Consider the following 55,531-nt stretch of genomic DNA (forward strand, 5'->3'; position numbering starts at 1 on the left):
GCACCCATTTCGGGCCCGCGCCGACGTAGCGGCGGAACATCCGCTGCAGGGTGCGCACCGGCACCCCGAACCGCTCGGTGATCTGGTCCACCCTGGTGAGCGCGCGGTCGTGCTCCATCGCGTGGACGATCCGCGTCACCAACTGAAAGGTGGGGTCCTGATCACCGGCGCGCGGCGCGAGGAAATCCTCGATCAGCACGCGGCGGTCTTCGTCGGATTCGGCGGCAAGCACCCGTTCGGCGAGCCCCTCGGCGTCCGGGAACACCTCGGTGAGCGGCAGCGAACGATCACGGAGGGAACCGACGTCCATGCCGGTGAAAGCGCCGAACCCGCCCGCGCGGAACCGCGCGCCGAAGGTCAGCCCGCGGCCGGTCAGCTCCCGGGTGTACTTCGTGGTGCACACTCCGTTCACGAAGCCGCCGATACGGTGCGCGGAGTGTTCGAAGGTGACGTTCACGCACGGGAACGACAGCACCTCCGCGACATACGGTGGGCGATCGCGCAGATCCCAGTGCACGACCCAGTACCAGTCGACGAACTCGCCGACCCGCGGGCCCGGCGCGAGCCGAGTCAGGCTGCGATGCCGAGATTGCTCCCCCGGGTGCAGGATTCCCTTCTCGCTGTCCATCGGAGTCCGTTCGTCAGCGACCATCGCGCGCCTCCCCCGGAGGTTGTCGCTTTCTTACAAGAGCGGGCGCGCCGGCCCTGACAGAGTCGAAGTCATGACGACATCGGTGAACCCCATCCCCTCCGGCTACCACTCGATCACCTGTTTCCTCGCGGTCGCCGACGCGAACAAGGCCATCGAGTTCTACTCCGCGGTCTTCGGCGCCAAGGTGATCAGCCGCAACGACCTGCCCGACGGGCAGCCCGCGCACGCCGAACTCCAGATCGGCGACTCGACGCTGCAACTCGGTATGCCCATGCCCGCCAACGGTGTTCAGGCCCCGAACGGCGAGTGGGTGCACACCTCGATCGTGCACTACTGCCCCGACGTCGACGCCGTCGTCCAGCGCGCGATCGAACACGGCGCGCGCAGCGCCGAGGAGCCGCAGACCTTCGTCAGCGGCGACCGCTTCGGCGTCGTGATCGATCCGTTCGGCCACCGATGGGCGGTGATGACCCGCGTCGAGGACGTCCCGCACGAGGAGGCCCAGCGCCGCGTCCAGGAGTGGATGGCGTCGCAGAGCTGACGCCGCGACGGACGCCATCGCGACTCAGCTCAGTCCGGCGGCGTCCATGCCGCGCAGTTCCTTCTTCAGGTCGGCGATCTCGTCGCGCAGCCTGCCCGCCAGCTCGAACTGCAACTCGCGGGCCGCGTTCATCATCTGCGCGGTGAGTTCCTTGACCAGGTCGGCGAGTTCGGCGCGCGGCATCGATTTGATGTCGCGTCCCTCGTAGACGCCCGCGCTCACCGCGCGACCGGGTTCGCCCTGGGCGCGGCGGCCGCGGCTCACGTTGCGACCCGAGCCGCCGACCTCGACCTCGTTCTCGTCGGCCTCCCGGTACACCTGGTCCAGGATGTCGGCGATCTTCTTGCGCAACGGCTGCGGGTCGATGCCCATCTGCTCGTTGTAGGCCACCTGCTTGGCCCTGCGCCGCTCGGTCTCCTCGATCGCGTGGCGCATGGAGTCGGTGACTTTGTCGGCGTACATGTGCACTTCACCGGAGACGTTGCGAGCCGCGCGGCCGATGGTCTGGATGAGGCTGGTGCTGCTGCGCAGGAAGCCCTCCTTGTCGGCGTCCAGGATCGCGACGAGGGAGACCTCCGGCAGGTCGAGGCCCTCGCGCAGCAGGTTGATGCCGACGAGCACGTCGTACTCGCCGAGGCGCAGCTGGCGCAGCAACTCGACGCGGCGCAGCGTGTCGATCTCCGAGTGCAGATAGCGCACCCGGACACCGAGCCCGAGCAGGTAATCGGTGAGGTCCTCGGCCATCTTCTTGGTGAGCGTGGTGACCAGCACCCGCTCGTCCCGGTCGGTGCGCTGCCGGATCTCGTGCAGCAGGTCGTCGATCTGGCCCTTGGTCGGCTTCACCACCACCTGCGGGTCGACCAGGCCGGTCGGGCGGATGACCTGCTCGACCACCTCGCCGCCCGCCTGCCCCAGCTCGTACGGGCCCGGCGTCGCGGACAGGTACACCGTCTGCCCGATGCGATCGGCGAACTCCTCCCAGGTGAGCGGGCGGTTGTCGATCGCGGACGGCAGTCGGAAGCCGTACTCGACCAGATTCCGCTTGCGCGACATGTCGCCCTCGTACATGCCGCCGATCTGCGGCACGGTGACATGCGACTCGTCGATGACGAGCAGGAAGTCCTCGGGAAAGTAGTCGAGCAGCGTCGCGGGCGCCGACCCGGCCGCGCGGCCGTCGATGTGGCGCGAGTAGTTCTCGATGCCGGAGCAGAACCCGACCTGCCGGATCATCTCCAAGTCGTATTGGGTGCGCATGCGCAGGCGCTGGGCCTCCAGCAGCTTGCCCTGGCGCTCGAACTCGGCGAGACGCTCCTCGAGTTCCTGTTCGATGTCGCGGGTCGCGCGCTCCATCCGGTCCGGGCCCGCCACGTAGTGGGTCGCCGGGAAGATGCGCAGCGTGTCCACCTTGCGCACCACGTCTCCGGTCAGCGGGTGCAGATAGTAGAGCGCCTCGATCTCGTCGCCGAAGAACTCGATGCGCACCGCGAGTTCCTCGTAGGACGGGATGATCTCGACGGTGTCGCCGCGGACGCGGAACGACCCGCGGGTGAAGGACAGGTCGTTGCGGGTGTACTGCACGTCGACCAGCAACCGCAGCAGCGCGTCCCTGTCGACCTCGGTGCCGACCTCGAGCTGCACCGAGCGGTCCAGGTAGGACTGCGGCGTGCCGAGGCCGTAGATGCAGGACACCGAGGCGACCACCACCACGTCGCGGCGGGACAGCAGGCTCGAGGTCGCCGAGTGGCGCAGCCGCTCCACATCGTCGTTGATCGAGCTGTCCTTCTCGATGTAGGTGTCGGTCTGGGCGATGTACGCCTCGGGTTGGTAGTAGTCGTAGTACGAGACGAAGTACTCGACCGCGTTGTGCGGAAGCATCTCGCGCAACTCGTTGGCCAGCTGGGCGGCGAGCGTCTTGTTCGGCGCCATCACCAGGGTCGGGCGCTGCAACTTCTCGATGAGCCATGCCGTGGTGGCCGACTTACCGGTACCGGTGGCGCCGAGCAGGACGACGTCGCGCTCGCCAGCCTTGATCCTGCGCTCCAACTCCGCGATGGCCGCGGGCTGATCACCCGCGGGCTGGTGCTCGCTGACCACCTGGAACTGCCCCTCGGTGCGCTCGATGGCGCCGACGGGACGGAACTCCGAATGCGCGAGCGGGGTCGCGCCCTCGGCGGGAATCTCGGTAGCGAAAGCCATGACAATCAGCGTAGGCCCAGGCACCGACAGATTTCGCGGCTCGGTGACCCGGCGCACGCGCGGGCCCTGTCAGTGGGGCCGAACTCCCCTCCTGCTCGGCCCCACTCCCGGCGGAGCGGAAACCGAACGGAACACTCGTGCCTGGGCCGCGGTCCAGGATATCGACAGCAGTTATCGGTTGGCAAATCCTGTAATTTCAATTTTCAATTACCCCTCGCCACCTGCTCCGACCGCGAGCGCGCGGCGAACCCGCGGCACCGACAACGCGCATCGCGCGCAGGACTCGACGGAACGGCCGCGACGGTAGATTCTGACTGCATGACACAGGCACCAGCAGTGAACGTGCACCGACCCAAGGTCGAGTACTTCGATGTCGCGAGCCTGACCAACACTGACCCCAAGGGGTTCGTGCGGCCGGTCGAGAGCTACCGCGTCGAACCGTGGGGCCTGTACATGGCGCGCACCGCCGACCATCCGCAGTTCCACTACATGGAGTCCTGGCTGCTACCCGAACTCGGCCTGCGCGTAACGGTTTTCCACTACAACCCGGCGCACCGGCGCGATCAGGACTACTACCTCGACCTCGGCGAGTTCACCAGGATCGAGCCGAAGAAGTGGCGGTCGGTCGATCACTACCTCGACATCGTGGTGCGCTCCGAGCGCGAGACGATCCTGCTCGACGTGGACGAACTGCTCGCCGCGCACGCCGCGGGTCTGATCAGCGCCGCCGAAGCGGAGGCGGCCATCCAGCACGCCACCGCCGCGATCGACGGCATCGCCGCGCACGGCCACTCCCTCGACAACTGGCTCGCCACCCGCGACATCGAGTTGACCTGGCTCTGACCATCCACCCGTGAACGCCGATCGCCCGGCGGGACAGGTTCCCGCCGGGCGATCGCTTTCACCGCACTCGACGACCTCGGTCGCTGAACCGCGCCGGTTTGCGACGGGCTTGCTCACCCGCTCCCGAGGCCACGCGCCCACGAAGAACGATGCCGTTGAGGAGAAATGCCGGAAATTCTGGGACGGCCGTTCGGTCGGCTGTCAAGATCATCCAGAAGAATGGCGGCCGCGCCGGAACCGGTTACCTCGCGGTATCGATATCGGCGGGCATCCCGATATGACGGCCGCCACTTCCCCTGCACGCACCAGAAGCACAGCATCCGGCTTTCCGAAGAATTTCCGGTGAAGTAGTCCGAAATGGTGGATTCGCGCCGTCGACGGTCAGCCGAGCACCCGTCGATAGGCCGCGTCGAACCACGGTTCCTTGACGGCGTAGTACGCCTCCGACGCGGCGTCGTCGGCAAGCCCGGCCGCCTTGGCCTCCGCCTCGCGCTTCACCGCGAGGTACTCCTCGCGGGCCGTCGCGTCCGTGCGCAGCCAGTCGCGGAACGCCAGCGCGAACCGCTGCCCCGGCGACCCGTCCACCCGGATGTGCACGTTGGCGAGGCGGCCTGGGTCGGCGTTGCCGTGCAGCCGCTTGACCCAGCGGGCGGTGTCGGTCCCGTCCGGGTCGCCCTCGGTCGGCTTCGGGTTGTCCTGCGTGACATGCGCTTTCACCGGGAACCCGGCCGCGCCGAGCGCGTCGCGCAGTCCGTCGGCCGCCGCCAGATCCGCCACGGTGACCTGCAGATCCAGCACGTCTTTCGCGGGCAGGCCCGGCACCGCCGTGGACCCGATGTGATCGATACGGGAGGCCGCCGCGCCGCAGGCCACCCACAGTCGCGCGATCAGCCGCTGCGCCTGCGCGGCCCATTCCGGGTCGTGCGGCGCCAGCCGCAGTTCCCGTCGCGCCGCGGGCGTCTCGGTGCGCAGATTGCGCTCGAACGGCACCAGCCGCTCCTCCCACAGCCGGTGCACCACGGCCTCGACCGCGCCCGCCGGGCCGCTGTTGTCCAGCAGGACGTCGGCCACCGCGCGCCGCTGTTCGTCCGTCGCCTGCGCCGAAATTCGGGCCCGCGCATCGGCTTCCGTGACACCTCGGAATTCCACGAGACGACGAATTCGAGTTTCCGCGTCGACGTCGACGATCAACACCAGATTCATCAATGGCGCCAAGCCATTTTCCACCAACAGCGGAATATCTTGGACGACAATGGCGTCCGCCGGGGCCGCCGAAATCAATTCCGCGGTGCGCTTTCCGACCAGCGGGTGGGTAATGGAATTCAAGGTTGCGCGAGCCGCGTCGTCGGCGAACGCGACGGCCGCGAGCGCGGGGCGGTCCAAACCGCCGTCCGCTGCGAGGATGCCGGGGCCGAACGCCTCGACCAAGGCCGCGAGCCCCTCGGTGCCCGGCGCGACGACCTCCCTGGCGATGAGGTCGGAATCGACGATCACCCCGCCACACTCGGCGAGGATCCGCGCCACCGTCGACTTGCCAGCTCCCATGCCTCCGGTGAGGCCGATCCGCAACATTCGTTCAGTTTCGCATCCACCGCCCCCACCGGGACGACCGCCCGGCGGGTGCACACCGCGCGAACACGCGGATTACCCACTCACTTCGTGAATTTCACGCTCGGCAACGCCAATTGCCCGTTCCGTGACGCGGCCGAGACCGATTCGCAACATTTACGCCGGGGCCGTGGCGCGGCCCGACAACTTTCCGACACGCCGGGGCAATTACTTCCGCAAAATACTGTGTTCCACACTTTCGTTCCGCTAATCTTCGCCGTGGCGATCCAGGCCAGTACCAGCAAGCAAAGGAAATCCATTGGGCACCAGAATCAACCAGACGGGTCGCCACCGCCTGGGTATGGCGGGCGGGGTGCATTGCCTCGAGATCCCCGCCGTCGCGGCCGCGCTCGCCGAGCACCGCCGCTCTTGGTTCACCGCATTGATCAGTCCGGCGCGCCACAGCTTCGCGGCCATGCGAAAACGCTCCACCGTGGCCGCGACCTACTGGGTACCGGCGACCGCCAGCTGAGCTCGTTCCACGACAATGGCCCAGCCGCTCGGCTGGGCCATTCGCGTGCGCCGAGCCGGGCTCAGAGCTCGGCGCCCTCCACGACGGCGGTGAACTCGCGCACCTCGGCGCGGAAGCGGGCGAGGCCCTCCCGGTCGAGGCCGGTGGCGCCGGCGATCTTCCGCGGAACCTCCCTGGCCCGTTCGCGCAGCGCCACACCGGCCTCGGTCGGCCGCACCAGCACCGAGCGCTCGTCCTCCGCCGAACGCACCCTGCTGATCAGCCCGGTGGTCTCCAGCCGCTTCAACAACGGCGACAGGGTCCCCGAGTCGAGGTCGAGCGCCTCGCCCAGTTCTTTCACCGTCACGGTTTCGCGCTCCCACAGCACCAACATCACCAGGTACTGCGGATAGGTCAGCCCGAGGTCGTCCAACATCGGCCGGTAGAGCCGCGTGAGCGCCCGCGAGGCGGCGTACAGCGCGAAGCACACCTGGTTGTCGAGCTGGAGCTCGCTCGTCTGTGTCATGGTCACCACCTCTTTCTCGAAGGTAGTAGCCGATTGAGTGGCCCGCAATTCACCCGGCGCGATCCGGCGTTGGCGAAAGTGCGATCTTCGCATTGCGACCTGGGCGTTCGCTGGCTGCCGCCGCCTCGGCCGCGTGATCGAGCGGGTGCACCGCCGCGATGGTCAGCCGCAGTTCGCCGCCGGCGGCGAGCTCGACCAGTTCGCGCAGCACCCTGGTGCGCTCGGCGGCGCCGATCTCCTGGGCCCGCTGGGCGCCCCAGAAGCCTTTCACCACAGCCTGTTTGAAGATGAGGGTGCCGGGCGAGATGGTCCACGGCTGACCGGACAGCGCGCCGAAAGAGATCAGCTCACCGTTCGGCGCGAGCAACTCGAGCAGGTCGGCGCCCGCCGGACCACCTACCTGATCCACGGCGCGCACGATCGGCGCACCGCCGGTGGCCGCGGCGGCCTGGGCGAGCCAGCCGTCGGTCTCGGTGTCGACGACCGGTTCGTAGCCGAGTTCGCGCAGCGCGCGCACCGACGCCTGGCCGCGCACCAGATTCAGCACGCGTACGCCGCGGCGGCGCGCCAGCAGATTCAGCAGTCGCCCCACCGCGCCGTTCGCGGCGTTGATCACCACCCAGTCGCCCTCTCGGACGCGCAGGTCGTTCAGCAGCACCGCGGCGCTGAAGGGCATCGCGAGCAACTGGGCGGCCGTCTCGTCGTCGATCGAGTCGGGCACCGGCAGCGCCTGCGCCGCCTTGGCGACGAAGTACTCGGCCCACACCTCAGTGGCGCCGGAGACCGCCACCCGCTGACCCACGGACCGGTCGGTCACGCCCTCTCCCACCGCGTCGATCCGCCCGACGCCTTCGGTGCCGGGAATCGCGGGCAACGGCGGCCGGTAGCCGTAGACGCCGCGGATGATCGCGAGGTCGTGGTTGTGGATCGGCGCGAGATCCAGCGCGATCCGCACCTCGCCGGGACCCGGCTCGGGCAGCGGCCGATCCGCCGTGGCCAGCACATCCTTCGGCTCCCCGAATTCTTCGATGACAACGGCTCGCACGTCCGCCTCCTTCGCTAGTGGTTCGCGATACCGGATCCAGGGTAGACCACAATTAAATTGCGCCCAATGCAATAGCCGAGTGGATCGTGTCACCCTGAGGGCCGCGGTACCCGGTCGGAGTCGGTCCACACCCTCGTCACTCGAAGCGACCAGGTGACGAGGCGGGCACAGAGTCAGTCCACCGGCGAATCTCCCGACGCCCGGCGCGCCGACCACGCGTCGATCACGCCGTTCAGCTGGGCGACCACCGTCGCGAGCCCCGACAGATCGCCGCCGATCTGGTACGAGCGCAGCTCGGCGGGCGCGGGCAGTTTCGCGACGATTTCGGGCAGGTTGGCGACCAGGGTGGCCTGGATGTTGGCGTCGTTCTGCGCGTTGGCGGTGGCGACGCGTTCCCGCTCGCGCTGCACGACCAGCAGCTCGCCCTCGTGTTCGGCGCGCTGCCGCGCCGTCGTCAGCGCCAGCTCGCCGTCCACTTCCATGCGGCGTAGCTCTTGGCGCAGGCGCAGGTTCTCGAGCTGCTCGGCGTGCTGTTCGCGTTCCAGCCGCACGGCGTGCAGCGCGGTCTGCTGCGCGAGCTCGGCGACCGCGCGCTGGTCGTCGTGTTCGCGGGTGGTGCGCCGCATCCGTTCCGCGGTCTCGCGGTCGAAGCGCGCCGCCTCGTTGCGGTCGCGCAGCTGCGCGAGTTCGCGCTCGTTCTCGATGCGCCGTTCCTCGCCCGCCCGCTGCGCGGCCGCCTCCCTGGCCGAAATCGCCTCCTGCGCGGCGAGTTCCGCCAGGCGAGCGACCTGATTCTGTTCGGTGCGGTAGGGCTTCTGCAGGTTCTCCCACAGCGTCGAGGAACTGACCACCGCCTCCTTGATCTGCACGGTGACGATCCGCAGTCCGAGTCCGCGATCACCGCCGCCGGTCTGCGCGTCCCCGCTGCCTTCGGCGACCGCGCGCAACCGGGCGGTGAGCTCTTCGATGATGGGCTGCTTGTCGCTGAGGACGTCGCGCACGCCCATAGTGGACACCTTGTCCTTGATGGCGGCCTCGGCTTGCTCGCGCAGCTGAATGTTGACCAGCCGCATGGGATCCTCGGCGTCGGAGAAGTCGAGCTTGCGGTACGCGGTGCCGAAATCCTCGATGATCCACTGCACGTAGCCCTGCACCAGCACGCCCTGTAGTTCCCGGCAGATGCAGTAGGCGTTGATCAGGATGGTCTGCATCGCGCCCGGCACCACGAGATAGGAGTCGGTGGCCGGGTTGTAGCGGAACGACACACCCAGCCCGATGTGCAGCGGTTCGGCGCGCCCGCGCCTGGTGTGCACGACGAACGCGTTGGGCGGCACCAGCACCGTGCGCCACCGCCAGACGCCGGTGACCCGGACCTCGACCGGTCCCGCGCCCTGCCCCTGGGCGCCGTGTCCCTGAGCGCCCAGGCCGACTCGGTCGGCCCGTTTCGCCAGCGCGCCGCGCGGCAGCATCGGAGCGCCAGGCGCTTGCGGCGCGGGCGCTCCCACGGCAGCGGGCTTGCGCGTGCGCAGATCGGTTTCCAGCGCCGCCTGCTGCGCGACGACCTGATCGAGATAGGTGTTCTTGCCCGGATTGCTCCCCATGGCCCGGCACACTACCGGCGAATCCGCCTGCTCCCAACAGTTTTCGTGCGGCGCACGACGCGGAACTCACCTTGCCGCGGACAGCTCGCTCACCGCGAACATGACGTCCGTCACAGCTGGTAGTCACTTGCAGAAAACGGGAACCCCAACCTAGGCTGACCGAGAAACCTGATAGTGACTATCAGGTACCTGACAGGAGGGGCCATGTCGCTACCGACCCTGACCAAGGAGCCCGGCCAACGACCCGTCCCGCCGCCGCGGCTGCGCGCGCTCGGACGCTGGGGCGCGGCCATGGCTCGGCACCGCCGAATCGTCCTCGCCGTCTGGCTGCTGCTCGTGCTGCTCGGCGGCGCCGCCTATCCGCTGCTGCACGATCGGCTCGGCGCGCCCGACTACACGGTGCCGGGTTCGGCGTCCAGCGAGGCGGATCGCCTTGCGGCACAACACTTCGCGCAGTTCGGCGCCGAACAGGACCTGCTCGTCTTCCACTCGGAGCGGTTCACCGCCGACGCTCCCGAATTCCGTGCCGCGGTCGACCGCGCGCTCGTCGCCGCGCGCGAGACCGCGGGCGTCACCGGCGCGCTCGGACCGTTCCAGGGCAACGCCGACGCGCAGATCTCCGCCGACCGGCACACCGCCCTCGGCATCGTCGGCCTGGAGGGCGACATGTCCGAGCGGGTCGCGGTCGCCAGCCGGTTGCAGTCGACCGTCACCGCGATCTCCGACGCCGACATCCGCGTCGCCGTCACCGGTTACGGCCCGGCCCAAGCCGATCTGATGGAGATCGAGACCGCCGACATGCAGCGCGCCGAGACCATCGGACTGCCCGTCGCGGCCGCCGTGCTCGTCCTCGCGCTCGGCGCGCTGGCCGCCGCGACGCTGCCGATCACGGTGACCGCCGCGGGCATCGCCGCGGCGGTGGGCGCGCTGTTCGGCCTGACCACCTTCCTGACCTTCGACTCGCTGGTGCTCTCGGTCGCGACCATGATCGCCACCGGCACCGCGATCGACTACGCCATGTTCATCGTCAGCCGGTTCAACGAGGAACTGACCAGGCGCGGGGTCCGCGACCGCTCGGCGCGCGCGGAGATCGACCGCGCGGTCGCCGTCGCGCTCGACACCACCGGGCGGACGGTGCTCGCCTCCGGTCTCATCGTGCTGATCTCGCTCTGTTCGCTGGCCGTGGTCGGCCTGCCGATGCTCGACGGCGTCGCGATCGGCGTGGTGACGGCCGTGCTGGCCACGTTGTCGGCGGCCGTCACGCTGCTGCCCGCGCTGCTGGCGACGCTCGGTCCCGCCGTGAACCGGGGAGCGTTACCCGCGCGATTGCGTCCCGCGGAGACCCGCTCGACGACGGCGTCGACTGCCTGGGCGCGCTGGGCGCACACCGTCATGCGCAGACCGGTGGTGTTCGGCCTGCTCGGCGTAGCCGTCCTGGCGGTGGCGGCCGCGCCGATCACCGGCATTCGCTACGGCATCGACATGGGTCTCGATTCGCTCGGCGACCGCCCGAGCGGCCAGGCGACCCGGCTGGTGCGAGACAACTTCGGCCCCGGACTGCTCGCCCCGGTCTCGGTGCTCGCGACCGGACCCGACGACGGGCCGCTGCTGAGTGCGGCGCAATCGCAAGTGCACGAGTTCGCCGACGAACTGTCCCGCGATCCGCGCGTGGCCACGGTGCTGCCCCAGCAATCGGAGGGACGGATCATGGTCACGGTGGTGCCGCGGGAGTCCTTCGACTCCACCGCCGTCGCCGAACTCACCGACGACATCCGTTCCCGCGCCGTGGAAGTCGAGGGCGCGCAGTTGCGCGTCGGCGGAACGCCCGCGACCTTCGCCGAAGTGTCCGAACGGATCACCGCCCGCTTCCCGTGGGTGATCGCCCTGGTGCTGACGGTCTCGCTGGCCTTCCTGATCTTGGCGTTCCGCAGTATCGTGCTCGCGGTCAAGGCCATTCTGCTGAACCTGCTGGCCACCGGCGCGGCGCTCGGCATCACGGTGGCCGTATTCCAGTACGGCGTCGGCGAATCCGTGCTCGGCTTCCAGGGCACCGGGTTTCTCCAGGTGTATCTGCCGATGCTGGTGTTCGCGGTGCTCTTCGGTCTCTCGATGGACTACGAGGTCTTCCTGATCCGGCGCATGAAGGAGGCGTGGGACCGCGGCAACGACAACGCCGCCGCGGTCGCCGAGGGATTGCAGCGCACCGCACGTCCGATCACCGCCGCCGCGGCCATCATGGTCGCCGTGTTCGCCAGCTTCGTGACCGCGGACGTGCTGGAGATCAAGCAGATCGGATTCGCGCTCGCGGTCGCCATCACCATCGACGCGCTCGTCGTGCGCCTGATCCTGGTGCCCGCGTTCATGCGGCTGTTCGGCCGCTGGAACTGGTGGCTGCCGCGGTGGCCGAGCAAGGTGGAAGCCGCCACCGTCAGCGAACGATCAGTTCCAGCGCATCGATGATGGATTCCACCGCCGCGGTGTAGACCACGCTCAGCGGCTCGGCGAAATCCTGTCCGGCCCAGTGATCCAGCGCCGCCACACCGCCCCAGATGGCGGTGGAGGCGGCCATCCGGACCTTCAGGTCGTTGGGGTCGCGCCCGCAGCGTTCGGCGAACAGCTGACGGAACTGTTCCTCCAGTTCGCGCATCTGCCTGGTCTGGCCGTCCCTGACCTCCGGGAAGGCGCGCACGTAGCGCAGCCTGCGCGCGATGCGATGTTCGGAGTCCGTGGTGATCAGGGTCGCGATCATCACCGGCACCAGCGGACGCGCCACCGCGAGAAGCGCTGCGGGATCGAGGGTTTCGCCGTCGCCTGCGGTACGCAGCACCTCCAGCAGCTGCGGATCCGCCTCGTCGTAGAGGACCAGCATCTCCTTGGTGCCGAAGTAGCGGTAGATCGAACTGGGTGAGACGCCCGCTTCGGCCGCCACCCGCTCGACGGTCACCTCGCGATATCCGTACGCGTCGAACAGATCCAGCGCGACCCGCTGAATCCGGCTCATCGACTCGACCTTCCTGCGCTCCCAGAGGGTGGCGGGAAACCTGCGGTGCGTCGCCGTCACAGGCCCACCGCCCGCACCAGATCGAGCATCTCGATGTGGAAAAGCTTTGCGGGATCCTGCGATTGGGGGCGCAGGTGACCGTACACCTCGAGCGCGATCGGACCGTGCATGCGGCCCCACATGCGCAGCGCCAGCGCCAGCGCGGCCGGGGGCAGATCGGGAAAGTCGGCGCGCACGTGCTCGACAAGTGCCGGGTCGAAATCCGACCACGTCGAGTCGCCGAGAGATTGGGTCGCGGCGGCGCGCGGCCAAGCGGCCGCGGCCAGTCCGACGAGTCCGTCGCAGGCACGCAGCTCCGCCGCGCGCGCGGGGCCCTCCGGCGGCGGCTGGTATCCGGACACCGGGTCGCCGTAGATCAACCGGAACCCTTCCGGATTCGAGACGGCCCAGTCCCGCACGGCCTCGCCCCAGGCGATGATGCGGCCGCCGGGGTCGTCCTCGGGAACGGCGTCCCTCGCGGCCTCCAGCCGGTCCACGAGTCCGGTGTAGACGTCGGAGATGAGGGTGGTGATCAGCTCGTCGCGGGTGGCGAAGTAGCCGTACAGCGCGCCCGCGGTCATGCCCATCTCACGCGCGATGGCGCGCAGCGAGATCGCGTCCGGACCGCCCTCGGCGAGGAGGCGCCGGGCGATGGCCTTGATCTCCTCCGTCGCTTCCGCGCGCAAACGTTCCCTGCGACTCTGCACCTCGACCACGGTTGACACTCTACAGCGTGCGACTACTATCACCTGTGTCGTTACTGAACGGCGTGTAGTAAACGAACAGTGTTTAGAGGATGGGCATCGTGAAGATCGGAATTTTCGGCGCGAGCGGCGTCATCGGCGGGCGAGTGGTCGAGGAGGCGCGCGTGCGCGGACACGACGTGACTGCCTTCGCGCGCGACTCGGCGCGCTTCCCCGCCGACCCGGGCGAGGTGCGCTGGCGAGTGGCGGACTGGCTGGACACCGACAGCATCGGCGCGGCCATCGCGGGCCTGGACGTGGTGATCAGCGCGGTGAATGCCGGGCACGGCATCGCCGACACCATCGCCAACGCGAGCGCCTTCGTCACCGGCGCGCACGCCATGGTGGGCGCGCTGGAGCGGCACCCGGACATCCGGCTCATCGCCGTCGGCGGCGCGGGCAGCCTGGAGGTCGCGCCGGGACGCCAACTCGTCGACACCGGAACGGAATTCACGCGCATCCTCACCGAGGACCTCGGCGTGCCCGCCGAATACCGCGACGTCGTGCTGGCGCTGCGGGACGCGCTGAACGTCTACCGTCTCTCCAACCGCAACTGGACCTACCTGTCCCCGTCGTCGGGCTTGGTCGAGTCCGGCGCCCGCACCGGCCGCTACCGCGTCGGCGGCGACCAGCTCCTGATCGCCGACACCGACATCTCCGCCGAGGACGTGGCGGTCGCCCTCCTCGACGAAGCCGAGAACCCCCGCTTCCCCCAGCGCCGCTTCACTGTCGCCGCCGCCTGACCCACCCACTTCAATCCCCGAGCGATGCGCTCGGGGAACCACTCCCGCAGCAGATCGGCCGCAATCTTCCCGCCGCGGCCGAACCCCTCCCCCTAGTAATCGGCCTCGACCGCGCTTTACCCCGAACAGGGCGAAGGCCCCGGTCCGTGCGGACCGGGGCCTTCGCGTGTGCTCTACCCGAATCAGGCGTTGCCGGAGAGCTTCTCCCGCAGAGCCGCCAGCTGGGCGTCGCTGGCCAGCGAACCGCCGGCGGGCTCGGCCTGGCTGGAGGAGGACTGCGCACCGCTCTCGGAGGAGTAGTTCGACGCGCCGCCGCCGTTCGCGGCCTCGGCCGCGGCGTCGGCCGCCATCTTCTCCATCTGCGCGGTGTGCATCTTGTGGCGACGCTCCGCCTCGGCGTAGCGGCCTTCCCACTCCTCGCGCTGCTTGTCGAAGCCCTCGAGCCATTCGTTGGTCTCGGGGTCGAAGCCCTCGGGGAAGATGTAGTTGCCCTGCTCGTCGTAGCTGTCGGCCATGCCGTACTTCGACGGGTCGAACTCGGCGTGGTAGTCCTCGTTCGCCTGCTTCAGCGACAGCGAGATCCGGCGACGCTCCAGGTCGATGTCGATGACCTTGACCATCGCGTCGTCGCCGACCGCCACGACCTGGTCCGGCACCTCGACGTGGCGCTCGGCCAGCTCGGAGATGTGCACCAGGCCCTCGATGCCCTCTTCGACGCGCACGAACGCACCGAACGGAACCAGCTTGGTGACCTTGCCCGGCACGATCTGGCCGATCGCGTGGGTGCGGGCGAACTGACGCCACGGGTCTTCCTGGGTCGCCTTGAGCGACAGCGAGACGCGCTCGCGGTCCAGGTCGACGTCGAGAACCTCGACGGTGACCTCGTTGCCGACCTCGACGACCTCGGACGGGTGGTCGATGTGCTTCCAGGACAGCTCGGAGACGTGCACCAGACCGTCCACGCCGCCAAGGTCGACGAAGGCGCCGAAGTTGACGATCGAGGAGACCACACCCTTGCGGACCTGGCCCTTCTGCAGCTGGTGCAGGAACTCGGAGCGCACCTCGGACTGGGTCTGCTCCAGCCAAGCGCGGCGGGACAGGACCACGTTGTTGCGGTTCTTGTCCAGCTCGATGATCTTGGCCTCGATCTCCTTGCCGACGTACGGCTGGAGGTCGCGGACGCGACGCATCTCGACGAGCGAGGCGGGCAGGAAGCCGCGCAGGCCGATGTCGAGGATCAGGCCGCCCTTGACGACCTCGATGACGGTGCCCTTGACGGCCTCGTCCTTCTCCTTGAGCTCCTCGATGGTGCCCCACGCACGCTCGTACTGCGCCCGCTTCTTCGACAGGATCAGGCGGCCTTCCTTGTCCTCCTTGGTGAGAACGAGGGCCTCGACCTCATCGCCCACGGAAACGACCTCGTTCGGGTCGACATCGTGCTTGATGGAGAGTTCGCGGGAGGGGATGACGCCTTCGGTCTTGTAACCGATGTCGAGCAGAACCTCGTCGCGGTCGACCTTGACGATGGTTCCTTCGACGATGTCGCCGTCGTTGAAGTACTTGATCGTGGCGTCGATGGCGGCGAGGAAGTCCTCGGCGGAGCCGATGTCGTTGACGGCTACCTGCGGCGAGGTGACGGTGGTGGGCATGTGTCGGTTTGCTCCGGACGGATTGTGGTCGGTTGCGGACATTGGAACTTTCGGTACGCTGCGAAATCACCGCGACGATGCGACGACGGACACAGAGGAACGTACCGCACTCATCCACTTGTGAAACTCAGCACGGGCGCTCTGTTATTTCAGTGCGCTGATACGTCGGTAGATCGTTACTTCGGTACAGTCACACGTCTGTACAACAGACACTCGCGCGGTTCAGCGTACGCGACCTTGGTCCGCACGGGCAAACCGGTCTGCACGCCACGCCGGAGCGCTTCCGGCGCGCCGCGATCGTTAAGCTCACGCGCGTGTCGGAAGATCGCCATGCCCAAGCGAACGCGCTGCTCGGAACCACCGGAACCGCACGAACCAAACTGAGTTCGGCCGACAGCGAACGCGCGAGCAGGCGCTGGTGGGACGCCGACGCCGACCAGTATCACCGGACGCACGCCGATTTCCTCGGCGTCGACTCCCCCGGCGGCGAGTTCGTGTGGTGCCCCGAGGGGCTGCACGAGGGCGATATGCACTTCCTCGGCGAGGATCTGGCGGGCAAGCGCGTCCTGGAGATCGGCTGCGGCTCGGCGCCGTGCGCGCGCTGGCTGGCCGGACAGGGCGCGCTGCCGGTCGGTCTCGATCTGTCGATGGGCATGCTGGAGCGCGGGCTGGCCGCGATGGCGCGCGGCGGTCCGCGGGTTCCGCTGGTGCAGGCGGGGGCCGAGGCGCTGCCGTTCGCGGACGAGTCCTTCGACCTGGCCTGCTCGGCGTTCGGCGCGGTGCCGTTCGTCGCCGATTCCGCGCTGCTGATGCGCGAGGTGGCCAGGGTGCTGCGGCCCGGCGGGCGCTGGGTGTTCTCGGTGAACCACCCGATGCGCTGGATCTTCCCCGACGATCCCGGCCCGGCCGGTCTCACCGCGTCCATTCCCTATTTCGATCGCACCCCTTATGTAGAGGTCGACGCCGACGGCGCGGCGACCTACGTCGAGCATCACCGCACCATCGGTGATCGGGTCCGCGAGATCGTCGCCGCGGGATTGGCGCTGCGCGACATCGTCGAACCGGACTGGCCGGAATGGCTGGACCGGGAATGGGGTCAGTGGAGCCCGCTGCGCGGCGAGCTCTTCCCCGGCACGGCCATCTTCGTCACGGAGAAACCCGGACCCTGACGGCGCGGATCCCCGGTCGACACGCCGCCTCGACGGAACCATCCTCTTTCCCGCGGCTCGCCTTCCTATCCTCGCTGCCATGTCCAAGAGCCTTCGCGACCACACCTACGACGCCGCCGTGCGGCTTCTGTCCCCGCTCGAACAGCTGGTGGCTCGTACGTCCCTAGTCAGCACGGAGCCGTTCCTGGACCCCCGTGAGTTCTCCTGGACGGGCCCGATGGAGGAGAACTGGCAGACCATCCGACCCGAGATGGACAGTGTGCTGGTCCACTGCGACGACCTGCCCGCTTTTCACGAGAGCTCCTTCGATGTGGCCGCGACCTCCGACGAGCGCAGACGCACCTTCTTCTTCTGCGGCTACGGCGTCCGATCGGAGGCCAACCGGGCCCGCTGCCCCGAGACCGCGGCGCTGCTCGATCAGGTGCCGGGGCTCGTCACCGCGATGTTCTCCATCCTGCGGCCAGGCGAGCGCGTCCTGCCGCGCCGCGGGCTGTGGAACGGGGTGCTTCGCTACCACTTGGGCTTGCGCATCGCCGATCCGCGGCGGTGCGGCATCCAAGTCGGCGGGCTGACGCGGCATTGGCACGAGGGCGAGAGCCTGCTGTTCGACGACTCCTACCGGCACCGCGCATGGAACGACTCCGCGAGCGCCCGCGTGGTGCTGTCCCTCGACGTGCTGCGTCCCTGCCGCTTCCCAGGCTCGTGGGTCAACCACGCGTTCGTCGGCGCGGCGTCGCGGTCACCGTTCCCGGACTCCGGGCGCAAGCACCGCGCGTGGGAACGCGGCTTGTCCGCCGAGGTCGGCAACCCGAACTGAGGTTCCGGCTCGCCGACACGCCCCGCGGCCAGGGGATTTCGCCCTAGACTTGGCCGGTGCCCAGTGCGCGGGATCTCCTCGATCGCGTCGAGCGCCACAGCCGGGCCGAGCAGACGGCGAAGCGGCTGCGCGAAGTGGTGCTCGCCGATCTCCGCGCGACCGTCTCCTTCGACGGGCACGTCTTCATGCTCACCGATCCGGCCACCAGGGTGGGGACGTCGCCGCTGGCCGACCTGCTCGGTCTGCCCTGGTCACGGCTGCCGGAGCTGATCCGGCTGCGGTACCTGACCGAGTTCACCCGCTGGAGCGATCTGCTCGATCGGAGCACGGCGGCGACGTCCTTGCGCACCGCCACCGGCGGCGATCCCGCACGCTCGCGGGTGTGGCGCGAGGTGCTGCGCGATCTCGGGGTTTTCGACACCGCCACAGTGGTCTTCGGCGACCGCTACGGATGCTGGGGCTTCCTCGAACTGCTGCGCAAGACCCCGCGCGCCTTCGACCCCAGCCAGCTCACCACCTTGGCCGCGCTGGCGGCGCCGATCACCCGGGGGCTGCGCGCCGCGCTCGGCCGCACCTTTGTCGCGGAGGCGGGCGGACTCGTCCCTGCCGAACCCGCGGCCGTCGCGCTCGGGCCCGACCTGCGGATGCGTGGCCAGACTCCGGCCGCCGCGGCAGCGCTGCTGCGACTGAATCCACCGCAGGAGGCCATGCCGCCGATCCCGAACGCGGTCTACAACGCGGGCGCCGCGCTGCTGGCCGCCGAGCACGGCACACCCGTCGGCCCGTCGCGGTCGCGCGTCCATCTGGGCGGCGCCCGCTGGCTGACGGTGCGAGCGGACCGGCTCGGCGCCGAGGACATCACGGTCTCGATGGCGCCGAGCACCCCCGCCGAGCGCCTGGATCTGTTCGGGCGGGCGCACGCGCTCACTCCCCGCGAGAACGAGGTGCTCGCCCTGCTCGCCACCGACCGCGAATCCCCCCGTCCCGCAAGCATTTCGGGACTGCCCGAGCACGCGATCAACGATCACGTGAAGGCGATACTGGCCAAGTGCGGTGTGCACACGCGGCAGGGGCTGTTGTCGCGGGCGCTCGGAATCTCCTAGGAAGCGAGCGGGCGTGGCGGGCAGTCTCGGTCCACCGTGCCGGGGGGCGATCAGGCTTCGGCGCGGCTGCTCGCGCTACCGTACGACGAACGAACCAGGCTGCTGGAAACCCTCGAAACCTGGTTCGGCGCGGGCGGTTCCGCCGCGGCTACTTGCGAGCGGCTATACCTGCACGCGAACTCGGTCCGGTATCGCTTGCGGCGGATCGAAGAACTCACCGGCCGGCCTCTCGCGGATCCGGCGGCCGTTCGCGACCTCGGCGCAGCGCTCGAAGCGCTGCCGATGCTCACCTCCCGCACGCGCGCCCGAGACGGCGCCGAGTAACGCGCCGCGAGCCGAAACGCGAACGGCCGGTCGGGCAGTCGCGGCCATCGGATCAGCCGCGGGCGGCGCCGAGTTCGGCGACCAGCGCGGTACGCGCCGCCGTGACGTGGTCGGCGAGCTCGCCTCCGCTGCGCAGCCAGATCTCGAAGCCCGCGAAGAAGCAGGACATGCCGACCTTGGCCCACAGCAGCGGGCGCACGTCGGCGGCCGAGTCGACGCCCATCTGATGGGCGAGGTGGGCGGTGAGCAGGGCTTCGATGGCGCTGCGCTTGGCGAGGTCGCGGGCTTGCAGCGCAGGATTGGCGGCGATCAGCGCGTCGCGGGTGCGCAGCTCGTCGAGCCGGTCCGCGAAGTGCGCCACCATCGGCCCGATGACGGCGGCCAACGTCGTCTCCGGATCCTCGCCCACGGGGCGCTCGGCGAGCAGCCGGGCAAGTTCGGCGCGGTACTCGTCGTCCTCGGCGAAGAGCAGCTCGTCCTTGCCGCTGTAGTACCGGTGCAGAGTCCGGGTGCCCACCTCGGCCGCGGCGGCGATGTCGGCGATGGTCACCGCGTCGAACCCACGCTCGGCGAACAGCCGCAGCGCCGCGTCGGCGATCGCGCGCCGGGTGCGTTCCTTCTTCCGATCACGCAACGACATGGAAGCATTGTCACGCATGGCAGAAAGTGACACACTGTGCCATATGACAACGAGCGACAGAACCGTGGTGATCACCGGCGGCACCAGCGGACTCGGCCGCGAATGCGCCAGGGCGCTGGCCGCCGACCCGCACTGGACCGTGGTGGTGACCGGCCGAGACCCGGCGCGCGCCGCGCGGGAGGCGGCCGAGCTCGGAGCCCGCGGCATGGCCTTGGATCTGGGCTCGCTGGCGTCGGTGCGCGAGTTCGCGGACGAACTGCGCGCGGCCGAACTTCCTCCGCTGCGCGGATTGGTCTGCAACGCCGGGCTGCAATTCACCCGCCGCACCTACACCGCCGACGGCGTGGAGGCCACCTTCGGCGTCAATCACCTCGGCCACCTCGCGCTGGTGCACGCGCTGCGCGACGATCTGGTCGCGCCCGCGCGGATCGCCTTGGTGACCTCGGGAACACACGACCCGCGCCGGTTCACCGGCATGCCGCATCCGCTGACCGCCTCAGCGCGCGAACTCGCCCACCCGCCCGCCGCGACCGAAGCCGCGCATCGCGACGGCCGCCGCCGCTACAGCACCTCGAAGCTGGCCAACTTGCAGACCGCCTACGAGCTGGCGCGCAGGCTCGGCCATCAGGGCGTCACGGTGAACGCCTTCGACCCCGGATTGATGCCGGGCACCGGATTGGCCAGGGACGCAAGCCGGTTCGCGCGAACGCTGTGGGACACAGTGGCCAAGGCCCTCGTGCTGTTGCCCGGCGTCCACACACCCACCCGCTCCGGCGCCGATCTCGCCCGGTTGATGACCGACCCGGCGCTGGCCGCCACCACCGGCCGCCATTTCGTCGGGCGCGCCGAGCGTCCGTCCTCCGCGGCCTCCTACGATCGCGAGGCGCAGCGGGCGCTCTACGACGACAGCGTGGCTCTGATCGCGGAGCTCGCTCGCTGACCGACCCGCGAAACGCCGGAGCAGCGCCTCCCGACGGGGAAGGCGCTACGTCCGTTCGGTTTTCGGCGTCCAACTAGTCGTCCATGGCGTTTCCGGTTCCCTTGGACTTCGGTTTGCGGCCCGCCTGTTCGAGCGCAAGGCGCAGGGCGTATTCGATCTGTGCGTTGATGCTGCGCAGGTCGTCGGCCGCCCATTTGGCCAAGGCTTCATGGACGGCCGGGTCGAGGCGCAGCAACAGTTTCTTGCGTTCGACCATGGGCCCGGCTCAGCTGTAGAGCGATCCGGCGTTGACCACGGGCTGGGTCGCGCGATCGCCGCACAGCACCACGAGCAGGTTGGACACCATCGCGGCCCGGCGTTCCTCGTCGAGCTCGACGACGCCCTGCGCGGTGAGGCGATCCAGTGCCAGACTCACCATCCCGACCGCTCCCTCCACGATGTGCGTGCGCGCGGCCACCACCTGCGCGGCCTGCTGGCGAACCAGCATGGCCTGGGCGATCTCCGGCGCGTAGGCGAGGTGGGTGATCCTGGCCTCGAGCACCTCGATGCCCGCCATCTCGGTGCGGTCCCGCAGTTCGACGGTCAGTTCCTCGGCCACCTCGGCGCCGTCGCGCAGGCTGGTGCGTTCGGCGTCGTGCGCGTCGTAGGGGTGCGTGGTGGCCAGGTGCCGGACCGCGGCCTCGGACTGGGTCTCCACGTACTCCTCGTAGTCGTCGACGGCGAACGCGGCCTTGAAGCTGTCCACCACGCGGTAGACGACCACCGCCGCGATCTCCACCGGATTGCCGTCGGCGTCGTTGACCTTCAGCTTCTGCGTCTCGAAGTTGCGCACCCGCAGCGAGATGATCTTGTGGTCGGTCAGCGGCACCACCGAGAAGAAGCCGGGCTCGCTCACCGAGCCGATGTAGCGGCCGAAGAACTGCACCACTTTCGCCTCGTTCGGGTTGACGATCACCAACCCGGTGGCGAGCAGTGCGAGCACCACCACGACCACGGTGGCCGCGATCGCCGCGATCAGCGCCGGTGTGTTCCCGTCCTTGACCGCCGCGACGTACCCCAAAGCGGCCGCGCCGCCGAAGAGAAGGGTCAGCACCAACCAGGCCGACAGCACCAGAAAGCCGTTGACGTGGAATGCGGGCCTGAGCTTCATGACATCCTCCCGGTATCAGAGTGATATCACCAAGATAGCACGCGGCCGCCGAGCGGCCAATGGGCGATCAGCCGCCGGCGGCCAATGGGCGATCAGCCGCCGGCGGCCAATCGCCGCCGGGCGCACCGGTTGCTCAGAGCGCGGGCCGGATGTTGCGGTTGAACCGGAACATGTTGCGCGGGTCGTACTTCGCCTTCAGCGCCGCGAGCCGCGCGTAGGTGTCCGGCGCGTAGCCCGCCCGGGTCTGCGCGTCGTCGGCGCCGTCACCCGCGCCGTAGAGGAAGGCCAGGCTGTGGCCGATCGTCCACGGCGCGAGCACCTTTCGGATCGCACCGTGCTCGTCGGGCACGGCGGCGCCCGCGTCGGGCGCGGGCATGGTGATCACCCGGACCACGTACGCGGCCTCGCGCCGGTCGACGGCGACACTCGCGGAGCCCGGCTCGGCCAGCGCGCCGCCGAGGTGACGGATGTCGACCACCGCATCGATCGCACCGCCGGGACCGGTCGCGGCGGTCAGCGCGGCCAGCGCTTCCTCGGGGAGTTCGCCGAGCACGGCGTTGGTCGCGGCGTAGGCGTGCGGATGGTCCGGATCGCTGTGGATGGTGTGTGATTCGGTGTAGGGCAGCTCGCGCAGATCGTCGCGCAGTCGCGCCCCGACCGCCCGCAGCGGCGCGACCAGGCGCTCCCCCTCGGCGGCCGGTCCGTCGAACGCGATCCGGATCGAGGCGACGTAGCGGCCGCGCAGCGACTCGGGCACCTGCGGGATATCGGGGTAGGTCAGCGTGGCGACGGTCGAGGTCAGCTGGTCGGGCACCGTCGCGGTCCACTGCCGCCAGGTTTCCAGTGCGGCCGCGGCCAGGGGCGTGTCGAACACCAGCTGCCCGCCGTAGACCGTCCGCACCGGAACCAGGTCGATCTCCAGCGCCGTGACCACGCCGAAATTGCCGCCGCTGCCCAGCACCGCGCCGAACAGTTCGTCGCCTGGGCGCAGCGTGCGCATCCGGCCGTCCGCGGTGACCAGTTCGATCATTCGCACGTGGTCGGCGGCGTAGCCGAATTCCCTGGCCAGCAGGCCGACTCCGCCGCCGAGCGTGTAGCCGACCACGCCGACCGACGGCGAGGAACCGTTCAGCGGGGCGAGCCCGAACTCCGCCGCCGCCTCGACCAGCGCGCCGGCCCGCACGCCCGCGGCGACCCGCGCGGTCTTCGCCTCGGGATCGATGCGGAGACCGGTCATCCGCGCGGTAGTGATCAGCACCCCGCCCTCGGCGGCCACCGACAGCCCGTGCCCGGTCGCCTGCACGGCGACCGGAAGCTGCTGGCGCGCCGCGTATTCCACCGCGGCCCGGACGTCCTCGGCATGCGCCGCGGCCACCACGAGCGCGGGCCGGTGGGTGTAGGCGGTCTGGAATCCGGCGACCTCCGCCTGGTAACCGGGCTCGCCCGGCCGGAACACCTGGCCGGTGAAGAGGGGGAAATCGGTGGTCTGCGTCGCGTTGTCTGTCATGGCTTCGACGATGCTCGTCCGCGAACGAGAAGTACAACAGATGGTTTCTATCGTTTCTAGAATCGACAGTTATGGAACTGCGCCACCTGCGCTACTTCGTCGCCGTCGCCGAGGAAGCCAACTTCACCCGCGCCGCCGCGCGCCTGCACCTGGCTCAGCCCGGCCTGAGCGCCCAGATCCGGCAATTCGAGCGGGAGCTCGGGCAGCCGCTGCTGGACCGCGGCGGGCGCACGGTGACGCTCACCGAAGTCGGCGCGGCCGTATTGCCGCACGCCAAGGCGGCTTTGGCCGCGGCGCAGCGCATCGCCGACACGGTGGACGAGTTCACCGGCCTGTTGCGCGGTCATGTGCGCGTCGGACTCATCTCCGGCGCCGCCCCCGAGGAATTCGATGTCGCGGCCGTGCTCGCCGATTTCCATCACGACCACCCTCGGGTCGCCATCAGCCTCACCGAGGACACCTCCGAGCGCATGCTCGCCGCGCTCGGCCGCGGTGAACTGGACATCGCCCTGGTCGGCCTGAGCGGCGCGGATCTCGGCCCCGGGCTCGGCAAGCAGGTCGTGCTGGACACCGCGGTGGTCGCCGCCGTCGCCGCCGACGACCGCGACCACGGCGCGACCATCCCGCTCGCCGCGCTGCGCGACCAGCCGGTGATCTGCCTGCCCGCGGGCACCGGCGTGCGCGGCGTGTTCGAACGTGCCTGCGCCGCGGCCGGATTCGAGCCGCACGTGGCGTTCGAAGCGGCCGCGCCGCCCCTGCTGCTACGACTGGCCGCGCGCGGACTCGGCGTGGCGGTGGTGCCCGCGCTCACCGCGGCGGAGGCCGCCGCGCACGGGGTGCGGACGCTGCCGATCGTCGAGCCGGAGCTGCGCGGACGACTCGCCCTCGTCTGGCGCACCGACCATCCCGCCGCGCCCGCCACCAAAGTTCTCCTCGGTCAACTTCGCATCGCGCTCGGCGATAGTCCCGGCACCCGCCGACAACCGCGTCCGGAAAATTCGGAGAATACTGGCGAGTAATTTCCACTGAGCCGATCGCCACCTGCCCGAGTGGCGAACTCGCCGATCATCCGGCACCATCGACGGCACTGCCCGCTCCAGTCGACGCTTCCATTGACACTGGTCAACGCACTTGTCAGGGCAAGTTGAATCTCTAATTGCACGAATTACCCGTCAGTGGAAAACGAACCCGAAATTCGCGTCGAATGCGCTGATAGCCCCCTGGACACAAAGTGATTCAAAGGGGCATCATATTCCTTATCCGGTGCCGTTCGTCGGGGGAACGTCAAAGGAAATCGGCAAGGATGATTGGAGTCCAATGTTTATCAAGAAATTGGTGGCAACCGCGTTCATGGCCATCGCGGCTACCGGTATAGCCACCGCTACCGGACACGGGGAGGCAGGTCTGGCGGACGTCAGCTTCAGCGGCACGGACGGCGCTGTCGGCTACACGACGACACTGGCGGCCGATCACTCGAGCGCCTCGGTGAATCTCGCTTCCGGCAAGTTCGCCATCACGCCCGACGCGGTCACAGTTCTAGCCGATGACGGCGCGGTCGTCGGCTCCATCCCGACGACGTTCGGGCAGTTCGCCGTCTCACCCGTGGTCAACGCCGCAGGCACCCAGCTGTCGCTGACACCGATCGGCGGACCGACGACCGAGGCGGTCAACTCGCAAGACCTGCCCGGCGTGCAGCAGGCCTGGGGACCGATCTCGATCGCAGTCGGCGCAGCCATCGGCTGCGCGGTCGGCGTCGCGATCGGCATCTGGTTCTTCCTGGTCGGAGCCATCCCCGGATGCGCCATCGGCGCAGCGGTCGGCGCCACCCTCGGCTTCTTCTCACCGTTCCCGTGACAGGTAGCCGAGCGGAATAACCGATGACAACGACAAGCGGGCCGGGCGTGACGCCCGGCCCACTGCTGTCGGCACCCGGTGGAACCGCGAATGAACCCGCGGTGGAACCGCGAAAAGGACTCAGAGCAACCGCGACAGGAACGCCTTGGTCCGTTCGTGTTTCGGATCGCTGAGCACCTCGCGCGGCGCTCCCGCTTCCACCACCACGCCGCCGTCCATGAACACCAGCTGGTCGGCGACCTCCCGGGCGAAGCCCATCTCGTGCGTCACCACCACCATGGTCATGCCGCTCTCGGCCAGTTCGCGCATCACCTGCAGCACCTCGCCGACCAGCTCCGGATCCAGCGCCGAGGTCGGCTCGTCGAACAGCATCAGCTTCGGATCCATGGCCAGCGCCCTGGCGATCGCCACCCGCTGCTGCTGACCGCCGGACAGCTGGGCCGGATAGGCATTGGCCTTGTCGCCCATGCCCACCCGATCGAGCAGCTCGTGGGCGCGGGCCACGGCGTCGGCCTTGCGCACCTTCTTCACCTGCGTCGGCGCCTCGATGATGTTCTCCAGCGCCGTCCGGTGCGGGAACAGGTTGAAGTGCTGGAACACCATGCCGATGTCGCGGCGCTGTTTGGCCGCCTCGCGCGGGTGCAGTTCGTAGAGCTTGTCGCCCTTCTGCCGGTAGCCGACGAGCTCGCCGTCCACGTACAGCCTGCCCGCGTTCACCTGCTCGAGGTGGTTGATGCAGCGCAGGAAGGTGGACTTACCGGAACCGGACGGGCCGATCAGGCACAGCACCTCACCGCGCGCCACTTCCAACGAGATGCCCTTGAGCACCTGCAGCGCACCGAAGTTCTTGCAGACCCGGTCGGCGACGATCATCCGCGGGGCCGAGTCCTTGTCCATGGAGACCGTCATTTCGCCTTCACCACACTCTGCGCGTCGGCCAGTTCCTGCAACTGCTTGGCGGTCAGCTGCCGGGACGCGCCGCGCGAGTAGTACCGCTCCAGATAGAACTGGCCGACCATCAGCACGCTGGTGATGGCCAGATACCAGGTCGCGGTGACCAGCAGCAGCGGAATCGGCTGGAAGTTCACGCCGTAGATGTCGCGGGCCCGCCCGAACAGGTCGGTGCTGAGCGGGATAGCGGTCACCAGCGAAGTGGTCTTCAGCATGCCGATGAGCTCGTTGCCGGTCGGGGGGATGATCACCCGCATGGCCTGCGGCAGCACGGTGCGCCGCATGGTCTGGGTCCAGGACATGCCCAGCGCGACCGACGCCTCACGCTGACCCTCGCCAACGGAATTGATGCCCGCGCGGACGATCTCGGCCATGTAGGCGGCCTCGTTGAGACCGAGTCCGATCACCGCGAAGGTGAACGCGGCCTGCAACTCCTGCACGTCGAGTTCGAAGAACTGCGGCCCGAACGGCACGCCGAGATGGATCTGCTGATACAGCGAGGGCACCAGGCCCCAGAACACCAGCTGCACGAAGATCGGTGTGCCGCGGAAGATCCAGAGATACACCCAGGCCGTGGAGCGCAGCACCGGATTCGGCGACAGGCGCATCACCGCGAGCACCGTGCCGAGGACGATCGCGATGGCCATCGCCAGCACGGTCAGCTCGAGGGTGACGACCGCGCCCGCGACGATGCGACTGTCGAACAGGTACTTCCAGTAGGTGCCCCACTGGTAGGCGTCATTGGTGGCGGCGCCGTAGACGAACAGTCCGAGCAGCACCAGGATGACGGCGGCGGCGATCCATCGCCCCGGCCTGCGCAGCGGAACCGCTTTGATCGGTTCGGGTTCGGACGGCGCCGGGACGCCGCCGGGCCCGGGATCACCGGGCACGACGGTGGTGTCGGTGTCGGACATCCGTCAGCTCACGGCCCCGTTGATCACCGACTCGGTGATCGCGCCGTCCTGCACGCCCCAGTTCTCGGTGATCTGCTTGTACTGGCCGCTCTTGATCAGGTGGTTGACCGCGGCCTGCAGGACCTTGGCCAGCGGCGAGCCCTTCGGCACCGCCCAGCCGTAGGGGGCGGAGTCGAACACCGGGCCGGCGGTCTCGATCTTGCCGTTGCTCTGCTTGATGGCGTACGCGGTCACCGGGGAGTCGGCCGACATCGCGTCGACCTGGCCGAGCACCAGCGCGTTGGTCGCGGCGCTCTGCTCGTCGAACGGCTTGATGTCGATGGCGGGCTTGCCCTCGGCGACGCACTTGGCGCTCTTGGCGGGCACCTCGTCGGTGTGCTCGACGGTGGTGGCCTGCACCGCGACCTTCTTGCCGCAGGCGTTGTTCGGGTCGATCGGCTTACCGGTCTGCTGGGCCCACTGGATGCCCGCGCTGAAGTAGGTGGTGAAGTCGACCTGCTGCTCGCGTTCCTTCGAGTCGGTGATCGAGGACATGCCGACGTCGTAGGTACCGGCCTGGATCGCCGGAATGATCTTCTCGAAGGCCGACTCCACGTACTCCGCCTCGATACCCAGCACCGAGGTGACGGCGTCCATCAGGTCGACGTCGAAGCCGACGATCTTGCCGCTGGCGTCCTTGTACTCGTTGGGCTGGTAGGGCACGTTCACGCCGATGACCAGCTTGCCGGACTGCTTGATCTTGTCGGGCAGTTGATCGGCGATTTCGGTGACCTTGTCCACCTGCACCTTGGAGACCGCCGGTCCGGTGTCTTCGGTGTTGGTGGTACAGCCCGCGAGCACGAGTGCGGCGCCGGTGAGCGCGCACATCGCCCGCAGGGCCCGCCTGCCAGGCTTGGATCGATCAGACACAGCAGCCCTCCACATTTCGGTTACGAGAAACCCGGGTGTTACCACCCGTTTGGCAATCTAAGCGACCGAGACGTTTCGTGCTGGACAGTAATGGAATTCCACATCGGGTCGTTGCGGACTCCACCCGGTACCGGCTGCCGGTGCGCCGACCGGACACCATACTCCGGAGCCTCACAAACGGCCCGTGGGGGTAGCCACATAATTGCCCGTCCGGCGAAAGACTTATGTGCTGGTGGCTTCCGCGCGTCACATCGGCACGCGGCCGGGTATCGAAACCTTGATTCAGGAATCGAGTTCGACCGCGAAGGCCGCAGGGCCGCCCGTGGTGGCGGGAACGGAGGCGTCGACCGGGGCGGACCCGGTCGTCGTCGGCGCGGTGGACGGATCGGCGCCCGGCGCCACCCGCACCAGGTTCGCCGCCGCGGTCTTGAACAGGGGCTGTTTGGACGAGGGGTCCCAGTCGGTGGGGGTGAGTTCGTTCGCGGCCCGGTCGTGGGCGCCGTCCCCGTGATCCCAGTAGCCGTAGTGGAACGGCAGGAACAACACGCCGGGGCGGATGCGGCCGATGCGGGCGCGGGCCCGCACCGATCCACGTCGCGTCGTCACCGCCACCAGGTCGCCCTCGCCGATCCCCGCGCGTTCGGCGTCGGTGCGCGAGATCTCGACCCAGACCTCCGGCGCTGCCGCCTCCAGCTGCGGTGCGCGGGCGGTCTTCGTCCTGGTGTGGAAGTGGTACAACGTTCGCCCGGTGACCAGCGCGAACGGATGGTCCTCGGTGGGCGTCTCGCGCGCGTGCACGTAGTCGGCCGATTTGATGATCGCCTTGCCGTCCGGGTTCAGCGCCCGGTACTCGGCGGGCTCCACCGGCTTCCCGGAGAGCAGGTCCTTGCCATAGGACTCGCACTCGTCGGGCGCGCTCCAGAACCGCCCGTCGGTATAGAGCCGCTCGGTGCCGTCCGGATGCGTGCTGTCGCAGGGCCATTGGATGCCCGAGCCCGCCCGCAACCTCGCGTACGTCAGGCCGCTGTAGTCGCACGGACGTCCGGCCGTGCACGCCTTCCACGCCTCGAACGCCGACTCCGGATCGTGCCAGTGGATCAGCGGGCCGCCGTCCCGGTCGCGAAAGTCCATGCGGCGGGCGTAGTCCAGGAAGATGTCGAGATCGGACTTCGCCTCTCCCGGCGGGTCGACGGCCCGCTCCGAGAGGTGCACGGTGCGGTCGGCGTTGGTGAACGCGCCGGTCTTCTCGCCCCACGCCGCGGCGGGCAGCACCACATCGGCCATCGCCGCGGTCTCGGTCGGGAAGATGTCCTGCACCACGAGAAACAGGTCCTCGCGCGCGAGGACCGACCGGACGCGCGCCAGCTCCGGCAGCGACACCGCAGGGTTGGTGGCGCTCACCCACAGCATCCGGATATCGCCCTGCTCGGCGTACCGGATCATCCGCATGACGTGGGTCGGCGGTCCGGAGTGCGGGATCCGATCCGGATCGACCCGCCACCGCTCGGCCAGCTCGGCGACGTGCGCGTCGTTGGCCCAGTTGCGAAAGCCCGCCATGTCACCGTCGGCGCCGCATTCGCGGGTGTTCTGCGCCGTCGGCTGACCGTTCATCTGCAATACGCCGCAGCCGGGCCGCCCGAGCATCCCCCGGATCAGGTGGATGTTGTTGACCTGCACCGCCGCCGCGGTCGCCTGATGGGATTGGTAGAAACCCTGGAGCACCGTGGACAGCAGCCGCGGCGCGGTACCGAGCAGGCGGGCCGTTTCGCGGATGTGCCCGGCCGGAACACCACAGATCCGTGCCGCCCGCTCCGGGAAGCATTCGCTCACCCGGGTGCGCAATTCGTCGAAGCCGACGGTGTGCTCGCGGATGTACTCGTGATCCACCCACCCGTTGGCGATGATCTCGTGCAGCAGGGCGTTCATCAGCGCGACATTGGTGCCGGGCAGGGGCGCGAGGTGGACTGCGGCGTGCTCAGCGACCGGGGTGTAGCGCGGGTCGACGCACACGATCGCGGGCGGGTTCGGTCCGGCGAGCCGGTCGAGGATCCGCGCCCACAGCACCGTCTGCGTCTCGGCGACGTTGTGCCCGAACAGCGCGATGACGTCGGCGTGGTCGACGTCGGTGTACGAGCCGGGCTGGCCGTCGCAGCCGAAGGACTGCTTCAGCGCCTCCGCGGCCGTCGCCGTGCAGAGCCGGGTGTTCCCGTCGACGTGGTTGGTGCCGATACCCGCGTGGGCGAGCACGCTCAGCGTGTAGTACTCCTCCAGGAACAGCTGGCCGGAGGTGTAGAAGCCGATCGCCGAGGGCCCGTGCCGCTCGAGCAGGCTCTTGCTGTGCCGCACGATGCGGTCCATGGCCGTGTCCCAATCGGTCTCGACCAGTTCGCCGTCGCGGCGGACGAGCGGGCGGGTCAGGCGATCGGGCGACGCATTGGCCTGCCAGGCGAACAGATCCTTCGGTCCGAGCCTGCCGCGGTTGACCCGGTCGACCGCACGGCCGCGCACCCCGACCATCCGGCCGTCCAAGACCGCGATGTCGAGCGCGTCGCCGTTGGAGCTCATGACCGAGGCGGACGGCACCCACCGCTGCACGGCCTCGGGTTTTACGCCGTCGGCCAGATACATGTCGACCCGTTCGGGCCACTGCTGTCCGGCGGCGTAGGCGAACCTGCGCCCCCAGGGGTCGGCGATTCGATCTCGGGTCTCCATACCGCGCGCGTACCCGCCGAGGGACGCGGCACGCCTGAACTGCGGCGACATCTCGCACGGTGGTTTGAACCGACCGCCGCGTGGTACTGCGGCCCACGTCCGACATCTCCGGTGGTGAGGAGTGGCCATGCGCGTCGTCGTGGTGGGTGCTACGGGCAATATCGGCACCTCGGTGGTCTCGGCGTTGGCGGCCGAACCGGTGGTGACCTCGATCGTGGGGGTGGCGCGTCGCGCGCCGTCGACCCTGCCGTCCGGGATGGAATTCGCCGGCGCCGACGTGCGCATGGACGATCTCGGCCGGGTCTTCCGCAACGCCGACGCTGTCGTGCACATGGCGTGGCTGTTCCAGCCGACCCACCGGCCGGAGGTCACCTGGCGCGCCAACGTCATCGGGACCCAGCGGGTGCTCGCCGCCGCGGTGGCCGAAGGCGTACCCGCCGTGGTCTGCGCCTCGTCGATCGGCGCGTACTCCCCCGCGCGCGACGACGATCCGGTCGACGAGTCGTGGCCCACCGACGGCTGGCCACTCGCGGCGTACACGAGGGAGAAGGCCTACGTCGAGCGCGTGCTCGACGCGTTCGAAACCGAGCATCCCGAGACACGGGTGGTGCGCATGCGGCCGTCGTTCGTCTTCCAGCGCGCCTCGGCCAGCGAGCAGCGCCGCCTGTTCGCCGGGCCGCTGCTGCCGCACCCGCTGGTCCGCCCGGGAACTCTTCCGATCCTTCCGGTGCCGCGCGGCTTGCGCATGCAGGCGCTGCACAGCCACGACGCGGGCCGCGCCTTCGCCCGCGCCGCCGTCACCGACGCCCGCGGCGCGTTCAACATCGCCGCGGACCCGGTGCTCGACCGTGCGCGCCTCGGCGAACTCTTCGACGCAAGGACCGTGGAAGTGCCGGCGGGCACGGTCCGCGCGGCCCTCTCGACAGCATGGCGGCTGCGCCTCGCGCCCACACCGCCCGGCCTCTTCGACGCGCTGCTGCGACTGCCGATCATGGACACCGGCCGCGCGCGGACCGAACTGGACTGGACACCGCGCCACACCGCCGTCGAAACGCTGCGCGAGGTGCTGGACGGGTTCCGCGCCAACGCGGGCGGCGACACTCCCCCGCTCGCGTCGGACGCGGGCGGACGGTTCCGCATCAAGGAATTCGCGTCGGGAGTGGGCGGTCGCGATCCGGTCGACGTGTGGGGCGTGCCCGCGCACTAGGAATCAACGCCGTCTCGCGATCGCGCGACGTGGCAGGCGACCAGCGACCAGCGAGCCTCGATCTCGCAGGTTCATGCAATCAGGAACGCAGCGTCGTCACGAAAGCAGCGCACGCGATCCCCCGCCAGCAAATCGTCGTCAGCGATGCCCGGCCAACGTGGTGATCACCGGATCGGGCTCGGGCTCCTGGGCCAGGGCGAACGGCGTGAGCGGCAGGATGTCGTCGGTGTCGACCAGCGTCGCGATATGTTGCAGCACAACGCCTTCGCGCAGCGCCCACGGGCTCACCTCGAGGCGTTCGATGTTCAGCGCCGCCATCGTGGCTTCGGCGACCATGGCCCCCGCGAGGATCTGGCGGGCCCGCGGCTGGGAGACGCCGCGCAGCTGGGCGCGTTGGCGCGCGGAGAGCTTCGCGAGGCGGCGCGTGATCCGGCGGGCTTGGGCCTGGCGCAGCTCGCGGGTGGCGAACGGCGACACTCCTCGATGTGTTCGCGCAACAGGCCGACCTCGTGTAGATCGGGCGGATCGCCGCGCAGGTACGCGCGGGTCAGTCGTCCGGCGCCGAGCGGTAGCGAGAGCGCGAGCTCCGGTTCGTCGTCGCGGCCGAGGGCCAGTTCCATCGAGCCGCCGCCGATGTCGAGCACCAGCAGCGGCCCGGCCCGCCACCCGTACCACCGGCGCACCGCCAGATAGGTCAGCCGCGCTTCCTGGGCGCCGGTGAGAAACTGCGGGCGGATACCCGCGGCCCGCTCGACGCCGTCGAGCACCGACTCCCGGTTCGGCGCGTCCCGGATCGCGGCGGTGACGAACGCGTAGAAACTCTCGATCTCGTAGCGCCGCGCCGCCTGCAGGATTCGGGACACCGCGGTCGCGGTCCGCTCGATCCCGGCGTCGCCGATCTCCCCGTCCGCGTCGATGTCCTCCGCCAGCACCACCGGTTCCTTCAGCGCCCGGATCGGCAGGGGCGGCGCGCCGGGCGACGCGTCCACGACCAGAAATTGCGCCGAGTTCGACCCCAGATCCAGAACACCGAGCCTCACCCGGAGGCACTACCCGGTCCCCGCTCGTTTACACCGCTTCCGACCGGCGCGCATGCGCCGACACAGGGCGCAGCCACCGCTACCCACGGCGCGCGACACCCTCGACGACCAGCTCTCCCTCGGCCCGCTGTGGCGCGGCGGCAGCGAAACAACGCGGGCACGCCGGTGGGCGCCACGCGCGAGCGCGGGTTGCCCGCGGTGGCGTCGCATGCGACGCGCCGGAGATGTCCGGTTTTCCCTCTACACTGGGCGCGTGCGTGTTCGACGGCTGATCGCCCTGTCCTTCGTGGCCCTGCTCGCCCCACTCGGCGCTGCCGCCTGCACCGTGGAGGGGCCCGGCACCAAGTCCGAGTGCAATGTCGGCGGGTGCACCGTGACCTTCACCCGCGGCGTGGACGCCAAAGCCAATATCCTCGGCATCGACGCGGAACTCGTCGCGGTGAACGGCAACACGGTCACCCTGAAGATCGGCGGCCAGCAGGTCGACGTCCCGGTCGGTGAGACCCAGCCCGCCGAAGGCATGAACGTCACGGTCCAAGAGGTGACCGACGAGAAGGTGGTCGTCAAGATCGCCTCGGGGCTGAACAGCGGCAACTGAGGCCGCCCGCCGGGTTCAGCGGCGGTGCACCCGCGCGCACACCTGCTCGGTGAACTCCGCCGTCGAGGCCTGACCACCCAGATCCGCGGTCGCGATGCCCGCCGCGAAGGTGGCGGCGACCGCCCGTTCGATGCGGTCGGCGGCGTCGCTCGCCGCAGCGTCCGCGTCGCGAGTTCCCAACCAGCGCAGCAACATCGCCGCGGACAGCTGTAGCGCCACCGGGTTGGCGCGGTTGTGTCCGGCCAGCGTCGGCGCGGCGCCGTGCACCGCCTGCGCCATCGCGCGGGTGGCCGAACAATTCAGCGAGGCGGCCATGCCGAGCGAACCGCTCAGCTCGCCCGCCAGATCGGACAGGATGTCGCCGAACAGATTCTCCGTGACGAGCACGTCGAAATCGCCCGCGGCGCGGACCAGATGCGCGGCCGTGGCGTCCACGTGCTCGTCGTCCACCTCGACGCCGGGGTAGGCGCGCGCCACCTCGTAGCAGACGTCGCGGAACAGTCCCATGGTCATCGGCAGCACGTTCGCCTTGTGCACGATGGTCACCCGCTTGCGGCGGGCCGAGGCCAGCCGGAAGGCCTCGTGCGCGATCAGCTCGCAGGCCCGCCGGGTCACCACGCCGACGGCCATGGCCATGTCGCGGGTCGGCTGGAACTCGCCCGACCCGGCGAACATATTGCGGTCGGCGTAGAACCCCTCGCTGTTCTCGCGCACGATCACCAGGTCGATATCCGGCGCCGCCGACCGCACACCGGGAAAGGCGCGGGCCGGGCGGATGTTGGCGAACAGGCCGAACTGCTTGCGGATCGCGCCGCCCGGCGCCACCGCGCCGCGATGCTCGGCCGGATAGGACGCGTTGTCGTGCGGTCCGAGGACCCACGCGTCGAGTTCCTCGAGCCCGCGCAGCGTGTGTTCCGGCAGCGCGGCGCCGAACTCCTCGATGGCGCGGTGACCCATCGGCAACTCCACCCACTCCACCGCAGGCGCGCCGGCCGCCGCCAGCGCCTCGTCCACGACCACCCTGGTCGCGCGCACCACCTCGGGACCGATCCCGTCGCCCTCGATCAATCCCAGTCGCACCGCTGTCCTCGCTAGCTTCACCGGGCAATCCTCTCGCCGACGCCTCGCCGCACCGGAACCGGCCCGCGGCACCGGCCGCGCGGCTACGTTGGAAAGATCATGGTGCAGTCGGTCGAATTGCTGGTGGACGACGCGGCCGAGGCGGAGATTCGGCGGCAGTGGGCGCTGCTCGCGGAGGCCGGACTGCCGAGTGTCACGGCGAAGGCGATCGAGACCCATCGCCCGCACATCACGATCGCCGTGGCCAGACAGATCTGGCCGCGCATCGACCACGCACTCGACCAGCTGATCTTCCGGCCATTCCCGGTACGGCTCGGCGGGGTGCTGGTGTTCGGGGCGCGGCACCCGATTCTCGTTCGGCTGGTGGTTCCCTCCGAGCAACTGCTCACGCTGCAAAGGCGGGTCTACGACGTCGTGTCGCCGTGTCCCGGCGCGCCCGCGAACCTGCGTCCGGACGCGTGGACGCCGCATATCACGCTGGCCAGGCGGGTATCGGTCCGGCAGCTCGGCACCGCGGTACACGCCGTAGCCGCCGACCGTGATTTCCCCGCGACCATCGTGGGTATCCGGCGATGGGACGGCGACCAACGGCGGGAGTGGCCGGTGGCCCGTGGAAGATAAGAGACGAGCCCGGCGTTACAGCTGGCAACATTCGAACGAGAGGACGTCATGGCCACCCAGACGCTGACCCAGCAGAACTTCGATGAGGTAGTCACCGGAAACGACGTGGTACTCGTCGATTTCTGGGCCGAGTGGTGCGGTCCGTGCAAGAGCTTCGCGCCGACTTTCGAGGCCTCCTCGACCAAGCACCCGGACGTCGTCCACGGCAAGGTCGACACCGAATCCGAGCAGGGTCTCGCGGCCGCCGCGAACATCCGCTCCATTCCGACCATCATGGCGTTCCGCGAGGGTGTGCTGGTGTTCGCGCAGCCGGGCGCGCTGCCCCCGGCCGCGCTCGAGGATCTGGTCACCCAGGTGAAGGCCCTCGACATGGACGAGGTCCGCAAGCAGCTCGCCGAGCAGCAGTCCGCTTCCGAATAGGCCGAGCCGACGGATCGGGCCGGGCACCCCCAGCGGGGCGCCCGGCCCGTCGTGCTTTCAGGAACCGAGTCGGTTGATACCGGAAATCATCGCGCGGACAATGGATTCGGCGCCGTCGCCGGCGACCGCCGCGCCCCACCCGCGCTTGCCGTCGAGTTCGCACCGGACGAAGGTCGCGGTGCCGCCCGCGGTGCGGCGCTGGTGGAACTGCAAGATCTCCACGGGGTAGCCCTCCTCGTAGAGAGCCGAGGTGAGGGCGGCGACCGGGCTGCCGGTGGTGGCCACCGTGCGCAGGTGGTCGGCGAACTCGAGCGTCGCGGTGCACTCCGCGTTGCGGTGACCGCCGGCGAATTCACTGAGCCGGACCGGACCGGTGTGCCCGCAGTAGCGGTCGTAGAACTCCGTCGGCGTCATCCCGGCGGCTTCCGCCCGCAGCCCCTTGGGCGCGGCGGCGATGAAAGTCTGCGTATCAAGAGTGAGCATGGTCATTGTGAGGTAGGTCTTCCCGAAGAATGAATGTCGGCGGAGGGGACCAGCGTCAACACATCAATAGCCCGCAGCGAGGGGGCCGGTCCGAATCAGACCCCGCTACGGCGGGTTACTACGAGAAGTCGCGCGTGCGCCACCACCGCGGTAAGCGGAATTAGCGCAACGCGGTCGCGGTCTGCGACTCGGAGCGCTGCGCTGTGGCGGTCGGCGGGATTCGGCACGGCATCGAGGATAGGCACTGCGAAGCCCGATAGCAACCTTTTCGTACCCCCCGTTTCCTCTACTCACGAGTATCATCACCGCAGCTCACACGGCACGCGGCGCGGGTACCTTTGTGGCATGGGTCTCGTCGCCATGACCATCCCCGGTCTCGCCATCCTGCTCGTCGCGCTCGCCTGCACCGAGGTCCTCTGGAATCGCCTCACCGGCAGCCGTCTGCTTCCCTGGACCAAACGCCGCACCGGCCACCCGCTTTCCGCCACCGGCTTCGAAGAGGTGACCGCGGTCTTCCAAGGCTCCAAGCACTACGAGTTCGAACAGCGCCAGACCACCCTCATGCACCGCGAGACCATGTCCGATGGCGCGCCGCCTCGCGACGAGGTGGATCTGAGCACCGGCGCGGCGCGATTGGTCCGCCGGTAGTCGTAGCGCGTCCTCGGCACGCTGGCCCATGGGAACATCCTTCAGCCACGCCTACAAGGGACGCTGGCATGCACCAAGTACGCACCGGCACAGCGTGATTCGTCGTAGAGAGCGGCCGCGGACAGTTCGAGATCCGCGGCCGCTCTCGCCCGGTAGGACTCACACCGCCGTGACGGGGATCGCGACCGGCGCCGGATCCGATGCGGCGGCGCGGTCCAGGCCGCGGCGATCGTAGAGGTGGGTGGCGAGGACGCCGAGGACGAGGCCGATGACCAATCCGAGCACGGTCATCCAAAGGCCTTGGCCGAGACCGGCTTCGGCATGCGCATCGAAGAAGAGGATCGCGCGCACGGCCAGGTAGATCTGGTGCATGGGTTCGAAGGCGGCCAGATTCGAGATGTAGGACGGCGTGGCCTCCAGCGGGACGGTGGCGGCCGAGGAGGGCAGTCCGAGCACCACGAACAGGACCAGGTTCACCAGCAGGCCCGCGGTACCGAAGGCCGCGAGCACCGCGAGCGCGGTGACGCCGACGGCGATGATGGCCAGGGTGCCGTACAGCCACAGCAGCGGCCCGTTGCCGAGTGGGACGCCCACTACCGTTGCGACGCCGAGGAATACCGCCGACAGAATGGGCGCCGCGGTGGCGATGACGCCCCACTTGACCAGCAGGGTGCGCAGCCGTGAGACGCCGGTGGCGGGCGGATGCACGAACCAGGGGCCGAACTCGGTCGGCGTGAAGCCGAGCACCGAATCGACGAGCGTGTGAATGATCATGGCGCCGGTGAATCCGGCGAGCAGCAGGATCAGTGTGTAGAAGAACGCGACCAGACCCTGCCCGGCGCCGTCGTCCATTGGCCGGTAGGGAGCCGTGATCACGTGCACCGGATCGGAGAGCGAAAGCCTTGCCGCGCCGCTCATCTCGACGGGGGTTCCGTTCGCGAGCGCGGCGTTCACCTGGTCGGTGAGGTTCTTGCCGACGGTCTCGTTCACCCTGACCAGCGCGCGGTCGGCGATCCGCTGCATGATGCCGGTCGTGTAGGGCCCGACGCGGGGATTGGTCTGCACGGTGATGACCGGTCGCTCGATCTCGCCAGGTACCACCGCGCCAGCGCCGAGAATGGCGAGTCGCTTGGTGAAGTCCGAGGGGATGACGATGGCGCCGTACACCTCGGCGTTCTGCAGCTGGTTGCGCGCCTCGGCGATGCCGACGACGCGCAGATCGACCGTCTCCGAGGGGATCTCGGCAACCAGTCCGTCGGTGACCTGGGCGCCGAAGTTCGCGGGCTTGCCGTCGATCGTGTCTCCGACGTCCTGGTTCACCAGCGCGACGGGAAAGTCGTGCAGGTTCGTCTCGGTATTGCTGGCGTAGCCGAGGTACATGGTGGCGAGCAACGCCGCGAACACCATCAACACGGCGATCGGGGCGGTGAAGGTCCGAACCGTCATACCGGAAAATGTAGGCAGTGCCTACAAAGTAGTCAACGACTACATGTTGTTATCCTGCATACACCATGTCGATCACCCGAGGCCGCGCCTATCACCACGGCGACCTGCGCGCCGAGCTGCTCCAGCGCGCCGAGGCCACGCTGCGGGAATCCGGTGTCGACGGCTTGTCCCTGCGACAGCTTGCCCGCGACGTCGGGGTCAGCCACGCGGCACCGACCCGGCATTTCAAGGACAAGCAGGCGTTGCTCGACGCCCTCGCGGTGTCCGGGTTTCAGCAGCTGGGCGCCGCGCTCGAGCGGACCGCGCCGAGCGACTCCTTCGGCGGACGCATCCGCGAGATGGCGCGAACCTACCTGCGCTTCGCGACGGAGAACTCGGCGCTGCTCGCGCTGATGTTCGCGCGCAGGCACAGCCCGGCCGCGGGCGACGCGATGTCAGAGGCCGTCGACCGCGCCTTCGCGGCGCCGGTCGCGCTGATCGCGGACGCGCAGGCGCGCGGGGAGGTCACCGTGGGCGAACCACGGCGCATCGCCCTTTCGGCTGTCGCCGCACTCCAGGGCCTGGCCACCTTCGTCAGTTCCGGCGTGATCGCCGGCGAAGCCGCCGACGAGCTCCTGGACGAGATGACCACCCACATGATGGACGGCCTGCGCCCACGCCGGCAAACCTAGACCCGACCCTGACATACCCCCCGCCCCGAGCCCCCGCGCGGGGCACGTACGCGAATCCCGCCTTCCCACACATCCCGCACACGCCGCACAGAGGCAGCGCTGTTGTGAGGCGTACGCCCGATGTGTGGGACCGGACGCTCAGTGCGCGGCGGAATCCCAGCTTCGCCCCGTGCCGACCGACACGTCCAGCGGCACGGACAGGTCGATCGCGGCCGACATCTGTTCGCACGCGAGCTGTTCCAGTGTTTCCCGCTCGCCCTCGGCGACCTCGAAGACGAGTTCGTCGTGGATCTGCAGCAGCATCCGCGAGCGCAAGTCCGCCTCGCGAATCGCCTTGTGCACGTTGATCATCGCGACCTTGATGATGTCGGCGGCGGTGCCCTGGATGGGCGCGTTGAGCGCCATCCGCTCGGCGGCCTCGCGGCGCTGCCGGTTGCTGGAATCCAGGTCGGGCAGGTAGCGGCGGCGGCCGAACAGCGTCTCGGTGTAGCCGACCTTGCGCGCCTGCTCGACCACCTCGTACAGGTAGTCGCGGATGCGGCCGAAGCGGGAGAAGTAGATGTCCATCTGCTCCTTGGCCTCGGTGGTGCTGATCTTCAGCTGCGCCGAGAGGCCGTAGGAGCTCAGGCCGTAGGCCAGGCCGTACGACATCGCCTTGATCCGCCTGCGCAGTTCCGGGCTCACCTCGGAGATCGGGATGTCGAAGGCCTTGGACGCGACGAAGCTGTGCAGGTCCTCGCCGGAATTGAACGCCTCGATCAGACCTTCGTCGCCGGACAGGTGCGCCATGATCCGCATCTCGATCTGGCTGTAGTCGGCGGTCATCAGTTCCGCGTACCCGGCGCCGACGACGAACGTATCGCGGATCATGCGTCCGGTGTCGGTACGGATGGGAATGTTCTGCAGGTTCGGCTCGGTCGAGGAGAGCCGTCCGGTGGCCGCGATCGTCTGGTTGAACGTGGTGTGGATGCGGCCGTCCTCGGCGACGGACTTCAGCAGGCCGTCCACCGTCACCTTGAGCCGGGTCGCGTCGCGGTGCGCGAGCAGGTGCTCGAGGAACGGGTGCTGGGTCTTCTCGAACAGCGATTCCAGCGCGTCGGCGTCGGTGGTGTAGCCGGTCTTGGTGCGCTTGGTCTTCGGCATGTCGAGCTCGTCGAACAGCACCACCTGCAGCTGCTTGGGCGAGCCGAGGTTGATCTGCTTGCCGATCACGCCGTAGGCCGCCTCGGCCGCCTCGCTCACTTTGTCGGCGAACTGGCGTTGCAGCGACTCCAACTGCGGGACGTCGACCGCGATGCCCGCGTCCTCCAGGGTGGACAGCACGCCGAGCAGCGGCAGTTCCATGTCGGTGAGCAGCGCGGTGGACTCGATCTGCTCGAGTTCCTCGTCCAGCGCGGCGGCCAGGTCGAGCACCGCGCGGGCGCGCAGCATCTCGGCCTGGGCCAGCTCCGCGTCGACGGTGTCCTCGTCGTCGAGCAGCGAGAGCTGGGGCGCCACGTCGGTCTCGGCGCGCAGCTCGCGGCGCAGGTAGCGCAGCGAGAGGTCGTCGAGATTGAAACTGCGCTGGCCGGGCCGGACCAGATAGGCCGCGAGCGCGGTGTCGCTGGTCAGCCCCGCGATGCGCCAGCCGCGGCCGCGCAGCGCGTGCCCGGCCGACTTGGCCTCGTGCAGCGCCTTGAACACCGCGGCGTCGGCGAGCCAGGCGCCGAGCGCCGCCTCGTCCTCCGGGGCGAGCACGGTGACGTCGATGTAGCCGCTCTCACCGTCGGCGGCCGCGATCGCGATCGCCTTCACGTCGCCGTTACCCGGCGAGCCCGTGCCGACCACCGAGACACCGTGGCGGACACCGGCTTTCGCGTGCGCGGCGAGCCACTCGGCGACCGCGCCGACGGCGAGCGCGCCCCCGGAGATCTCGAAACCGGACTCGGCCTCCGGCTCCGGCGGCGCCAGGGTCTCGAACAGCCGGTCGCGCAGCACCCGGAATTCGAGATCGTCGAAGAGCTGGTGGATCTGCTCGCGGTTCCACGGCGCCTGCGCCAACTGATCAGGGGTGTAGGGCAGCGGCACATCCTTGACCATCTCGGTGAGCTGCCGGTTGAGCACCACGCTGCTGAGGTTGGCCCGCAGCGCGTCGCCGACCTTGCCCTTCACCTGGTCCACCTTCTCCACCAGGGTGGCCAGATCGCCGTACTCGCGGATCCACTTGGCGGCGGTCTTCTCCCCCACGCCGGGGATGCCGGGCAGGTTGTCGCTCGGGTCGCCGCGCAGCGCCGCGTAGTCCGGGTACTGGTTCGGGGTGAGGCCGTACTTGGCCATCACCTCGTCGGGCGTGAACCTGGTCAGGTCGCTGACGCCCTTACGCGGGTACAGCACCGTGACCTCGTCGTTGACCAGCTGGATCGAATCGCGGTCGCCGGTGACGATCAGGATGCGGAAGCCCTCTGCCTGCGCCTGGGTGGTGATGGTCGCGATCACGTCGTCGGCCTCGAAACCGTCGATCGCCATCACCGGGATGCCGAGCGCGCCGAGCACGTCCTTGGTGAGCTCCACCTGGCCGCGGAACTCGTCCGGCGTCTGGCTGCGGTTGGCCTTGTACTCCGGGTACGCCTCGGTGCGGAAGGTCTTGCGCGACACGTCGAAGGCCGCCGCGACGTGGGTCGGCTTCTCGTCGCGCAGCAGGTTGATGAGCATCGCCGTGAACCCGTACACCGCGTTCGTGGTCTGTCCGGTGACCGTCTTGAAGTTCTCCGCGGGTAGCGCGAAGAACGCGCGGTAGGCGAGCGAATGCCCGTCCAGCAACAGCAGTGTCGGCCGGTCGCCGGAAGCGGTGGCGGTCGCGGAAGCGGGACGCGAGGCAGTCGAAGGTGAGCTCACGCCCCAGAGTCTAGGGACCGGCACCGACAAGCCGATACGCCGATACCGGGACTCGCGCCGAACCGGCTCGGGAGGCGGCTCTACTCGACGTTCTCCTGGTCGGCGTACCAGGTGTTGCACTCCCAGGTGTCGCCCTTGTCGGAGCCCCACTTCCACCAGCCCCACACGTTGTGGTCCGCGCCGTGCAGGCGGGGTGCGCCGGGCCGGTCGGCCACGGCGCGCGCCCGGTCGGCGGCCTCGTCCCAGGTCCGCTGGTCGATGTCGCCGCGACTGTGGTTGATGCCGAAGAACATGCCCGCGAAACAACCGGCCTGCAGCTCGAGCCGTCTGCTCTGTTCCTGGCCAGCCGCGGTCTGCCAGCCCACTTGGGTGCGGCGCTCGGTGTAGGCGCGCAGCACTCCGACCACGTGCTGGATGTGGTGACCGTATTCCTGGGCGAGCAGCGCCAGTTGCGCGCCGCGGCGCGAATCGGCGGTGACGTCCCGTGCGGCGGCGTACGGGATGACGATCGTCTCGTCCGACTCGCAGTACGACGCGGGTCGTCCGTCCTGCGGGCAGGCGCTGCGCACCGCGTCGGCCGCGGCGGGCGCGTCCAGTCGAGGTGGCCGGAACGGCAGGCCGGCGCCGCGCAACGTCGGCTCCCACGCCGCGTTGAGACAGCCGAGCGCGGCGCGATAGAACACCCGCGCGGCCTCGGGTTCGTCGCGCCATTCGGGCAACTCGCAGTCGACCCGGCCCAACCCGATGTGCTGGGCGAACAGCGGATGGTCCCGCAGCGCGTACACCGGGCGGGCCGACGAGGCGTGCGGCGATCCGGCCAGCGGAAGCCCGGCCAGCGGCGCGGGCGCGATCGGCGGGGCGGCGTCGCGCGCGGGATCGGTCGCGTTGCCGACCGATCCGGCGAATCCGGGTCCGGTCGCGGCCGTGAGTCCTCCGGTCCGGAGGGCGCCCGCGTCCGCGGGCGGCCCGCTCAGCGCGGCGATGCTCGCCGCCGCGCCCAGCGCCACCGCACCGCAGAGCAGCGCGATGAGGATTCGTCTTCGGACGTGGGTTGCCAACAGCCGGTTCATCGTCCCCCCTGACCGTGCTTCGTCAACGCACCTTCATGGAACCCGACGCGGCGTCCGCCCGCAACTCGGCCGTTCGAAGCGCGGACCTCACAGGGTGGCGACCAACTCCCTGAGCACCGGCAGGCTCACCGTGCCCGAGCCGAGCACGACATCGTGGAAAGCCTTGATGTCGAAGCGCTCCCCCAGCCGCTCGGTGGCCAGCGCTCGCTGCTTCCGAATCTCCAGCTGCCCCACCTTGTAGGACACCGCCTGCCCGGGAATCGCGATGTAGCGGTCGATCTCGACGGTGATCTCGGTCAGCCCGACCGGCGCGTTGGCCACCATGAAGTCGATGGCCTGCTGCCTGCTCCACCCCTTCGCGTGGATGCCGGTGTCCACCACCAGGCGGCAGGAGCGCCAGGAATCGCCCGCGAGCATGCCGAGCCGGTCGAGATCGTCGGCGTACAAACCCATCTCGTCGGCCAGCCGCTCGGTGTAGAGCGCCCAGCCCTCCACGAAGGCGGTGTTGGCGAAGGACTGGCGCTGGAAGCGCGGCAAGTGCTCGAGCTCGTTGGCGATGGTGAGTTGCAGATGGTGGCCGGGGATCGCCTCGTGGAAGGCCACGGCCGCGGTCTCGAACCGACCGCGGCCCTGCGGCTCGTACTGATTCACGAAATACGTTCCCGGACGGGAGCCGTCGGCGGCGGGCGGGAAGTAGTAGGCCGTCGGGGCGTCGGCGGCCAGGAAGTCCGGCACCGGCACGATGTCGCAGGTTTCCCTGGGCAACCTGCCGAACCAGTTCCCCATCTCGGCCGTCGCGGCGTCGAGGCAGCGTTTGGCGTCGACCATGATCTGCTCGCCGTCGCGATAACACAGCTCGGGATCGTCGCGCAGCTTGCCGAAGATCTCCGCGAGATCCGACGTGCCCCACAGCCGAGTGCCGATCCGCGCGTATTCCTCACGCAGCAAAGCCAACTCGGAAAGCCCCAGCTCGTGGATCTCCTCCGCGCCCAGATCGGGCAGGGTGGTGTGGTGGCGCAGCAGGCTGCGGTAGATCTCGGCGCCGTCGTCGCCGAGCCAGCACAGACCGCTGCGCTCGTCGGGCCTGCCCGCGGGCAGCAGTTCGTCGGCGAGCGCGCCGCGGTACCGCTGGAACGCGGGACGGATCACGTCCGCCGCGACCCGCGCCAGCTCGGCGCGCCATTCGGCCTCGCCGTCCCAGTCCTGCGGTCCGGCGAAGGTGACGAACGGATCGGTCGACGGGTCCGAGGCCAGATACCCGTCGAGCTGGTTGAGCGAACGCTCGATGGTGATCCGAGCCGGGGCGCGGCCCGCAGCGAGACCGTCGCGGAAACGGTCCACCGCCGTGCTGAGCATGTCGCCGAGCTGTTCGTGCCGCCGCACCAGGGCCCGCGCGTGCTCGGGCCGCGGCGCGTTCATCTGCGGCGCCGCGGTGAGCAGCGCCGCGTGGACGCCGTCCATCTGATCGGAGGCCATTTCCAGCGGCCGCCAGGCCAAATGGTCCACCGCCGTGGCCAATTCCGCGCGCAGCAGGGCGCGGGTCACCCGATCGGCGGGCGAGAGACGGGCCGGGTCGAGCGCGTCGACCCGGCCGAGCAGATCGCGCGAGGACTCGAGCCGACGCTGTTCGGCGTCGAGCGAGAGATCCTCGATGCGATCGTCGAAGCGGTGGTCGCCGAGCAGGGTTGCCAGGCTCGGCGACGCCGCCAACGTCTCGTCCCAGTACCGGTCCGCCAGTTCGAGCAGCTCCTCGTCCATGCTGGCGAGGCTACTCTCACCCCACGCCGAGGTAGGCCGACTTCACCGCGGGATCGGTGAGCAGCTGGCTGCCGCTACCGGTCTTGGTGACGCCGCCGGTCTCCAGGATGTAGGCGCGGTCGCTGCGGGCCAGCGCCTGCTGGGCGTTCTGCTCGACGAGCAGCACCGTGGTGCCTTGCCGGTTGATCTCCCCGATGATGCGGAAGATCTGCTGGATCACCATGGGCGCCAAGCCCATCGACGGCTCGTCGAGCAGCAGCAGGCGCGGGCGCGCCATCAGCGAGCGGCCGATGGCGAGCATCTGCTGTTCGCCGCCGGAGAGTGTGCCGCCGACCTGTTTGCGCCGCTCCAGCAGCCGGGGGAACAGCTCGAACACCCAGTCCAACGTTCGCTGGTACTCGGCCTTCTGCGCGAAAGTCCGCCCGTAGCAGCCCATGTCGAGGTTTTCCTGCACCGTCATGCCGGGGAACACGCCCCGGCCTTCCGGCGCCTGGATCAACCCGCCGACGACCCGTTCGTGCGCCTTCATCGTGGTGATGTCGCGGCCCTCGAACTTGATCCGCCCGCGCGCCAGCGGCAGCAGCCCGGACAGCGCGCGCATGGTGGTGGTCTTGCCCGCGCCGTTCGCGCCGAGCAGGGTGACCAGCTCGCCCTCCGCGACCCGCAGCGAAACACCGTGCAATGCCTGGATTCTGCCGTAGTTGACGACCATGTCGTCGACCTCGAGCAGCGCGGGCGCATCGCTGAAGTCGCGCGGCGCGGCGGAGTCCTTGTCCGGTCCCGGCTCCTTCCGAACACTCACCTGGGCGCCACCGGCCGGAGCGGTCGGCGGCTTCCCCGTCGATTCCCCCGCGCCGGAATCGGATTCGTCGCCCTCGGCGGACGAAGACGGGCCGGTTTCGCCCCCGGTCGCCGAGGTTCCGGATTCACCTTCCGCCGCGGAAGACCTGGCATCGGATTCACCTTCAGTGGAAGCCCCTGCGGCAGAACCGCTTTCGACCTCCGAATCCGGCACGCCGAGATACGCCGCGATGACCCCGGGATCCTCCCGAATCTCACGGGGCAGACCGTCGGCGATCTTACGGCCGAACTCCAGCACCACGATCCGATCGGTCACGCCCATGACAAGTCGCATGTCGTGCTCGATCAACAGCACGGTGAACCCGTCGTCGCGGATCTTGCGAATCAGGTCCATCAGCGCCGACTTCTCGCTGGGATTGAACCCGGCGGCGGGCTCGTCCAGGCACAGCAGTTTCGGCTCGGTGGCCAGGGCGCGCGCGATCTCCAAACGGCGCTGATCGCCGTAGGAGAGGTTGCGCGCCTTCTCCACCGCGCGCGGCGCGATGCCCACGAATTCGAGCAGCGCCATCCCGCGTTCGATGGCGTCGCGCTCCTCGCGCCGGTGCCGCGGACTGCGGAACACCGCGCCGGGCACCGAGGTCTTGTGCCTGGCGTCGGTGCCGACCACCACGTTCTCCAGCGCGGTCATCTCGCCGAAGAGCCGCACGTTCTGGAAGGTGCGGGCGATGCCGAGCCGGGTGATGGCGTTGCGCTTGGTCTTGGTCAGCGGCTTGCCGTCGAAATACACCAGCCCGGAGGCGGGCTTGTACACGCCGGTGATCGCGTTGAAGCAGGTGGTCTTGCCCGCGCCGTTGGGACCGATGAGCCCGAGGATCTCGCCGCGGCGGATCTCGAAACTGACGTTGTCCAGCGCGGTGAGACCGCCGAACTTGACGGTGAGTCCCTCGGTCTTCAGCAGCGGGGCGCCGACCTCGGTCTCGATCTCCCGATGCGGGGCGACGACTTCGGCGACCGCTTCTTCGTCGCCGAGTTCCGGAAGCACCGCGGTGACGTCGACCTCGCCCGCGCTCTTCTCCTCCGCGGGCGGCGCGGCGTAGCCCGCGGCCATGTCCTCGTTGTCGAACAGCGCGTCACCCGCGCCGGGCCCGGTCATTTCCCCGCTCCGATCGGCTCGCCCACCGTGGGTCTGCGCACGGCTTGGTACACCTGCCTGCCGTAGGTGAGCAGCTTCTGCCGGGCCGGGAACAGACCCTGCGGCCGCAGAATCATCATCACCACCAACGCGATTCCGAAATACAGATACTTGAGGTCGCCGAGCGACTGGGCGCCGCCCTTGCGGAACAGCAGCACGCTGCCGAGCAGCAGCGCGGCCATGACGCCGGTGAACACCATGCCGGTGATCAATCCGCGGCGCGGCCAGATGCCGAATTCGCGGCCTTTGTACCGCCAGAGCACCAGCAGGCCGACGAACAGCACCACGTCGACGATCAGCAGCACGTAGCCGGTCGACTCGTTGTCCACCAGCTGCACCGAGGTCAGCCGCTTGGGCAGGTAGGCGATGATGAACGCGCCGAAGATGACACCGAGCTTGTTGCCCTGGCCGCCGATCACCACCGCGCAGAGGAACAGCATCGAGTTGATGATGTTGAACCCGGTCGGATTGATGAACTGCACCTGGCCCGCGTACATCGCGCCGGACAGACCACCCACCGCGGCGCCGATCAGGAACGCCCACAGCTTGAACTTGAAGGTCGGCACGCCCATGATCTCGGCCGCGTCCTCGTCCTCGCGGATGGCGACCCAGGCGCGGCCGACCCGGCTGCGTTCCAGGTTGCCGACGATCAGCAGCACGACGATCACCAGCACCATGCCGAGCCAGAACCAGTAGGTGCCGTAGCTGGCCCGGTCGAGCAGGTTGGCGCTGTCCGGGTCGCCGGTGTTGCCCGCGGAGAACACGCCGTTCGGCTTCTCCTCCGACTCTCCCACGTGCGGGTACGCCACCCCTGACAGCCCGAGGCTGCCGTTGGTCAGCTCGTGCAGATTGTCGGCGAGCAGTCGCACGATCTCGCCGAAGCCGAGCGTGACGATCGCCAGGTAGTCGCCGCGCAGTCGCAGCGTCGGCGAGCCGAGGATCAGACCCGAGAGCGCGGTCACCGCGACCGCGATCGGCAGACACGCCAGCCATGCCCACTCCGGGTCGAGCCAGCCGCCGTCGGTCTGGTTCCACGGACTGTTCGGGCTGGTGAGCAGGCCCACCGTGTAGGCGCCGATGGCGTAGAAGCCGACGTAGCCGAGATCGAGCAGACCCGCCTGTCCGACAACGACATTCAGGCCGATGGCGATCAGCGCGAACATAGCGACCTCGGCCATGACGAGGCCGAAGTTGTAGGCGGGGGTGTCCAGGATCGGGGGCGGAAAGAGCGGAAGCAGCGCGAGCGCGGCGATCGCGGGCACGCCGACGGCCCACTGGGCTGGGCGGGACAGGCCCTCCCACCAGGTGCGCAGCGCGTCGCCGACGCCCTGGCGCGGCGGGGTCTTGGTCGAGTCGATCATGCGCGGGCCCTCCCGAGACTTTCACCGAGGATGCCGGTCGGGCGGACCATCAGCACCACGACGAGCACGACGAAGGCGACCACGTCGCGCCATTCGATACCGAACAGAATCTGCCCGTACTGCTCCACGACCCCGAGGATCAGTCCGCCGAGCAGCGCGCCGCGCAGATTGCCGATACCGCCGAGCACCGCGGCGCTGAACGCCTTGATGCCGAGGATGAAACCGCCGGAGTAGATGATCGCGGGCGGGATCTTGATCGCGTACAGCGTCGCCGCCGCGCCCGCGAGCACACCGCCGATGAGGAAGGTCAGCATGATGACCCGCTCGCGCGAGACGCCCATGAGCGTCGCGGTGTCGGGGTCCTGCGCCACGGCGCGGATGCCGCGGCCGAATTTCGTTCTGTTGATGAGCATTTCGGTGGCGATCGCGAGGACCACCGCGGCGACCACGATGAGGATCGCGATATTCGTGACATCGGCGCCGCTGAAGCTGAACTGCACCGTCGGCTCGACGAGCTGGATCGGCTGCTGGGCATTGGTGCCGCCGAGATCGGGATTGATCTTCGGCAGGATGAAGTGCACGAACTCCTGGATCACGAACGACATGCCGATCGCGGTGATCAGGAAGGCCAGCGGTTTGGCCCCGCGTTTACGCAGCGGGCGATAGGCGACCCGCTCCAATCCGACCGCCGCGCCGCCGGAGACCAGCATGCCGACGATCATCGCCAAACCGATGTACACGACCGTCAGCAGCACGCCCTGGTTGTAGACATCGGGGCTGGCGGCGAAACCGAACAGCATCAGTCCGATCAACTGACCGAACATGCCCAACATGAATATTTCCGAATGGGCGAAATTGATGAGCCGAAGTACGCCGTAGACCAGGGTATAGCCCACCGCTACCAAGGCGTAGATGGAACCGTAGGTAACTCCGTCGACGGTCAGTCGCCAGAATTGATCGATCACTCCCTGATAGTCGAAGTCGATCGAGCCGTCGGCGAGGTATGCCACGCCGGCCAGTGCTGATGCTGTCATTCGAAAAACGCCTTCACCAATGCCCCTCATGAAACAGCACATACGGGGGCGTCACGGGCACCCCCGTACGTGCTGGGTTCGCGGTACTTACTTGACCTCGTAGATCCAGATCTGCGCGTTGGCCAATTCGCCGTTCGGGCTCCACTTGTAGTTACGGGCCAGACCCGGTCCGTCGTAGGAGCGCACGAATGCGAGCAGATCGGGGCGGGTGACCTTACCGCCGTCGATGCCCTTGGCCAGGATCGTGGTCAGGTCGTAGGCCTCCACCGAGTACACGCCGGGCGCCTGCCCGTTGAGCGCCTCGTAATCCTTGGCGAACTTCTCCGGAGCCGGGCCACAGGGGCAGGTGAGGTTCGCGCCCTTGGCCGCGCTGCCCGCCTGCGAGATGAACTGCGGGTCGTTGACGCCGTCCGGGCCGACGAACACGGCCTTCACGCCACCGGACTTCAGCTGCTGCGCCAGCGGCGCGCCCTCGGCGTAGTAGCCGGAGAAGAAGACCGCGTCCGGCGCCGCCGCCGCGATCTTGGTGACGGTGGCCGAGAAGTCCTTGTCACCCTTCTTGATGCTGGCCGCGCACGCCGGATCGGCGGCGGCGCCCAAGCCCTCGGTGACGCTCTTGGCCAGGCCGACACCGTAATCGGTGTTGTCCTGCACCACGCACACCTTCTTGTAGTTCGCGGTGCCGACCAGGTACTTCGCCACCGAAGGGCCCTGCACGTCGTCGTTGGCCAGGCCGCGGAAGAAGGTGGTCCAGCCGTTCTGGGTCAGCGTCGCGTTGGTCGCCGAGGACGTCACCGCCACCAGGCCCGCGTCGCTCAGAATCTGGCCGGTCGCCTTGGTCTCGCCGGAGAACGCCGGACCGACCAGGCCGATGATCGACTTGTCGTTGACGATCTGCGGGATCACCTGGGTCGCCTTCTGCGGATCGCCCTCGGTGTCGAACTGCTTCAGCTCGATCTTGCAGCCCGGATTCGCCTTGTTGTGCTGATCCAGCGCCAGCTTCACACCGTTGACGATGTTGATGCCGAGCGCCGCGTCCGGGCCGGTCAGCGCGCCCGCCATGGCGACGGCGGTACCGGGAGCACAGGTGGCCTTGCCGTCACCCGCGGGATCGGCCGCCTTCGCGGGATCCGTCTTCGGCACTTCCTTGCCCGCGGTGTCCACCTGCATGACCGGCTGAATGGACAGGCCTCCCGTACCGGCACCGGTCGCGCCCGAGCCGCTGTCGGTGGATTTGTCGCTGCAACCGGTCAGTGCGAGCGCCGCGGCGGCACCGATGACCAACACACCCCGCGTCGAACGACTGCGCCATGTCGAACTAAGCACGTCTCACCTCTACGTCCTGTGCTCCCCCGGCAATCCGAGGAGGCCGACCACGTCAGCCCGGTCAGAACATAGCGTCGGTACGTTAGATCCGCATCACATTCGCATCATGCGGACGACATCGTGTCGAATTCTTTTTGGCGATCGCGTTTCCGGGGAGTAAATCTTTCCAGCCCAGACCGCCCCGAGGGGTGGCGCATCACTTCGGCGCCAGGTTCTCCAGCACCACCTCGGCGACCGCCTTCATCGTAGTCCGGCGATCCATCGCGGTCCGCTGAATCCACTTGAAAGCCTGCGGCTCGGACAGACCCTGCGTCTGCATCAGCACACCCTTGGCCCGCTCCACCAGCTTGCGCGTCTCCAGCCGATCGGCCAGATTCGCGACCTCGCCCTCCAGCGCGGTGATCTCGTGGAAGCGGCTCGCCGCCAACTCGATCGCGGGCACTAGATCCGACTTGGTGAACGGCTTCACCAGATACGCCATCGCACCGGCGTCGCGCGCCCGTTCGACTAGATCGCGCTGACTGAAGGCGGTCAGAATCACCACCGGCGCAACACGTTTCGACGCGATCTCGGCGGCGGCATCGATACCGTCGCGGCGCGGCATCTTCACATCCATGATCACCAGATCGGGCCGGTGCTCCACCGCGAGATCCACCGCCTGCTGGCCGTCGCCCGCCTCGCCGACCACCTGATAGCCCTCTTCGGTCAGCATCTCGACCAGATCCATCCGGATGAGCGCCTCGTCTTCGGCGACGACGACCCGCTTCGCCCCGGCGTCCTTCTTCGTGCCGGCGCCCCCTGCTGCAGTAGTGCTCATGCCTCCACCTCGCTGACGCTCGGTTCCGGCATGCGCACTGCGCGCTGGCACAGGATTCGCTCGCTGCGCTCACTCATAGGTATGCCCCTCTGGTTCCGATGCCTGTCCCGACACACGCGAATGGGCCGAGACCCACACCAACCGGTCTCGCCCCACCCTGCACGCTGTCGAGTGATGTAGAGAGTACCTTTCAGTTCGGCTCACAACGCATATACCCTGCGCAAAGAGGAAACTGTGGCGTACACGGCAACCCGTTTCCGAAAAGCGCCCCCGACCCGCTATAGTTCAGACCCGGTGCGCCGGGTTGGCGGAACTGGCAGACGCGACGGTCTCAAAAACCGTTGTCCGAAAGGACGTGTGGGTTCGAGTCCCACACTCGGCACCAAGGTGGGACGCGGTTTCGCTGATCGCGTCCTTGTTCGTCACTTCACGCAGTCCGCAGATAGTCCGCAGCTGCTCGCGCTCCGGCATCCATTCCGACCGCGACCGTGTCCAGATCGTCCGGGAACAGGTGCCCGTACAGATCCAGCGTCAGCGTCGCCGTCTTGTGGCCGAGCATCCGCTGTACGACCTTGATGTTCGCCCCCGCACTGATCGCCAGCGACGCCGCGGTGTGCCGGAGCCCGTGCGGAACGACCCCCCCTCGAGGCCGACGCACAACGCGATCGCCTCACCGAACCGGATCCCGGTACAAGCCAACGTGAACACCAGCGGCCGGAACCGCCCCGCGGCCATAGCGAGTTGCATCACCTCGACGTGCGTCAGGTACCGACGCGACCCCGACATCATCGTCGGCAGGTCCACGTCGTCGGCCGGATTAACAGCGCATTCCAGTGGGTTCGATCTGACTCAGCGAAGGCAACAACGTTCGGTTGCGCTTGATCGCGCCGCGTCTGCTGCGCTTCCTGTACCTGGTTCTTCGCTTCCTTGACCTGCTTCGCGGCGTATCTGCCTGCGACCACCACCGTGACCCCGGCGATAAGCGCAGTCATCCAACCTGCAGTCGCGGCCCACGCGTCTGCTGTCATCCCGAAAATGACAGACCATGCACTTTGGACCCAATCCTAAAACGCTTCCAACCGACCCAACGCACCCGCCTCCTGACCAGACCGCAGTCTGCGACGCCAGACGAGTTCCTATCCCGAGCAGCAGCAGAACGGTACAGGTCTGGACCGACACGTGCGAACTGGCCCGGTGACCGACAGCGGTGGAGCCTCACGGGTCCGGAATCTGTCTGCAGCGGCTCTCGTAACTACCGACAACAACAAACGATTCCGCTAGCCAAACAACCTGGTCAAGCGCAGGGTAACGAGAGTCGCCGACACCTTCCAATCTCAACAAAGGTCGAGAGGGATAATCTCAAAACCGTTGTCCGAGAGGACGTGTGGATTCGAGTCCCGCACTCGGCACCAACTCGGGGAGAGGTCTACTTGCTGCTTCGCAGCGGCGCTTGGTCGTTGGTGTTCGTTTTTATCTGGGGGTGCAACCCCCAGACCCCGCCCGGCGGGGTTTCGCCCCCGGGCCCCCGTGTGGGTGTTGCGTTGGTGGAACGGTTCCGTTCGAGTCTTTGGGAACCGCTTGATGCGGGCCTGTGCGGGCCTGTGCCTGGCTTCGGCGGCTGGTCCCCCGTCTTTAAAAGTTTCTCTCAGTAATTACGTCGAGGGTCGGCGTCGCCGTCTTGTGACCGAGCATCCACTGAGGAACCTTGCTGTTTGCCCCGCAGCCTGGCCATCGGGGGCGGCAGATGCCGTGCACCACAGATCACTCGTCGTAGAAGTCCTCGTCGTCTGAATAGAACCAGTCGCAGGAAGCCCAGGACGCCGGATTCGCTTCCTTCACGATCCGTCCCACTGCCGCTTCTACCGACTCGTGCCAGGGCACGAACTCGCTCCCGTGGCGTGCCGAAAACGCGTCGTAATCGAGGTCATCTGTCCATCCGCGCATCGTCCACCGCCCGTCGGCCGTGGGCGTGAGCTGTCCGTAGCTCGGCAGCCCTTCCTGGTCCAGGAACGCTCGGACTGCAGGTAACACGAGGTTGGCTTGCTGCGGTGTGAGCGGCTCCCCGACGCGGAAGGTAAATCGAAACAGCTTGTTCACGAGCTGGGACGCTAGACCATCAGACCGACAATCACCGCCCACGAATCCGAGGCTTCCGCTCGGACTCGAAAATCCGTTGAGAACGCGGACAGAGGGGTGTTCAGTCAGTACATGGGAATTGCGCGGCGGGGAACACGGATTCTGAACCTGAACGGCGAACGCTACAGGTGGGTTGTCTCACCCGACGATGAGCCAGGCCTGGCGATTGTCGTGGAGGTCGCCGAGGGACACGGACAACGGATGGTCACCTGGGTCGATCACGACACGATCATTACGCCACGCTTGGTCGCGAGGGTCGTGCACAGAGCACTTCACCGGGGGTGGACTCCACGGCAGCGGGGAACCGAAGTCGTCTATCGGATCTAGGGCAGGCCGACGGCGGTCCGGACCTGACAAAACTACGGGTGATCAGTCCCGCGGCTCGGCGCGCAGTGCGTACGCAGCGGCGCCCCGTTCAGCCGACGTGAACCGAGAGAGGGCCTGACTCGTACCCCGTAGGGTGGGGCGTAGGAGTGCGCGCCGTTGCGGAGGTTGCGGTATGCGGGTGAGCAGGATGACCGTGGATCTGTCCGGGTATCCGGATCTGGTCGTCGTCTACCTCGGGATGCGGGTGCGGCGGCCGCGGGGGATGCTGCGGCTGCTGGGGTTGGGGCCGAAGCTCTATCGGTCGCATCGGGACCGGCCGGACGGGCTGCTGCTGCACGAGGACGTCGTGTGGGGGTTGTTCCCGCCGCACTGGGGTGCGCGGCAGTACTGGCGCGATCTGGACAGCCTCGAGCGGTGGACGCGGTCGGAGCCGCACCGGGAATGGTGGGCGAGATTCCTGAAGGACTCGGGGGGGACGGGGTTCTGGCACGAGGCCTACTTCGCGCGCGGCGGCATCGACGCGATGTACGACGACATGGCGCCCGCGACCGGGATGGCTCGGTTCGCCCCGGTGGTCGCCTCCCGCGGGCCGATGTTCTCGACGCGCGGGCGAGTACACGGCGAAAAGGCGAAAGTCGCGCCGGTGATCGCCGAAAAGGCTTATTACCGAGATGAATACGAGTGAGTGAGCGCACAACGCCGCGATGACGGGTCGATGATTGAAGGTCGAATCGTCTGGGTAAGTACAGCTATAAGCCCGGCGCTCGATCGTGACGCGCATCGAGAATCCGCCTGAATACCCGGGTGAGCTTTGTGTACGGCACGCGACACCGAGATGAATATGTGTCTGCGCACCTGTGATTCGAACTCGCGCGCCTTCTGGTCGGCGACAGCCCGAATTACCGTATTCCCATGCACGTCCTGTTCGTCTGCAACGGCAATGTCTGCCGTTCGGTGATCGCCGAGCGGCTCACCCGCGCTCTCGCCGTCGAACACGACCTCGCCGGTCTCACCGCGGAAAGCGCGGGCACCCGCGCGCTGGTCGGATTCCCCATCGAACCGCTCACCGCGCAAACCATTTCCGGTCTCGGTGCGGATCCGGAGGGTTTCCGCGCGCGCAAACTCAAGCCGGAAATGATCGACCGCGCCGATCTCGTGCTCGCGATGACCGAACAAATCCGAGATCAAGCCGCCGACATGGCATTCGGCGCCGCCGCACGCACTTTCACGCTGCTGGAAGCGCACCGGATCGCCAAGGTCACCGGCGCGCGCACGGTCGCCGACCTGAATCTGGCCCGCAACGATCTGTCCTTGGTCGGCAGGGAGAACATCGCCGACCCGGTCGGTCTTTCCGAGGCCGCCTATTGCGAAGTCGGCGACCGCATCGCCGAAGCGCTTGTGCCGTTGATGCTGGCGCTGGCGCCGCACGCACAAACCCGGCCCGAAGACGACGACCGCACCGGACTCGTGCTGCAACCGGGCGCCGCGCCCGCGCCGCTCTCGGCTTTCCTGGCGGCGCATCGCATCCGGTGACGCGGCTCATCCCGTGACACAACGCAATCCGGTGATTCAGCGCAATCCGCTGGCACCGGGCAACTCGATGACACAGCGCAACCCGATGACGCAGCGCAACCCGATGACGCAGCGCAACCCGGTGACGCAGCGCAATCCGGTGACGCAGCGCAATCCGGCCGGACTCGGCGTCCGGCAAACACCGCGAAATCGGAACGCGCGCCCGAAATCGCGCCCGGCTGTGTCGCGCGAGAGCACCGAGGCATTAAACTCCCGGCGGACAGCATCAGTCATTGGTGGTCCGACACACGACAGGAACCAGACATGCCGAGAATCTCGGATGTTTCGCTTCATGTTTATGTGACGCCAGAGATCCTCGAACAAGTCGTCGAGAGGGTTCGCGCGGTGGTGGACGACCACCTGCACGACCGCGACGTCTTCGCCTGGCGTTTCACATTGCCCGTCGACCCCGACGATCCCA

54 protein-coding genes, 1 tRNA gene and 2 pseudogenes (2 of these 57 running past the window's edge) are annotated in these 55,531 nt (G+C 68.6%); 23 read left to right on the plus strand and 34 right to left on the minus strand.

Annotated elements, in window-relative coordinates:
- Positions 1-652, minus strand: partial view of a helix-turn-helix transcriptional regulator gene (locus ABZV58_RS32765; RefSeq protein WP_355004067.1) — the 5' portion only. The gene continues 218 nt to the left of window position 1, outside the view; 652 of the gene's 870 nt are visible here — the first part of the coding sequence; its start codon is at positions 650-652; the stop codon falls past the left edge of the window.
- 70 nt (positions 653-722) lie between these two features.
- Between ABZV58_RS32765 and ABZV58_RS32770 the strand changes: the two genes are divergently transcribed.
- Entirely contained in the window at positions 723-1,193 is a 471-nt protein-coding gene (locus tag ABZV58_RS32770) for a VOC family protein (RefSeq protein WP_355004068.1), read from the plus strand.
- Positions 1,194-1,217: 24 nt separating this feature from the next.
- Here the strand turns inward: ABZV58_RS32770 and uvrB are convergent, their stop codons facing one another.
- Entirely contained in the window at positions 1,218-3,389 is a 2,172-nt protein-coding gene (gene uvrB / locus ABZV58_RS32775; protein WP_355004069.1) for an excinuclease ABC subunit UvrB, read from the minus strand.
- 318 nt (positions 3,390-3,707) lie between these two features.
- Between uvrB and ABZV58_RS32780 the strand changes: the two genes are divergently transcribed.
- Positions 3,708-4,232: a DUF402 domain-containing protein gene (locus ABZV58_RS32780; RefSeq protein WP_355004070.1), complete on the plus strand. Its 525-nt coding sequence runs from the start codon at positions 3,708-3,710 to the stop codon at positions 4,230-4,232.
- Between the two features lie 381 nt (positions 4,233-4,613).
- Here ABZV58_RS32780 and coaE read toward each other — a convergent pair whose 3' ends face one another.
- The gene (gene coaE, locus ABZV58_RS32785) at positions 4,614-5,804 is read right to left on the minus strand and encodes a dephospho-CoA kinase (protein WP_355004071.1); all 1,191 of its coding nucleotides are present in this window, start codon (positions 5,802-5,804) and stop codon (positions 4,614-4,616) included.
- A 295-nt stretch (positions 5,805-6,099) separates the two neighbouring features.
- On the opposite strand from coaE, the gene ABZV58_RS32790 reads away from it, so the two are divergent.
- Positions 6,100-6,312, plus strand: a complete 213-nt coding sequence (locus tag ABZV58_RS32790; protein WP_355004170.1) for a hypothetical protein — start codon at positions 6,100-6,102, stop codon at positions 6,310-6,312.
- A 61-nt stretch (positions 6,313-6,373) separates the two neighbouring features.
- Here the strand turns inward: ABZV58_RS32790 and ABZV58_RS32795 are convergent, their stop codons facing one another.
- The 3 genes from ABZV58_RS32795 to ABZV58_RS32805 form a co-directional block, all read right to left on the minus strand.
- The gene (locus ABZV58_RS32795) at positions 6,374-6,817 is read right to left on the minus strand and encodes a MarR family transcriptional regulator (RefSeq protein ID WP_355004072.1); all 444 of its coding nucleotides are present in this window, start codon (positions 6,815-6,817) and stop codon (positions 6,374-6,376) included.
- A gap of 49 nt (positions 6,818-6,866) precedes the next feature.
- Complete coding sequence (locus ABZV58_RS32800; RefSeq protein WP_355004073.1) at positions 6,867-7,862, minus strand: zinc-binding dehydrogenase; 996 nt, start codon at positions 7,860-7,862, stop codon at positions 6,867-6,869.
- Between the two features lie 173 nt (positions 7,863-8,035).
- The gene (locus ABZV58_RS32805) at positions 8,036-9,463 is read right to left on the minus strand and encodes an SPFH domain-containing protein (protein ID WP_355004074.1); all 1,428 of its coding nucleotides are present in this window, start codon (positions 9,461-9,463) and stop codon (positions 8,036-8,038) included.
- A 204-nt stretch (positions 9,464-9,667) separates the two neighbouring features.
- On the opposite strand from ABZV58_RS32805, the gene ABZV58_RS32810 reads away from it, so the two are divergent.
- Positions 9,668-11,923, plus strand: a complete 2,256-nt coding sequence (locus ABZV58_RS32810) for an MMPL family transporter (protein WP_355004075.1) — start codon at positions 9,668-9,670, stop codon at positions 11,921-11,923.
- Here ABZV58_RS32810 and ABZV58_RS32815 read toward each other — a convergent pair.
- Positions 11,892-12,524 carry a helix-turn-helix domain-containing protein gene (locus ABZV58_RS32815; RefSeq protein ID WP_355004076.1) on the minus strand — a complete coding sequence of 211 codons (633 nt, stop codon included), beginning with the start codon at positions 12,522-12,524 and terminating at the stop codon, positions 11,892-11,894. The genes ABZV58_RS32810 and ABZV58_RS32815 overlap by 32 nt on opposite strands.
- On the minus strand, positions 12,521-13,219 hold the full coding sequence (locus tag ABZV58_RS32820; protein WP_355004077.1) for a TetR/AcrR family transcriptional regulator: 699 nt from the start codon (positions 13,217-13,219) through the stop codon (positions 12,521-12,523). The genes ABZV58_RS32815 and ABZV58_RS32820 overlap by 4 nt, the downstream gene beginning before the upstream one ends.
- 89 nt (positions 13,220-13,308) lie before the next feature.
- Between ABZV58_RS32820 and ABZV58_RS32825 the strand changes: the two genes are divergently transcribed.
- Entirely contained in the window at positions 13,309-13,989 is a 681-nt protein-coding gene (locus tag ABZV58_RS32825; RefSeq protein WP_355004078.1) for an NAD(P)H-binding protein, read from the plus strand.
- Positions 13,990-14,171: 182 nt separating this feature from the next.
- Here ABZV58_RS32825 and rpsA read toward each other — a convergent pair whose 3' ends face one another.
- Positions 14,172-15,638 carry a 30S ribosomal protein S1 gene (rpsA, locus tag ABZV58_RS32830; RefSeq protein WP_067793196.1) on the minus strand — a complete coding sequence of 489 codons (1,467 nt, stop codon included), beginning with the start codon at positions 15,636-15,638 and terminating at the stop codon, positions 14,172-14,174.
- Positions 15,639-15,952: 314 nt separating this feature from the next.
- On the opposite strand from rpsA, the gene ABZV58_RS32835 reads away from it, so the two are divergent.
- The 4 genes from ABZV58_RS32835 (at position 15,953) to ABZV58_RS32850 (ending at position 19,051) form a co-directional block, all read left to right on the plus strand.
- The gene (locus ABZV58_RS32835; RefSeq protein WP_355004079.1) at positions 15,953-16,807 is read left to right on the plus strand and encodes a class I SAM-dependent methyltransferase; all 855 of its coding nucleotides are present in this window, start codon (positions 15,953-15,955) and stop codon (positions 16,805-16,807) included.
- Positions 16,808-16,886: 79 nt separating this feature from the next.
- On the plus strand, positions 16,887-17,624 hold the full coding sequence (locus tag ABZV58_RS32840) for an aspartyl/asparaginyl beta-hydroxylase domain-containing protein (RefSeq protein WP_355004080.1): 738 nt from the start codon (positions 16,887-16,889) through the stop codon (positions 17,622-17,624).
- A gap of 56 nt (positions 17,625-17,680) precedes the next feature.
- Entirely contained in the window at positions 17,681-18,727 is a 1,047-nt protein-coding gene (locus ABZV58_RS32845; protein WP_355004081.1) for a LuxR family transcriptional regulator, read from the plus strand.
- A 36-nt stretch (positions 18,728-18,763) separates the two neighbouring features.
- Positions 18,764-19,051 (plus strand): helix-turn-helix domain-containing protein, encoded by a 288-nt coding sequence (locus tag ABZV58_RS32850; RefSeq protein WP_355004082.1) that lies wholly within the window; start codon positions 18,764-18,766, stop codon positions 19,049-19,051.
- A gap of 52 nt (positions 19,052-19,103) precedes the next feature.
- On the opposite strand, the gene ABZV58_RS32855 is transcribed toward ABZV58_RS32850, so the two are convergent.
- The gene (locus tag ABZV58_RS32855) at positions 19,104-19,691 is read right to left on the minus strand and encodes a TetR family transcriptional regulator (protein ID WP_355004083.1); all 588 of its coding nucleotides are present in this window, start codon (positions 19,689-19,691) and stop codon (positions 19,104-19,106) included.
- Positions 19,692-19,734: 43 nt separating this feature from the next.
- On the opposite strand from ABZV58_RS32855, the gene ABZV58_RS32860 reads away from it, so the two are divergent.
- The gene (locus ABZV58_RS32860; RefSeq protein ID WP_355004084.1) at positions 19,735-20,631 is read left to right on the plus strand and encodes an SDR family NAD(P)-dependent oxidoreductase; all 897 of its coding nucleotides are present in this window, start codon (positions 19,735-19,737) and stop codon (positions 20,629-20,631) included.
- A gap of 73 nt (positions 20,632-20,704) precedes the next feature.
- Here ABZV58_RS32860 and ABZV58_RS32865 read toward each other — a convergent pair whose 3' ends face one another.
- From ABZV58_RS32865 to ABZV58_RS32875, 3 genes are all read right to left on the minus strand, one after another.
- The gene (locus tag ABZV58_RS32865; RefSeq protein ID WP_355004085.1) at positions 20,705-20,887 is read right to left on the minus strand and encodes a toxin-antitoxin system HicB family antitoxin; all 183 of its coding nucleotides are present in this window, start codon (positions 20,885-20,887) and stop codon (positions 20,705-20,707) included.
- A gap of 9 nt (positions 20,888-20,896) precedes the next feature.
- Complete coding sequence (locus ABZV58_RS32870) at positions 20,897-21,781, minus strand: SPFH domain-containing protein (protein WP_355004086.1); 885 nt, start codon at positions 21,779-21,781, stop codon at positions 20,897-20,899.
- A gap of 133 nt (positions 21,782-21,914) precedes the next feature.
- Positions 21,915-23,288: an FAD-binding oxidoreductase gene (locus ABZV58_RS32875; protein WP_355004087.1), complete on the minus strand. Its 1,374-nt coding sequence runs from the start codon at positions 23,286-23,288 to the stop codon at positions 21,915-21,917.
- Between the two features lie 71 nt (positions 23,289-23,359).
- Here ABZV58_RS32875 and ABZV58_RS32880 point away from each other — a divergent pair, with 71 nt between their 5' ends.
- Together ABZV58_RS32880 and ABZV58_RS32885 are read left to right on the plus strand one after the other, a co-directional pair.
- The gene (locus tag ABZV58_RS32880) at positions 23,360-24,307 is read left to right on the plus strand and encodes a LysR substrate-binding domain-containing protein (RefSeq protein WP_355004088.1); all 948 of its coding nucleotides are present in this window, start codon (positions 23,360-23,362) and stop codon (positions 24,305-24,307) included.
- Between the two features lie 244 nt (positions 24,308-24,551).
- A complete protein-coding gene (locus ABZV58_RS32885; protein WP_355004089.1) occupies positions 24,552-25,142 on the plus strand; it encodes a hypothetical protein in 591 nt (196 codons plus the stop codon).
- A 120-nt stretch (positions 25,143-25,262) separates the two neighbouring features.
- Here ABZV58_RS32885 and ABZV58_RS32890 read toward each other — a convergent pair whose 3' ends face one another.
- The 4 genes from ABZV58_RS32890 to ABZV58_RS32905 form a co-directional block, all read right to left on the minus strand.
- Positions 25,263-26,015, minus strand: coding sequence for an amino acid ABC transporter ATP-binding protein (locus ABZV58_RS32890; RefSeq protein WP_355004164.1), 753 nt, complete (start codon positions 26,013-26,015; stop codon positions 25,263-25,265).
- 32 nt (positions 26,016-26,047) lie between these two features.
- The gene (locus tag ABZV58_RS32895; RefSeq protein ID WP_355004090.1) at positions 26,048-27,007 is read right to left on the minus strand and encodes an amino acid ABC transporter permease; all 960 of its coding nucleotides are present in this window, start codon (positions 27,005-27,007) and stop codon (positions 26,048-26,050) included.
- 3 nt (positions 27,008-27,010) lie between these two features.
- Positions 27,011-27,874: an ABC transporter substrate-binding protein gene (locus tag ABZV58_RS32900; RefSeq protein ID WP_355004165.1), complete on the minus strand. Its 864-nt coding sequence runs from the start codon at positions 27,872-27,874 to the stop codon at positions 27,011-27,013.
- A 324-nt stretch (positions 27,875-28,198) separates the two neighbouring features.
- Positions 28,199-30,628, minus strand: a complete 2,430-nt coding sequence (locus ABZV58_RS32905; RefSeq protein WP_355004091.1) for a nitrate reductase — start codon at positions 30,626-30,628, stop codon at positions 28,199-28,201.
- Between the two features lie 127 nt (positions 30,629-30,755).
- Between ABZV58_RS32905 and ABZV58_RS32910 the strand changes: the two genes are divergently transcribed.
- The gene (locus ABZV58_RS32910; RefSeq protein WP_355004092.1) at positions 30,756-31,835 is read left to right on the plus strand and encodes an NAD-dependent epimerase/dehydratase family protein; all 1,080 of its coding nucleotides are present in this window, start codon (positions 30,756-30,758) and stop codon (positions 31,833-31,835) included.
- Between the two features lie 138 nt (positions 31,836-31,973).
- On the opposite strand, the gene ABZV58_RS32915 is transcribed toward ABZV58_RS32910, so the two are convergent.
- Positions 31,974-32,312, minus strand: coding sequence for a hypothetical protein (locus tag ABZV58_RS32915; RefSeq protein WP_355004093.1), 339 nt, complete (start codon positions 32,310-32,312; stop codon positions 31,974-31,976).
- 56 nt (positions 32,313-32,368) lie between these two features.
- Positions 32,369-32,875, minus strand: a pseudogene (locus ABZV58_RS32920) (hypothetical protein); the annotation flags it as partial.
- Between the two features lie 253 nt (positions 32,876-33,128).
- On the opposite strand from ABZV58_RS32920, the gene ABZV58_RS32925 reads away from it, so the two are divergent.
- Complete coding sequence (locus ABZV58_RS32925; RefSeq protein ID WP_355004094.1) at positions 33,129-33,473, plus strand: hypothetical protein; 345 nt, start codon at positions 33,129-33,131, stop codon at positions 33,471-33,473.
- A 15-nt stretch (positions 33,474-33,488) separates the two neighbouring features.
- Here the strand turns inward: ABZV58_RS32925 and ABZV58_RS32930 are convergent, their stop codons facing one another.
- Positions 33,489-34,574, minus strand: a complete 1,086-nt coding sequence (locus ABZV58_RS32930; protein WP_355004095.1) for an isocitrate/isopropylmalate family dehydrogenase — start codon at positions 34,572-34,574, stop codon at positions 33,489-33,491.
- A gap of 78 nt (positions 34,575-34,652) precedes the next feature.
- Here ABZV58_RS32930 and ABZV58_RS32935 point away from each other — a divergent pair, with 78 nt between their 5' ends.
- Positions 34,653-35,174 (plus strand): 2'-5' RNA ligase family protein, encoded by a 522-nt coding sequence (locus ABZV58_RS32935; protein WP_355004096.1) that lies wholly within the window; start codon positions 34,653-34,655, stop codon positions 35,172-35,174.
- Positions 35,175-35,222: 48 nt separating this feature from the next.
- Positions 35,223-35,594: a thioredoxin gene (trxA, locus tag ABZV58_RS32940; RefSeq protein ID WP_355004097.1), complete on the plus strand. Its 372-nt coding sequence runs from the start codon at positions 35,223-35,225 to the stop codon at positions 35,592-35,594.
- A 57-nt stretch (positions 35,595-35,651) separates the two neighbouring features.
- Here trxA and ABZV58_RS32945 read toward each other — a convergent pair whose 3' ends face one another.
- Positions 35,652-36,077, minus strand: coding sequence for a 2-keto-3-deoxygluconate kinase (locus ABZV58_RS32945; protein WP_355004098.1), 426 nt, complete (start codon positions 36,075-36,077; stop codon positions 35,652-35,654).
- A gap of 345 nt (positions 36,078-36,422) precedes the next feature.
- Here ABZV58_RS32945 and ABZV58_RS32950 point away from each other — a divergent pair, with 345 nt between their 5' ends.
- Positions 36,423-36,725, plus strand: coding sequence for a DUF6191 domain-containing protein (locus ABZV58_RS32950; protein WP_355004099.1), 303 nt, complete (start codon positions 36,423-36,425; stop codon positions 36,723-36,725).
- A 159-nt stretch (positions 36,726-36,884) separates the two neighbouring features.
- On the opposite strand, the gene ABZV58_RS32955 is transcribed toward ABZV58_RS32950, so the two are convergent.
- On the minus strand, positions 36,885-38,171 hold the full coding sequence (locus tag ABZV58_RS32955) for a DUF3533 domain-containing protein (RefSeq protein ID WP_355004100.1): 1,287 nt from the start codon (positions 38,169-38,171) through the stop codon (positions 36,885-36,887).
- A gap of 65 nt (positions 38,172-38,236) precedes the next feature.
- On the opposite strand from ABZV58_RS32955, the gene ABZV58_RS32960 reads away from it, so the two are divergent.
- Positions 38,237-38,842, plus strand: a complete 606-nt coding sequence (locus ABZV58_RS32960) for a TetR/AcrR family transcriptional regulator (RefSeq protein ID WP_355004101.1) — start codon at positions 38,237-38,239, stop codon at positions 38,840-38,842.
- Positions 38,843-38,980: 138 nt separating this feature from the next.
- Here the strand turns inward: ABZV58_RS32960 and polA are convergent, their stop codons facing one another.
- The 9 genes and pseudogenes from polA to ABZV58_RS33005 all read right to left on the minus strand — a co-directional run bounded on the left by polA (position 38,981) and on the right by ABZV58_RS33005 (position 51,075).
- Positions 38,981-41,716, minus strand: coding sequence for a DNA polymerase I (gene polA / locus ABZV58_RS32965; protein WP_355004102.1), 2,736 nt, complete (start codon positions 41,714-41,716; stop codon positions 38,981-38,983).
- Positions 41,717-41,796: 80 nt separating this feature from the next.
- Positions 41,797-42,786, minus strand: coding sequence for a neutral zinc metallopeptidase (locus ABZV58_RS32970; protein WP_355004103.1), 990 nt, complete (start codon positions 42,784-42,786; stop codon positions 41,797-41,799).
- A gap of 87 nt (positions 42,787-42,873) precedes the next feature.
- Positions 42,874-44,544 carry a DUF885 domain-containing protein gene (locus tag ABZV58_RS32975; protein WP_355004104.1) on the minus strand — a complete coding sequence of 557 codons (1,671 nt, stop codon included), beginning with the start codon at positions 44,542-44,544 and terminating at the stop codon, positions 42,874-42,876.
- A gap of 16 nt (positions 44,545-44,560) precedes the next feature.
- Positions 44,561-45,256, minus strand: coding sequence for an ABC transporter ATP-binding protein (locus ABZV58_RS32980; RefSeq protein ID WP_355004166.1), 696 nt, complete (start codon positions 45,254-45,256; stop codon positions 44,561-44,563).
- 306 nt (positions 45,257-45,562) lie between these two features.
- Positions 45,563-46,498, minus strand: a pseudogene (locus ABZV58_RS32985) (ABC transporter ATP-binding protein); the annotation flags it as partial.
- Positions 46,495-47,898, minus strand: coding sequence for a branched-chain amino acid ABC transporter permease (locus ABZV58_RS32990; protein WP_355004105.1), 1,404 nt, complete (start codon positions 47,896-47,898; stop codon positions 46,495-46,497). The gene ABZV58_RS32990 and the pseudogene ABZV58_RS32985, both read right to left, overlap by 4 nt.
- Positions 47,895-48,932, minus strand: coding sequence for a branched-chain amino acid ABC transporter permease (locus ABZV58_RS32995; RefSeq protein ID WP_355004106.1), 1,038 nt, complete (start codon positions 48,930-48,932; stop codon positions 47,895-47,897). Before ABZV58_RS32995 ends, ABZV58_RS32990 begins: the two co-directional genes overlap by 4 nt.
- An 87-nt stretch (positions 48,933-49,019) precedes the next feature.
- On the minus strand, positions 49,020-50,219 hold the full coding sequence (locus ABZV58_RS33000) for a branched-chain amino acid ABC transporter substrate-binding protein (RefSeq protein WP_355004107.1): 1,200 nt from the start codon (positions 50,217-50,219) through the stop codon (positions 49,020-49,022).
- A 235-nt stretch (positions 50,220-50,454) separates the two neighbouring features.
- Entirely contained in the window at positions 50,455-51,075 is a 621-nt protein-coding gene (locus ABZV58_RS33005) for an ANTAR domain-containing response regulator (RefSeq protein WP_097248397.1), read from the minus strand.
- 298 nt (positions 51,076-51,373) lie between these two features.
- On the opposite strand from ABZV58_RS33005, the gene ABZV58_RS33010 reads away from it, so the two are divergent.
- Positions 51,374-51,460: transfer RNA gene (locus ABZV58_RS33010), tRNA-Leu, on the plus strand.
- Between the two features lie 42 nt (positions 51,461-51,502).
- Here ABZV58_RS33010 and ABZV58_RS33015 read toward each other — a convergent pair.
- The 3 genes from ABZV58_RS33015 to ABZV58_RS33025 form a co-directional block, all read right to left on the minus strand.
- Complete coding sequence (locus tag ABZV58_RS33015; protein WP_355004108.1) at positions 51,503-51,733, minus strand: tyrosine-type recombinase/integrase; 231 nt, start codon at positions 51,731-51,733, stop codon at positions 51,503-51,505.
- A gap of 127 nt (positions 51,734-51,860) precedes the next feature.
- On the minus strand, positions 51,861-52,103 hold the full coding sequence (locus ABZV58_RS33020) for a hypothetical protein (RefSeq protein ID WP_355004109.1): 243 nt from the start codon (positions 52,101-52,103) through the stop codon (positions 51,861-51,863).
- Positions 52,104-52,836: 733 nt separating this feature from the next.
- The gene (locus ABZV58_RS33025; RefSeq protein WP_355004110.1) at positions 52,837-53,172 is read right to left on the minus strand and encodes a hypothetical protein; all 336 of its coding nucleotides are present in this window, start codon (positions 53,170-53,172) and stop codon (positions 52,837-52,839) included.
- A gap of 538 nt (positions 53,173-53,710) precedes the next feature.
- Between ABZV58_RS33025 and ABZV58_RS33030 the strand changes: the two genes are divergently transcribed.
- The 4 genes from ABZV58_RS33030 to ABZV58_RS33045 form a co-directional block, all read left to right on the plus strand.
- Entirely contained in the window at positions 53,711-54,223 is a 513-nt protein-coding gene (locus tag ABZV58_RS33030) for a DUF4188 domain-containing protein (protein WP_355004111.1), read from the plus strand.
- A gap of 227 nt (positions 54,224-54,450) precedes the next feature.
- Complete coding sequence (locus ABZV58_RS33035; protein WP_355004112.1) at positions 54,451-55,071, plus strand: low molecular weight phosphatase family protein; 621 nt, start codon at positions 54,451-54,453, stop codon at positions 55,069-55,071.
- Between the two features lie 13 nt (positions 55,072-55,084).
- Positions 55,085-55,414: a hypothetical protein gene (locus tag ABZV58_RS33040; protein WP_355004113.1), complete on the plus strand. Its 330-nt coding sequence runs from the start codon at positions 55,085-55,087 to the stop codon at positions 55,412-55,414.
- Positions 55,411-55,531: the beginning of a hypothetical protein gene (locus ABZV58_RS33045; protein ID WP_355004114.1), read on the plus strand. It continues 251 nt past the right edge of the window; the window shows 121 of its 372 coding nt (coding positions 1-121); it begins with the start codon at positions 55,411-55,413; the stop codon falls past the right edge of the window. The genes ABZV58_RS33040 and ABZV58_RS33045 overlap by 4 nt, the downstream gene beginning before the upstream one ends.

The sequence above is a fragment of the Nocardia sp. NPDC004654 genome, from assembly GCF_040609595.1.
Lineage (GTDB): Bacteria > Actinomycetota > Actinomycetes > Mycobacteriales > Mycobacteriaceae > Nocardia.

Coding starts and splice junctions, on each gene's coding strand:
- ABZV58_RS33005 (WP_097248397.1), bottom strand. CDS start 51,075: ATGAGCACTACTGCAGCAGGGGGCGCCGGCACGAAGAAGGACGCCGGG.
- ABZV58_RS33030 (WP_355004111.1), top strand. CDS start 53,711: ATGCGGGTGAGCAGGATGACCGTGGATCTGTCCGGGTATCCGGATCTG.
- ABZV58_RS32890 (WP_355004164.1), bottom strand. CDS start 26,015: ATGATCGTCGCCGACCGGGTCTGCAAGAACTTCGGTGCGCTGCAGGTG.
- ABZV58_RS32805 (WP_355004074.1), bottom strand. CDS start 9,463: ATGGGGAGCAATCCGGGCAAGAACACCTATCTCGATCAGGTCGTCGCG.
- ABZV58_RS32955 (WP_355004100.1), bottom strand. CDS start 38,171: ATGACGGTTCGGACCTTCACCGCCCCGATCGCCGTGTTGATGGTGTTC.
- ABZV58_RS32935 (WP_355004096.1), top strand. CDS start 34,653: ATGGTGCAGTCGGTCGAATTGCTGGTGGACGACGCGGCCGAGGCGGAG.
- ABZV58_RS32975 (WP_355004104.1), bottom strand. CDS start 44,544: ATGGACGAGGAGCTGCTCGAACTGGCGGACCGGTACTGGGACGAGACG.
- ABZV58_RS32855 (WP_355004083.1), bottom strand. CDS start 19,691: ATGTCGTTGCGTGATCGGAAGAAGGAACGCACCCGGCGCGCGATCGCC.
- ABZV58_RS32905 (WP_355004091.1), bottom strand. CDS start 30,628: ATGGAGACCCGAGATCGAATCGCCGACCCCTGGGGGCGCAGGTTCGCC.
- ABZV58_RS32945 (WP_355004098.1), bottom strand. CDS start 36,077: ATGCTCACTCTTGATACGCAGACTTTCATCGCCGCCGCGCCCAAGGGG.
- ABZV58_RS33020 (WP_355004109.1), bottom strand. CDS start 52,103: ATGACAGCAGACGCGTGGGCCGCGACTGCAGGTTGGATGACTGCGCTT.
- ABZV58_RS32840 (WP_355004080.1), top strand. CDS start 16,887: ATGTCCAAGAGCCTTCGCGACCACACCTACGACGCCGCCGTGCGGCTT.
- ABZV58_RS32780 (WP_355004070.1), top strand. CDS start 3,708: ATGACACAGGCACCAGCAGTGAACGTGCACCGACCCAAGGTCGAGTAC.
- ABZV58_RS32900 (WP_355004165.1), bottom strand. CDS start 27,874: ATGTGCGCGCTCACCGGCGCCGCACTCGTGCTCGCGGGCTGTACCACC.
- ABZV58_RS32910 (WP_355004092.1), top strand. CDS start 30,756: ATGCGCGTCGTCGTGGTGGGTGCTACGGGCAATATCGGCACCTCGGTG.
- ABZV58_RS32860 (WP_355004084.1), top strand. CDS start 19,735: ATGACAACGAGCGACAGAACCGTGGTGATCACCGGCGGCACCAGCGGA.
- coaE (WP_355004071.1), bottom strand. CDS start 5,804: ATGTTGCGGATCGGCCTCACCGGAGGCATGGGAGCTGGCAAGTCGACG.
- ABZV58_RS32990 (WP_355004105.1), bottom strand. CDS start 47,898: ATGATCGACTCGACCAAGACCCCGCCGCGCCAGGGCGTCGGCGACGCG.
- trxA (WP_355004097.1), top strand. CDS start 35,223: ATGGCCACCCAGACGCTGACCCAGCAGAACTTCGATGAGGTAGTCACC.
- ABZV58_RS32980 (WP_355004166.1), bottom strand. CDS start 45,256: ATGGTCGTCAACTACGGCAGAATCCAGGCATTGCACGGTGTTTCGCTG.
- ABZV58_RS33035 (WP_355004112.1), top strand. CDS start 54,451: ATGCACGTCCTGTTCGTCTGCAACGGCAATGTCTGCCGTTCGGTGATC.
- ABZV58_RS32995 (WP_355004106.1), bottom strand. CDS start 48,932: ATGACAGCATCAGCACTGGCCGGCGTGGCATACCTCGCCGACGGCTCG.
- ABZV58_RS32880 (WP_355004088.1), top strand. CDS start 23,360: ATGGAACTGCGCCACCTGCGCTACTTCGTCGCCGTCGCCGAGGAAGCC.
- ABZV58_RS32895 (WP_355004090.1), bottom strand. CDS start 27,007: ATGTCCGACACCGACACCACCGTCGTGCCCGGTGATCCCGGGCCCGGC.
- uvrB (WP_355004069.1), bottom strand. CDS start 3,389: ATGGCTTTCGCTACCGAGATTCCCGCCGAGGGCGCGACCCCGCTCGCG.
- ABZV58_RS32770 (WP_355004068.1), top strand. CDS start 723: ATGACGACATCGGTGAACCCCATCCCCTCCGGCTACCACTCGATCACC.
- ABZV58_RS32950 (WP_355004099.1), top strand. CDS start 36,423: ATGGGTCTCGTCGCCATGACCATCCCCGGTCTCGCCATCCTGCTCGTC.
- ABZV58_RS32970 (WP_355004103.1), bottom strand. CDS start 42,786: ATGAACCGGCTGTTGGCAACCCACGTCCGAAGACGAATCCTCATCGCG.
- ABZV58_RS32875 (WP_355004087.1), bottom strand. CDS start 23,288: ATGACAGACAACGCGACGCAGACCACCGATTTCCCCCTCTTCACCGGC.
- ABZV58_RS32960 (WP_355004101.1), top strand. CDS start 38,237: ATGTCGATCACCCGAGGCCGCGCCTATCACCACGGCGACCTGCGCGCC.
- ABZV58_RS32810 (WP_355004075.1), top strand. CDS start 9,668: ATGTCGCTACCGACCCTGACCAAGGAGCCCGGCCAACGACCCGTCCCG.
- ABZV58_RS32870 (WP_355004086.1), bottom strand. CDS start 21,781: ATGAAGCTCAGGCCCGCATTCCACGTCAACGGCTTTCTGGTGCTGTCG.
- ABZV58_RS32795 (WP_355004072.1), bottom strand. CDS start 6,817: ATGACACAGACGAGCGAGCTCCAGCTCGACAACCAGGTGTGCTTCGCG.
- rpsA (WP_067793196.1), bottom strand. CDS start 15,638: ATGCCCACCACCGTCACCTCGCCGCAGGTAGCCGTCAACGACATCGGC.
- ABZV58_RS32865 (WP_355004085.1), bottom strand. CDS start 20,887: ATGGTCGAACGCAAGAAACTGTTGCTGCGCCTCGACCCGGCCGTCCAT.